Below are 57671 nucleotides of genomic sequence, written 5' to 3'. Positions count from 1 at the left end.
CCCATGGGACGGTTGCTCGGCTCGTTGAAGTCCTTCTCCGGAGCCGATCTCGGCGGCTTCGCGATCAAGGCCGCCCTCGACCGTGCGGGTATCGGTGGCGACCAGGTGCAGTACGTGATCATGGGCCAGGTGCTCCAGGCCGGGACAGGGCAGATCCCGGCACGCCAGGCCGCCGTCAAGGCCGGAATCCCGATGGGCGTCCCGGCGCTCACCATCAACAAGGTCTGTCTCTCCGGCCTCGACGCCATCGCGCTCGCGGACCAGCTGATCCGCGCCGGCGAGTTCGACGTGATCGTCGCGGGCGGCCAGGAGTCCATGACCAACGCCCCCCACCTGCTGCCGAAGTCCCGCGAGGGCTTCAAGTACGGCGCGGTGGAGATGCTCGACGCCATGGCCCACGACGGTCTGACCGACCCCTGGGAGAGCATCCCGATGGGCGAGTCGACCGAGAAGCACAACACACGGCTCGGCCTCGGCCGCGCCGAACAGGACGAGATCGCCGCCCTCAGCCACCAGCGCGCGGCCGCCGCCCAGAAGAACGGCACCTTCGAGGCGGAGATCACGCCGATCGAGATTCCGCAGCGCAAGGGCGAGCCCGTCGTCTTCAGCAAGGACGAGGGCATCCGGCCCGACACCACCGCGGAGTCGCTGGCCAAGCTGCGCCCGGCGTTCGCCAAGGACGGCACGATCACCGCGGGCTCGGCCTCGCAGATCTCCGACGGCGCCGCCGCGGTCGTCGTGATGAGCAAGACGAAGGCGCAGGAGCTGGGCCTGGAGTGGATCGCGGAGATCGGCGCGCACGGCAATGTCGCCGGGCCGGACAACTCCCTCCAGTCGCAGCCCTCCAACGCCATCGCGCACGCCCTGAAGAAGGAGGGCATCGGCGTCGGGGACCTGGACCTCATCGAGATCAACGAGGCCTTCGCCGCCGTGGCCCTCCAGTCAATGAAGGACCTCGGCGTGTCCTCGGAAATGGTGAACGTCAACGGTGGTGCCATCGCCCTGGGTCACCCGATCGGGATGTCCGGCGCCCGGCTCGTGCTGCACCTGGCGCTGGAGCTGAAGCGGCGGGGCGGCGGTGTGGGCGCGGCCGCGCTGTGCGGCGGCGGTGGCCAGGGCGACGCGCTGATCGTGCGGGTCCCCAAGCCCTGACCGGGCACCCTGCCGGTAGACCGAGGAACGGAACGGAGCTGTGATGCAGGACGTCTCCACACTGGTGACCCAGGCCAGGGAGGGGCGGCCCAGGGCCGTCGCCCGGCTGATCTCCCTGGTGGAGGGGGCGTCCCCGCAGCTCCGCGAGGTCATGGCGGCGCTCGCCCCGCTCACCGGCGGGGCGTACGTCGTCGGCCTCACCGGCTCACCGGGCGTCGGCAAGTCGACCACGACGTCGGCCCTGGTCACGGCCTACCGCAAGCAGGGCAAGAGGGTCGGTGTGCTGGCGGTCGACCCGTCCTCCCCGTTCTCCGGGGGCGCGCTGCTGGGCGACCGGGTCCGGATGTCGGACCACGCCTCCGACCCCGGTGTCTACATCCGCTCGATGGCGACCCGCGGCCACCTCGGCGGCCTCGCCTGGGCGGCACCGCAGGCGATCCGCGTCCTGGACGCGGCGGGCTGCGACGTGATCCTGGTGGAGACGGTCGGGGTCGGCCAGTCCGAGGTCGAGATCGCCTCGCAGGCCGACACCTCGGTGGTGCTGCTCGCCCCCGGCATGGGTGACGGCATCCAGGCGGCCAAGGCCGGAATCCTGGAGATCGGCGACGTCTACGTCGTCAACAAGGCCGACCGCGACGGCGCCGACGCCACGGCCCGCGAACTCAACCACATGCTCGGCCTCGGCGAGTCCCGGGGCCCCGGCGACTGGCGCCCCCCGATCGTCAGAACGGTCGCGGCACGCGCGGAGGGCATCGACGAGATGGTCGAGGCCCTGGAGAAGCACCGCGCCTGGATGGAGGAGCACGGAGTCCTCGCCGAACGCCGCCGTCGCCGGGCGTCCCACGAGGTCGAGTCCATCGCCGTGACGACGCTGCGGGAACGTATCGCGGACCTCCACGGCGACCAGCGGCTGAGCACACTGGCGGAACGCATCGTCGCGGGGGAACTGGACCCGTACGGCGCGGCGGACGAACTCGTATCGGGCCTGACCCACACCAGCCCCTCCGGCGTCTGAGGACGAGGCCGTCCAGGCCGAAGGGGGGTCCGGGGGCACAGCCCCCGGGGGCGGGACGGGAAAGGGCGGAGGGGGCGACCGCCAAGGCGGCCCGCCCCCTCACCACCGCGTCCGTCAGTCGTCGCGCTGACCGTCGTCGTCCCCACGGTCCACGGTCACCGCACCGGACTTCACATCGACGTTCCAGTCCTTCTCGACGCCGTTCCCGTCGACCGCCTCGACGTCCCAGCTCACGGTCCGCGAGTCGTCGTCGAGACCGATGGACGTGACGACCCCCTTGGCGGCGGCCTTGGTGGCGGCGTCCGCCGCGTTCACCCCGGCGCCCCGCACGGCGGCCCGGTCCTCACGGTCGTCGTCGTCGTCCTGTCCGCTCCGGGTGTCGAGCACCTTGCCGGAGGTGGGGTCGACGTAGACGGTGTAGGACGTCGTGCCCTTGCCCAGGATGTCGACCTCCCAGTGGCGCCCGGTGGGCCCGGCGTCGTCACCGTCGTCGTCGTTGTCCAGGTCGGCGGAGACCGCCGTACCCGCCTGGTGCTTCAGGGCGGCCTCGATGGCCTGGGCGGCGGTCACCTTCGCGGTCCGCGCCTGGGTCCCGTCGTCACCGCGGTCGTCGTTGCGGTCGTCGTCGCGGTCGTCCCGGAGGTCGTCGCTGCGGTCGTCGCCGTCGTCGTCCCGGTCGTCCGTCTGTGCGGCCGTGGCCGGGCCGGCGGACGAGGCGGAAGAGGCGGGCGCCGCGGCCGGCGCACCGGAACCGCTCCCGCCCCCGGCGAACGCCAGCGTGGTTCCGCCTCCGACGACAGCGGCAGCGGTGACGGCGGCGATGACGATGTTGCGCTTCATAAGAAGTACCTCCCCGTAGGTGGGCTGTCGGTCGTTCCGACAACCACCACGCTGCCGGGCGGCACCTGAAGCCACGCTGAAACCACCTGAAGGTCGCTTCAGCTTCCGTTTGCGACCCTGTTACCCATGCGGCTGCTGATCGTGGAGGACGAGAAACGTCTCGCGCTGTCCCTGGCCAAGGGCCTGACGGCGGAGGGATACGCGGTGGACGTCGTCCACGACGGCCTGGAGGGCCTGCACCGGGCGACCGAGTCGCCGTACGACCTGATCGTGCTGGACATCATGCTGCCCGGCATGAACGGCTACCGCGTCTGCTCCACCCTGCGGGCCGCCGGCCACGACGTACCGATCCTGATGCTGACCGCGAAGGACGGCGAGTACGACGAGGCGGAGGGCCTGGACACCGGCGCCGACGACTACCTCACCAAACCCTTCTCCTACGTCGTCCTGGTCGCCCGCGTCCGTGCGCTGCTGCGCCGCCGGGGCAGCGCGGGCGGCGCCTCCCCGGTGCACACGGTCGGCGACCTGAAGGTCGACACCGGTGCCCGGCGGGTGCTGCTCGGCGAGGACGAGATCGCGCTCACCGCGAAGGAGTTCGCCGTCCTGGAGCAGCTGGTGCTGCGCTCGGGCGAGGTGGTGTCCAAGTCCGAGATCCTGGAGCACGTCTGGGACTTCGCGTACGAGGGCGACCCGAACATCGTCGAGGTGTACGTCAGCGCACTGCGCCGCAAGCTCGGCGCCGGGCTGATCCGGACCGTCCGCGGCGCCGGCTACCGGCTGGAGGCGTCCCGGTGAGCCGGCTGTTCGGTTCCGTACGGGCGCGGGCCACGCTCGGCGCGACGCTGGTGGTGGCGATCGCGCTGGCCGCCGCCGGGGCCGCCGTACTGCTGTCTCTGTACTCGAACCTGACGGGCGAGGCCGGTACGCAGGCCGAGCGGACCGCGCGCCAGGTCGCGGCCGATCTCTCCGTCGGCGTGCCCTCCCGCGGGCTGGACCTCGACGACGAGGACCAGCCCGTCCAGGTGCTGTCCGAGGACGGCACGCTGGTGGCGGCGAGCAGGGACCTGGAGCGGATCAGCGGCACGTCGACCTCGCAGGTGAGGCCGGTGAACCGGCCGGATCCGGCGACCCCGGCGGACCCGGGGCAGCGGCCCACTCCGCGGCCCAGCGCCGGCCAGGGCGACGACGATGACGATGACGACGACGCCGAGGACTCCGGGAGCGGCGCCGGCGCGTCCACGGGGCCCGGCGAGATCTCCGAGGACACCGGCTTCAGCCAGGGTTCCGCGACCCTCGACGGTCAGTCCGGGGACTACCGCTTCGCCAGGGTCGAGGTGGACGTCCGCGACCAGGGCACCTTCACCGTCTACGCGGGCGCGCCGCTGGCCGCCGAGCAGAGCGCCGTGAACACCGCGATGACGGTCATGCTGATCGGCTTCCCGCTGCTGCTCGGCGTGGTCGCCGCCGTCACCTGGCTGGTGACGCGGCGGGCGCTGCGCCCGGTCGAGGGCATCCGGCGGGAGATGGCGGAGATCACCGCCTCCGCGGATCTGAGCCGCCGGGTCCCGGAGCCGGAGACGCACGACGAGATCGCCCGGCTGGCCAGCACCACCAACGAGACCCTGGCCGCGCTGGAGACCTCGGTGGAACGCCAGCGCCGGTTCGTCGCCGACGCCTCGCACGAGCTGCGCAGCCCGATCGCCTCGCTCCGCACCCAGCTGGAGGTCGGCGCCGCCCACCCCGAACTCCTTGACGTGCCGGGCGCGGTCGCGGACACCGTACGGCTCCAGCATCTGGCCGCGGATCTGCTGCTGCTCGCGCGGCTCGACGCGGGGGAGCGGCCGCAGGACGGGCGGGTCGATCTGGCCGCCCTCGCCCGGGACACGGCCGAGGGGCGCCCGGGGGTGCGGGTGACGGCGGACGACGTGGTCGAGGTGGCCGGGTCCCGGGGGCAGTTGGAGCGGGTGCTGGGCAATCTGCTGGACAACGCCAGGCGGCATGCCCACAGTGCCGTGACGGTGGCGGTGCGCGGGTCGGGCGGTCTGGCCGTCGTCGAGGTCGCGGACGACGGGGACGGGGTGCCGGAGGCGGACCGGGAGCGGATCTTCGAGCGGTTCGTACGGCTCGACGACGCCCGCAGCCGGGACGACGGCGGCGCCGGGCTCGGTCTGGCCATCGCCCGCGATGTCGCGGTCCGGCACGGCGGCACGCTCACCGTGGGGACGGCACCGGCGGGCGGAGCCCTGTTCGAACTCCGCCTGCCGCTTGCCTGAGCCCGGTCAGGGGCGGCCGCGCTGCCCCCGCAGATGGTCCGCGATCGGCTTGAGGCCCTTGTCCAGCTCCGTCAGCGCGTCCGGCGCGAGCAGATCGATGAAGTGCCTGCGCACGGACGCCACATGATGCGGCGCGACCTTCTTCATGGTCTCCAGGCCGTGCTGGGTGAGGACCGCGTAGAGCCCGCGCCGGTCGGACTCGCAGTTCTCCCGGCGCACCAGGTCCGCGTTCTCCATCCGCGTGATCTGGTGCGAGAGGCGGCTCTTGGACTGGAGGGTGGCGGAGGCGAGATCACTCATCCGCATCCGCAGGTCCTCGGACTCGGAGAGGTTCACGAGGATCTCGTAGTCGTTCATCGTCAGGCCGAACGGCTGTAGATCTTTTTCGAGCTGATACGTCAACAGCTTGTTGACCTCCAGATGGGTGCGCCAAGCACACTGCTCCGCATCGGTCAGCCAGCGCGTGGCCGTCTCGGTCTCCATAAATGAAGTCTACCTAAGAGGTTGAAAGGTGAACTAGTGAGGGCGGTGTGACGGTGCGCACGCGTTCGATGTCACACTCCGCAGACTACCGCTCACAGCCCGAAGCGACGCTGGAGGTCTCCCAGCTGTCCGGGAAGACGCGGTGCGCCGGCTTGCGGCGCGTGCCCACCTGGTACCCCACCGCCACCCGGCACGCCGGCCTGCTGCGGAACCATCCCCGTGGCCTGCTCCGCCATCAGCGCCTCGGACGACTGGAGCAGGACCGTGCCGGCCCCCACGAACTCGAACTGGTGCTCCTCCCCGGAGGCCCCGCCCATGCCCGTCATCGCACGTAGACCGCCCATCAGGCCGGTCATGTACCCGTGGTCGTAGTGATGGCACGGCGACGGGCAGTCGGCCCAGCCGACGAGGGCCTGCGGGTCGACCCGGATCGGGGGTTCCATGAACACCACCGGGCCGTTCGAGGCGGCCACAAACTTTCCGGTTCCGATAAGGGTCAGAAAACCCGGCACAATCGACTGCTTCAGCGCGAGAGTTGGCTGAAAAGCGAGCAGGTTGCCGGAGCGAATGGTCAGATTGCCGTTCTCCAGGTCGAAGGAGTTCACGTCGAAGGCCCGGTCGGCGAGGAGCATCTTGCCGTTGCCCTCCGCCACGACCCAGTCCGAGGCGTGCAGTGGCGAATGGAACGAGGTCCGGACAAGTCGGTCGAGCCGGCCGTGCCCGATGCCGTTGAACTCGATCGACCCGTAGTACGAGATCATCTTCCCCTTCTGCAAGAACCACTGGGAGCCCTTGAGCTCCACGCAGAAGGTGTACGAGTTCACGTTGTCGTCGACGGGGAGTGTCATCGGGTCGTACGCGACGGGACCCGCACCCGGGTAGGCGGTCATCGGGCTCCTCTCGGGATGCTTTGACCCTCGATTCGGGAGGAAATCGGATTGCTGTGGAGCAGGGCAGGGAAAGTCGCATCGCCGTCAGGGCGATTTGCTGTCCGCCTTGTCGGCGGCGCGCTCGCCCTCCAGTCGGTAGATGATCTCGGAGTTGAGGGACCTGCGGGCGGACTTGGCCTGAGAAGCCAGCCACTGGTGAAGGTCCGCGGGGAGCCTGAGAGTGATCTTTGTTTCTGCATCCATGCCCCTAATGTAGTGGTAAAGTGGTGGCATGACGACCCTAGAGGTGACTGGGGACGCCGGTCGTGTCCGGTACACCTACCGGCTGCGCATGTCGTCGACCGCCCGCGCCGAGCTGGAAGCGGAGTGGGCGCGGTGCCGGTGGCTCTGGAACGAGTGCTGCGCCCGCTCGAAGAAGGCGCATGCCGCAGGCGAGAAGTGCGGCCCGGCCCGCCTCGACAAGATGCTGACCGTGGCCCGCACCGCGAACGGATGGCTGCGCCAGGGATCCTCGGTTCCGCAGCAGCAGATCATCCGGGACTTCGCCAAGTCCCGTGCCAAAGCCCTGAAGGACATCAAGGCCCGCTTGCCGATGGGTCAGCGTGCAGGGATGCCCGGGTACAAGAAGAAGCATGCGGCGGATCCCACGCTGAACTACACCCAGCGTGGCTTCCGCCTGAAGGGCGGGCGACTGTATGTTGCAGGCGGAATCAGCCTGGGCGTGGTGTGGTCGCGGGATCTGCCCACGCCGCCGTCGTCGGTGCGAATCTACCGTGACAACCTCGGCCACTGGTACGCCTCGTTCGTCGTCGTGACGGCCACCGAGCCCTTGCCTGCCACAGGGCGGGACATCGGCATCGACTGGGGTATCAGGGAAACCGCGACCACCACATCGGACACCCATGACCTCCCGCACGCTCAGCACGGCAAGAATGCCGCCCAGCGCCTCGCCCACCGCCAGCGGATGACTGCCCGGAGGAAACCCAAGCGCGGACAGCGCGGCTCGAAGGGCTATCGCCGGGCGCAGAGGCTGACCGCGAAGCTGCACAAGAAGGTCGCTCGGCAGCGTGAGGACGCCGGGCGCAAGTGGGCCAAGAAGGTCGTACGCGACCACGACCGCCTCGCGGTCGAGGACTTCCGGCCGAAGTTCCTCGCCAAGTCCACCATGGCTCGCAAAGCCGCTGACGCAGCGATCGGCGCGACGAAACAAGCCCTGATCCACATGGCCCGCAAGCACGGCCGTGAACTGCACCTCGTCAACCCCGCGCACACCACCATGGACTGCGCACAGTGCGGAGCGAGAACCAAGCACGCACTGCCCCTCTCGGAACGTACCTACGCCTGCACCGCGTGCAAAGCCGTGTCCCCCAGGGACAAGAACTCTGCCCGCGTGATGCTCGTCCGGGCTGGTCTCAACCCGGCTGGTGCTGATCGTGTAAGAGCTGCCGGACCGCAGGCCCGCAGCCAACGTGAGCCAGGAATCCCCTCCCTTTAGGTCCTTCAGGGAAGGGAGGATTCAAAGCTTCTCCTCCGAGGCCTGGACGTACACCGCGCCGTTGCCGCTGAGCTCCAGCTGGAAGGCCTCGCCGGAGCCGCGGCCCACCATGTCCCGCCAGCCGAGCGCGGTCGACAGCTTGTTGCGGACGTCGCCGTGGTGGGCGACGTACGCCTGCGGGTCGACGTGGACCGGCTGCTGCGGGGTGATCGGGATCTCGAACACCCCGCCGTGCGCCATCACGGCGACCGAACCGTGGCCCTTGAGGGTCGTGGTGAACAGGCCCTGACCGCTGACCTGGCCGCGGACCATGCCCATCACACCGCCCTGGGAGCCGAGGAACAGCGTGCCCTGCTGGAGCGTGCCCTCGAAGGCGAGCAGCCGGTCCGCCTCGACACAGAGGGTCTCGCCGGTGAGGTTGATGACCTGGACGTGGTGGCCACCGTGCCCGAAGAGCACGGTGCCGCTGCCCTCGACGGTCATCAGCGGGGTGTCCTCGTTGGCCACCCGGCGCCCGATCATCGACATGATCCCGCCCTGGCCGCCGGCCATGTTGGGCGTGAAGCTCACCTCGCCCTTGTAGGCGAGCATGGCGCCGCGCTGGCTGAACAGCCGCTGCCCGGGGCCGACGGTCGCCTCGACCATCTTGGAGTTGATCTCACGGAAGGCCATGTCACACATCCCCCGCGATCGTGTTCCGCTCGCTGGGCTGGACGTAGACCAGTCCGTCGCCCTCGAAGCGGATCTGGAAGGCCTCGCCGCCGCCCTCGCCGAGCAGCGTGCGGAACGTCACGCCCGACTGGAAGGACTGCCGGAGGTTGCCCTGGTGCGCGACGTACGCGCCCGGGTCGACGGTCAGCGGGAACTGCGGGCTCACGCGCAGCAGTACGGCCGGGCCGTCCGACATGATCGCCGCCTGGCCGTGGCCCTCGACGGTCGTCGTGAACAGGCCGTTGCCCTGGGTGGCGCCGCGCATGCCCGTGAAGGACGTGCCCGTGCGCAGGCCGCCGTCGGTCGCGAGCAGGTTGCTCGACTCGACGTACAGCTTGTCGCCCTGGAGGCCGACCAGGTTGATCTCGGAGGCCCGGTCCGCGAACCAGCAGGTCCCGTGCCCCTTCACTTCCATCATGGTCATCTGCTCGCCGGTGATCCGGCGGGTGACCATTCCGCGTATGCCCTCACCACCGCCACTGAGCTTCTTGAAGTCCATCCGGCCGTCGTACGCGACCATCGCGCCGTTCTTCGCCTTCACGGCGTCCCCGGTCATGTCGACGGCCAGCACCTTGCTGCCTTGGAGTCGAAACATCGCCACGCAGGTGAAGGTAGCTCCCGGGGGACCTCCACGAACAGTGCCTACGGGTGGACAAATGCCCTGAGCGGGCCCCTAGGGGGTGCCCGGACGGCGGTGATCATTCCGGCTGCGGCGCCGTTGTGGCCGGTCGCGCAGTTCCCCGCGCCCCTCTCGGGGGCTGGTGTTCGGGGGTTGGTGCGGCCTCGTTGTGGCTTGTCGCGCCGTTCCCCGCGCCCCTGGGGGGTGGGGGCGGGGGCTCGTGTTCGGGTGCGGGTGTGGTCATGATTTGTTGTCCGTGTCGTGACTGCTCAGGAGTCGTTTGTGATGGGCCGGCCCTCTCGTGTGCTGGTGGTGCTCGCTCTGGTCGGGGTGCTTGGCGGGTGTTCGGGGGGTGACGGGCCCGAGGTGCTGCTTCCCCCGGCCGGGGTCGGGTTCGACTATCAGATCGGTGGGGCCTACCCGGCCCCCGAGGGGGTGCGTGCCGTCTCGCGCGACCGGAGTGCGAAGCCCGCGCCCGGCCTCTACAACATCTGTTACGTCAACGCCTTCCAGGCCCAGCCCGACGCCACCGGCTGGTGGGAGGAGCACCACCCCGACCTGCTGCTGCGCGACGGCGACGGCGGGCTCGTCGTCGACCGGGACTGGGACGAGGCGCTCCTGGACATCTCGACCCCGGCCAGGCGCGAGCGTCTCGCGGAGGTCGTGGGGGAGTGGATCGACGGCTGCGCGGACGCCGGGTACCAGGCCGTCGAGGCCGACAACCTCGACTCGCACCTGCGGTCCGACGGGCTGCTGACCGCCGAGGACGACCTCGCCTTCGCCGGGCTGCTCGTCGACCGCGCGCACGCGGACGGGCTCGCGATGGGGCAGAAGAACGCCGCCGAACTCGCCTCCAGGGGCCGCGCCCTGGGCTTCGACTTCGCGGTCGCCGAGGAGTGCGGCCAGTACGAGGAATGTGACGTCTACGCCGACGTCTACGACGACCGGGTCCTCGACATCGAGTACACGGAGGCGGGGCTCGCCGCCGCCTGCGACCGCTGGGGCGACAGACTGTCCGTCGTCCTGCGCGATCTGGACGTCGTCCCGGCCGGCCGGCCGGGACACCTGCGCCGCACCTGCTGAGAGTCCCGATCCGGCCCCCGTGCCCACCCCGCCCCCGTCGCCTGCCACAATGGGTGAACGTTTGTGCTTCCGTTCACAAAGCGGTCGGCCCGTCGCGGACCGGTCGCCGGAGCCCCCGACACCCCCAGCGAAGGTGACCCGTGGACATCAAGACCGCCGGCGCGCTGCGCCGCCTCCGCCTGGTCTCGGCCCCCGAGGCCGTCTCGTTCCTCGTCCTGCTCCTGTGCTCCGTACTGAAGCGGACGACCGACTTCAACGCGGTGCCCGTGATGGGCGCGGTCCACGGCGTCCTGTTCATCCTGTACGTGATCTTCTGGGCGGACGCCTGGAACAAGGCCAAGTGGCCGCTGAAGACGGCCGCGCTGTACTTCGTCCTCTCGATCCTGCCCACCGGCGGCTTCTTCGCCGAGCGCAGGCTGCGGCGTGAGTCCGAGGACGCGCTCATCGCCTCGCGCGCCCGCAACGAGGGGATCGTGAACGCGTGATCGTCGCCTTCTCCGTGACGCCGCTGGGTGTCGGCGAGGACGTGGGGGAGTACGTCGCCGACGCCGTCCGCGTGGTGCGTGAATCGGGGCTGCCGAACCGCACCGACGCGATGTTCACCTCCGTCGAGGGCGAGTGGGACGAGGTCATGGACGTCGTCAAGCGGGCCGTCGCCGCCGTCGAGGAGCGCGCACCCCGCGTGTCCCTGGTCCTCAAGGCCGACATCCGCCCCGGCGTGACCGACGGCCTCACCTCGAAGGTCGAGACGGTGGAACGCCACCTGGCCGACTAGGCCCGCATCGGCACGGCCGACCCCGGCACCGCGAAACCCCGGTCCGCAGAGGACCGGGGTTTTTCGCGTCCACCCTTTGAGCGATCGCTCAAAACGAGATACCGTCTCCCCCGAGAGTTTGAGCGATCGCTCAAACACGCTGCTGAAGTGGGGGACGAGCCATGGGGCTCTACATAGAGGCACGTATCCGTGCCGACCTCGACGAGCTGTGGTCGGCCTCCCAGGAACCGTCCCGGCACCAGCGCTGGGACCTCCGCTTCACCGAGATCGAACACCTCCCCCGTGCGGAGGGCGAACCGCAGCACTTCCGGTACGCCACGCGCGTGCTGCCCTTCCTCACCGTCGCCGGCACCGGCGTCTCGGCCGGCGAGACGCAGCGCCCGGACGGCTCCCGCACCTCCGCCCTGCGCTTCGCCTCTCCGCACCCCCTCTCCCTGCTCGCCGAGGGCAGCGGCTACTGGCGCTACGTCCCCGACGGCGACGGCGTGCGCTTCCTCACCGGCTACGACTACCGCCCGCGCTGGGGCCGCCTTGGCGCGGTCGCCGACCGGCTGCTGTTCCGGCCGCTGATGGGCTGGGCCACCGCCTGGTCCTTCGACCGGCTCCGGCTCTGGCTGGAGCGGGGCATCACGCCGGAGCGCGCCCTGTTCAACTGGCTCACCGAGATCGCCGTACGTGTGCTCGTGGCCGGAGTCGCCGTGACCGGCCTCGGCCTGGAGTCCTTCCTGCGGCTGTTCGGCCCCTTCGCCGCACCCATGGCCTACCTGTCCCCGCTGCTGCTCCTGGTCGCCCTCTCCCTGGCCCTGTTCCTGCCGCCCCGGGCCGCCACCCCCGCCGCCCGGCGCTGTCTGCGCACCCCGCCCACCCGCGCGCGTGCCCCCCGTCTGCTGCGCACCCTGGAGAACCCGCGATGACCACCACACCGGCACCCGCCCGCGCCTCGATCTTCCGCCGGGCCATGGGCGCCGACTTCGACCGCCTCCACCCCGAGCTGCGACGCCGGTTCTCCGTCGGACTGGACAGCGGCGAGGCCTGCACGGGCCGGGGTGTCATGGACCGGATCTGGCACGGCGGCCCGTGGGTGAAGCCGTTCCTGGCGCTCGGCACCACCCGCAACATCCTGGTCCCGCGCGCGGGCCGCGATGTCCCCTTCACCATCGAGAACGTGCCGTACGCCGACACCTTCGGACGTGAGACGGTGACCTTCGTGCGCACCTTCGACCTGCCAGGCCGGCCCCGCCGCTTCGACGCCCAGATGGTGCTCGGCCCGCGCGGCGACCGGATCCTCGACTACCTGGGCACCCACCAGCACCTCGCCACCGACCTCCACCCGAGCGCGGAGCCCGACGGCTCGCTGCTGATCCGCTCCGGCGAGCACCGGTTCCGCGAGGGCCCGGTCGACGTGCGGGTGCCCGCCCTGATCGGGGCGACGGCCGAGGTGCGGGAGTCCTACGACGACATCTCGGGGCGCTTCCGGATCCGGGTCCGGGTGGTGAACGAGCACTTCGGGCCGCTCTTCGGCTACGACGGCTCCTTCCGGGCCACCTACACCGACGTCCGCCGACGCGGCGTCAGGCCCGGACTGCGTCCGGTGCGCGAGGAGGCCCGCGCGTGAGCCCCGAGACGGCGAAGTCGCTGGAGACCAAGACCAAGCTGCTCGACGGCGCCCTGCGCGTCCTCACCGAACAGGGCATCGCGAAGACCTCCGCCCGTACCGTCGCCACGGCCGCCGGGGTCAACCAGGCGCTGGTCTTCTACCACTTCGGCTCCGTCGACGAGTTGCTCGCGGCGGCCTGCCGCTACGGCGCCGAGCGCACGGTCGCCCGCTACCGCGACCGGTTCGCCGCCGTCACCTCGCTGTCCGAACTGCTCGCCGTCGGCCGCGCGATCCACGAGCAGGAACGCACCCGCGGCCATGTGGCCCTGCTCGGCCAACTGCTCGCCGGCGCCCAGACCCACGAGAGCCTCGGCCCGGCCACCGCCGCCGGCCTGGAACTGTGGATCGCCGAGATCGAGCGGGTCCTGGTCCGGGTGCTGGCGGCCACCCCGTTCGGCGAGTTCGCCGACCCGGCCGGACTCGCCCGCGTGGTCGCCGCGTCCTTCGTCGGCATCGAGCTCTACGAGGGCGTGGACGGCGAGGGCGCCGCCGCCGCGCTCGACGCCCTCGAACAACTCGGCGCCCTCGTGGCCGCGTTGGAGGACCTCGGCCCGGTCGCCCAGCGTGCCGTCCGTCTTCGTCTGCGCCGCACGAGCCGCCGCTGAGGGGCGGGGCCCGCCGGGCTCCGGCCGTCGCAGCCCGCCCCGCGCGCCCCTTCGGGGACAGCCGCAGGTCCGGGCCGCCCCAACCCTGCGTACCGCCGTTTGCACCCGACCGCGCATATGCCCACCCACCTGGACGCCCCCAGTTCGACACGCCCCGGAAACTGCACTTTTGTGTGGGTATCGACTCGTTCGATCACCCCACATCACATGGAGGGCGCTGTGCGGCCGGAGGGCTACGACTACGACACCCACAGCCGACTGGCCGGGCCGCTCACCGAGCCGTCCCGCCGCGCGTACCAGGTGCGGTACACGTCGCTGCTCGCGCAGGAGCCGCACCGAATACGAGCGATCCTCCTGATGACCCTCGCCCCGGTCCTCACCGGCATCCTGCTGGTCTACCTCGTCTGGCCCAGCCACTGGGTGGAGCGCGAGGGCGGCGACCGCTGGCTGGTCTGGCTCGACGTCCTGATGCTCATATCCATCGGGCTGATCGAGCTGTTCATGGTCGTCAACGTCGCGTCCGTCGCGCACGCCACACTCGTCGCCCGCGACCCGGTCCCGGTGTTCCCCCAGCCCGGCACCCGCGTCGCCTTCCTCACGACGTACGTCCCCGGCAAGGAACCCCTCTCCATGGTCCGCGCCACCCTTGAGGGCGCCACCAGGATCACCCACACCGGCCCCCTTGACGTCTGGCTCCTCGACGAGGGCGACGACGCCCAGGCCAAGGCCCTGTGCGCGGAACTCGGCGTCCGCCACTTCACCCGGCACGGCGTCCCCGAGTGGAACCGCGAGTCCGGCGTCCACAAGGCCCGTACCAAACACGGCAATTACAACGCCTGGATCGCCATGCACGGCGACGCGTACGAGTTCTTCGCCTCCGTCGACACCGACCATGTGCCGCTCCCGAACTTCCTGGAGCGGATGATGGGCTACTTCCGCGACCCGGACGTCGCCTTCGTCGTCGGACCGCAGGTGTACGGCAACTACGACTCCCCGGTCACCAAGGCCGCCGAGTCCCAGCAGTTCCTCTTCCACGCGCTGATCCAGCGGGCCGGCAACCGCTACCGGGCGCCGATGTTCGTCGGCACCAACAACGTCGTACGGATCGCCGCCGTCCGGCAGATCGGCGGGCTGTACGACTCCATCACCGAGGACATGGCCACCGGCTTCGAGCTGCACCGGACGAAGAACCCGCGCACCGGCCACCACTGGCGCTCCGTCTACACACCCGACGTGCTCGCCGTCGGTGAGGGGCCGGCCTCCTGGACCGACTTCTTCACCCAGCAGATGCGCTGGTCGCGGGGCACCTACGAGACGCTGTTCCAGCAGTACTGGAAGGCGCCGTTCAGGATGCCGGCCGGGCGGCTGTTCTCGTACACGCTGATGCTCGTCTACTACCCGATGACGGCCGTCAACTGGTTCCTCGGGATCCTCAGCTGTGTGCTGTTCCTGTGGTTCGGCGCGTCCGGCACCCAGGTCGCCGCGTCCGTGTGGCTGATGCTCTACAGCGACGCCGCCGCCCTCCAGATCGGCCTCTACCTCTGGAACCGGCGGCACAACGTCTCGCCGCACGAACCGACCGGCTCGGGCGGACTGGCCGGCATGGCGATGTCCGCGCTGTCGGCGCCCATCTACCTCAAGTCCTTCGGCGAGGCCGTGATCCGGCGGCCCAGCCGGTTCGTCGTCACCCCCAAGGGCGGCGACGCCAGCCCCGACCGGCTGATGACGTTCCGGATCCATCTGGGCTGGGCGATCCTGCTCGTCACCTCGCTGACCGCGTCCGTGATCCTCGGCCACACCCATGTCGCCATGCGCACCTGGGCCGTCCTCGCCACCGCGATCTCCCTCGCCCCGGTCGCCGTATGGGCCGCGACGCTCCTCAAGGAACGCCGGGAACGCCGGGAGCTGACCCAGCCGGCCCGCGTCACCGACCCGTCCGAACCCGCCCTCGCCACGAGCGGCACTCCGCACGGCACGACAGGAGGCAACTAGACCATGGCCTACCAGCCCTCCGAGAAGACCAAGAAGACCGTGTTCGGCGTGGGTGGCGTCGCGATCCTGCTGGGGCTCAACGCCCCGGCCGCGCTGGACTTCGCCGGGGAGAAGTACCACGAGTACAAGATCTCCCGGCCCGCCTACCAGGCGCAGTACGGCTCGTGGAGCGGGCTCGACATCCCGGACGAGTACCGCACCAACGCCATCCACGCGGCGCTGCTGCACACCGGCAAGGTGCTCATCGTGGCCGGGTCGGGCAACGAGCAGCGCAAGTTCGACGAGGGCGACTTCGACACCGTCCTGTGGGACCCGAAGACCAACGAGTTCAAGAAGATCCCCACCCCGGACGACTTCTTCTGCGCCGGCCACGCCCAACTCCCCGACGGCCGGCTCCTGGTGGCCGGCGGCACCGCCCGCTACGAGCTGCTCGACGGCGAGGTCGACCGGGCCGGCGGCGGAATGCGCGTGAAGAACGAGAACCCCGACAAGGCGGTCTTCCTCAAGAAGGGCACCCGCTTCCGCTCCCCGGCCGGCGTCGAGTACGTCACCCGCTTCGACGTCACCGTCCCCCGCGCGAAGAAGACCGCCAACACCCGCGGCGCCAACGTCACCGCCCAGGAGGCCCGCGTCTTCGTCGAGGCCGTCGAGGACGGGCCGCTGTCGGTCACCGAGAAGCAGACCCAGTACGAGATCGTCGGCCTCAAGGGCGAGGACGCGGACAACACCTACGGCCTCAGCGAGAAGATCACCCTGGAGAAGCAGGACTTCCAGGGCATCCGCGCGGCCTACGAGTTCGACCCGAAGGCCGAGCGGTACATCCCCGTCGACCCGATGGACAAGGCCCGCTGGTACCCGACGCTGGTCGGGCTCGACGACGGACGGGTCCTCGCCGTCTCCGGGCTCGACGACGTCGGTGTGATCGACCCCGGCGACAACGAGATCTACGACCCGAGGACCAAGAAGTGGACGCCGGGCCCCCAGCGGTACTTCCCCACCTATCCCGCCCTCTTCCTCACCAAGGGCGGCAAGCTCTTCTACTCGGCGGCCAACGCCGGGTACGGGCCCGCCGAACGGGGCCGGGAAGCCGGGATCTGGGACCTGAAGACCAACCGCTTCCAGAAGGTGCCGGGGCTGACCGACGCCGACGAGACGGAGACGGCGGCCTCCCTGCTGCTGCCGCCCGCGCAGGACCAGAAGGTGATGATCCTGGGCGGCGGAGGCGTCGGCGAGTCCGACGAGGCGACCCCGCGCACCGCGGTCGTCGACCTCAAGGAGGACAACCCGGTCTTCCGGGACGGCCCCGACCTGCCGCAGGGCACCCGCTATCTGAACAGCGTGATCATGCCCGACGACACCGTCTTCACGTCCAACGGCTCCTCGGACTACCGCGGCCGCAGCTCCAGCAACATCCTCAAGGCGCAGTTCTACGACCCGAAGGCCAACGCCTTCCGGGAGGCGGCGGCGCCCAAGGTCGGCCGCAACTACCACTCGGAGGGCCTGCTGCTGCCCGACGGCCGCGTCGCCACCTTCGGCTCCGACCCGCTCTTCGACGACCAGCAGAACACCAAGCTCGGCCACTTCGAGCAGCGGATGGAGATCTTCACCCCGCCCTCGCTGCACCGCGCGGGCGCCGACCGCCCCGTACTGAAGGACGGTCCCGAACGCCCCACGAACGGAAGGGTGACGTACGCGACCGACCGGCCCGAACGGGTCGCCGAGGCGCGGCTGATGCGCCCCAGCGCGGTCACCCACACCACCGACGTCGAGCAGCGCTCGATCGAGCTGAAGGTGACGAAGAAGGGCGGCTCGGTGACCGTCACGATCCCCGACGACCCGGCGCTGGTGCCGCCCGGCTGGTACATGCTGTTCGTGACGGACGCCGAGGGCACCCCGTCCGAGGCGAAGTGGATCCATGTGGAGCGCTGAACGGCCGCCCCGGACGCCGGAGTTCTACGCCTTGGAGTTGCGGGCCAGCTCCAGGGCGTACTCCGGCCACCAGCGGCCGGCGTCCGGGCCGCCCTCGCAGGTGCCGTCCGACTCGCCGGGCCGTTTGATCCACAGATAGGCGTCGAGACTCGGCACGCCGGTGTCCAGGGTGGGCCGGGTGCCGAGTGCGCGGCCGGGCGGATTGCACCAGACGCCGTCCAGGGGGCCCTTGCCGTTGCGGCTGGTGTCGATGACGAAGTGCTTGCCGCCGAGGCCCTTGGAAAGTTCGAGGCCGTAGGTCCGCGCGACCTCGTCGGTCTGGAAGTTGGAGACGTTGAGCGCGAACCCGTCGGCGGTGGCGACACCGGCGCGTCGGAGCGGCTCGACCAGCTTCCACGGCTCCTTGATCCAGGCCGGGTTGCCCGCGTCCAGGTACACCCTGGTGTTCGGCTGCTGCTTCAGCCGGGCGATCGCCTCGCGCAGCAACTGCTCGCGCTCGGGCTCCAGTTCGCGCGGGGTACAGCCCGAGACGAGGTGCGCGATCGCGTCCGGCTCCAGGACGACCAGGGCCTTGCTGTCGCCGATCGCGGTGGCGAACCTCCCGATCCAGTCCCGGTAGGCGGTGGCGTCCGCGGCGCCGCCCGCGGAGTGCAGTCCGCAGTCGCGGTGCGGAATGTTGTACGCCGTCAGCAGTGCCGTCTTTCCCGCCTCCCGGGCGGCGGTGGCGGCCGCGCCGACCAGCGGGGTGGGGTCGATCTCGCCGGCCGGCCACAGGGTGGTCGGCTGCTCGGCGATCCGCTTCAGCACTTCGGCGTCCTGTGTACGGCCCTGCTGCTGCCAGGTGCGGATCTGGCGGGCGGCGGGGCTCTCCGGGTCGACCCAGAACGGGGAGTCCGGGGCGGCGCTCGCCTTCCTGGACGGGGCGCCGGCGACGGAGGCCTCGTCGACGCCGGGGACGAGTGCGCAGCCTGCGGCTAGTCCGAGCACCGCGAGTGCCGCGAGGGGGTGGATCGGCCGGGACATGCTGCTCCCTGGAGCGGAGGTGACGGTCAGTAACGAAACGTCAGTATGGTCGCATAGGTGGGCAAAAGGTGCAGGAAGGGGCGTGGGGGGCTCGGCCGTACGGGTCAGCGGGCGCGGGGGGCGGGTGCGAGTGGGGGGCGTTGCTCGGCCCGGGAAGGGGTCCGGGAGCCGCCTCTCGGGCGGGGCGGATCAAAAGGCGAGACAGGGCTGACCGCGATATGACCGACGGGTAGGGTCTGGTGCCGTGCCGAAGCCGCTCAGTCTCCCGTTCGACCCCATCGCCCGCGCCGACGAACTCTGGAAGCAGCGCTGGGGCAAGGTGCCGTCGATGGCCGCGATCACCTCGATCATGCGGGCGCACCAGATTCTGCTCGCCGAGGTGGACGCGGTCGTGAAGCCGTACGGGCTCACGTTCGCGCGGTACGAGGCGCTGGTCCTGCTCACCTTCTCCAAGGCGGGCGAACTGCCGATGTCGAAGATCGGCGAGCGTCTGATGGTCCACCCGACGTCCGTCACCAACACCGTCGACCGGCTGGTGACCTCCGGTCTGGTCGCCAGGCGCCCCAACCCCAACGACGGCCGCGGCACCCTCGCCGTGATCACCGGGAAGGGCCGCGAGGTCGTCGAGTCCGCCACCCGCGACCTGATGTCGATGGACTTCGGCCTGGGCGCCTACGACGCCGAGGAATGCGCGGAGATCTTCGCGATGCTGCGCCCGCTGAGGGTGGCGGCACAGGACTTCGACGAGCAGTGACCCGCCGGAAGATCGCCCGGAACCGGCGGTTACGCTCGACGGCATGAAAAAGAGCGTGCTGACCCGCTACCGCGTCATGGCCTACGTCACCGGCGTGCTCCTGGTCCTGCTGTGCCTGTGCATGATCGGCAAGTACGTGCTGGACATCGACGGCGCCGACGGCGCGACCCGGGTGGTCTCCATCGCGCACGGCTGGCTGTACGTCGTGTACCTGGTCTTCGCCTTCGACCTGGGCTCCAAGGCGAAGTGGCCGGTCGCCAAGCAGCTCTGGGTACTGCTCGCGGGCACCGTTCCGACGGCCGCGTTCTTCGTGGAGCGCAAGGTCACCCGCGAGCTGGACGCCAAGGTCGCGCAGGACGTCCCGGTGGCCGCGAAGGCCTGACCGGACCCCGCCGTACGCACACGCGTACGGCGGATCGTTTCCCCCGATTACTAGGACGTCCAAGTAAACCGTCGACATTTACTTGGACGTCCTAGTAAATTCGATGGTATGGACGCTGACGCCATCGAGGAGGGCCGCCGTCGCTGGCAGGCCCGGTACGACGCCGCTCGCAAGCGCGAGGCCGACTTCACCACGCTCTCCGGGGACGTGGTGGAGCCGGTGTACGGGCCACGGCCCGGCGACATCTACGACGGCTTCGAGCGGATCGGGTGGCCGGGGGAGTACCCCTACACACGGGGCCTGCATCCGACCGGCTACCGGGGGCGGACATGGACCATCCGGCAGTTCGCCGGGTTCGGGAACGCCGAGCAGACCAACGAGCGCTACAAGATGATCCTCGCCAACGGCGGCGGTGGACTCTCCGTGGCCTTCGACATGCCGACCCTCATGGGCCGCGACTCCGACGAGGAGCGCTCGCTCGGCGAGGTCGGCCACTGCGGTGTCGCCATCGACTCCGCCGCCGACATGGAGGTCCTCTTCAAGGACATCCCGCTCGGTGACGTCACCACGTCCATGACCATCAGCGGGCCCGCCGTGCCCGTCTTCTGCATGTACCTCGTCGCCGCCGAGCGCCAGGGCGTCGACCCGGGCGTGCTCAACGGCACCCTCCAGACCGACATCTTCAAGGAGTACATCGCGCAGAAGGAGTGGCTCTTCCAGCCCGAGCCCCATCTGCGCCTGATCGGCGACCTCATGGAGTACTGCGCCGACCGCATCCCCGCCTACAAGCCGCTGTCCGTCTCCGGCTACCACATCCGCGAGGCCGGCTCGACGGCCGCGCAGGAGCTGGCGTACACCCTGGCCGACGGGTTCGGGTACGTCGAACTGGGGCTCAGCCGCGGCCTCGACGTCGACGTCTTCGCACCGGGCCTGTCCTTCTTCTTCGACGCGCACGTCGACTTCTTCGAGGAGATCGCCAAGTTCCGTGCCGCGCGCCGGATCTGGGCCCGCTGGATGCGGGACGTCTACGGGGCGAAGACGGAGAAGGCGCAGTGGCTGCGCTTCCACACACAGACCGCCGGCGTCTCGCTGACCGCGCAGCAGCCGTACAACAACGTGGTGCGTACGGCGGTCGAGGCGCTCGCGGCCGTGCTCGGCGGCACCAACTCGCTGCACACCAACGCCCTCGACGAGACCCTCGCGCTGCCCAGCGAGCAGGCCGCCGAGATCGCGCTGCGCACCCAGCAGGTCCTCATGGAGGAGACCGGCGTCGCCAACGTCGCCGACCCGCTGGGCGGTTCGTGGTACGTCGAGCAGCTGACCGACCGGATCGAGGCCGACGCCGAGAAGATCTTCGAGCAGATCAAGGAGCGGGGCCTGCGGGCGCATCCCGACGGGCTGCATCCGATCGGGCCCGTCACCTCCGGGATCCTGCGCGGGATCGAGGACGGCTGGTTCACCGGCGAGATCGCCGAGTCCGCCTTCCAGTACCAGCGCTCGGTCGAGAAGGGCGACAAGCGGGTCGTGGGAGTCAACGTCCACACCGGGTCGGTGACCGGCGACCTGGAGATCCTGCGCGTCTCCCACGAGGTGGAGCGCGAGCAGGTCCGGGAGCTGGCGGCGCGCAAGGGCCGGCGCGACGAGGCGGCCGTACGGGCCGCGCTGGACGCGATGCTCGCCGCCGCGCGGGACGGCTCCAACATGATCGAGCCGATGATCGCCGCCGTACGCGTCGAGGCGACGCTGGGCGAGATCTGCGGGGTGCTGCGGGACGAGTGGGGGGTGTACACCGAGCCGGCCGGGTTCTGACCGGGCGAGGCGCCCCCGGGTGTGCGCGAACGGGCCGGCGGGATGTCCCGCCGGCCCGCTGTGCCGCCGTGGTCGGCGGCGGCTCAGAACTCCTGCACGAAGTACGGCTCCAACGTCAGCTGCCCGTTGCCCCGGGCGCCCGGCAGTGTGCCGCTGCTGTTCTGCGCCAGCGTGTACCAGGAGTCGGTGTAGTCCGGGTCGTCGGTCCACCAGTCGGCCGGGATGGCGTCGAGGACCGCGTTCACCAGCGGGATGTACGCGCCCTGGTCGGTGACGGTGAGCAGGATCGCGGCGATGGCCCTGGCGAGCTCCAGGTAGTTGGTGGAGCCGTCCTCCTCCATCATCACGACGTCGGCCAGGTTGTACTTGTACGACGACCAGTTCACCAGGATCTGGTTGGGGTGGTACGACGTGCCGTCGTTGTCGAGGTACGGCATGTCCACGGGGTCGACGCGGACCTTGCCGTCGTGCCCGAACCCGGTGACGAGGGGGTGGAGCGGTGGTGCGAGCACAGTCAGGAAGGAGCTGCGATGTCTATGCGAGTAGAACGCTGCTGAAATGATGTCGGTGACATGTCATATCGGGCAAGGGTGGGGCGCGGTTCGGCGGATGAACTTCTGTCGACGCCGGAGGCGCCGGGCCCGGCACCTGATGTTCGACGCCCGGGGTCAGGCCTGGCGGGCGCCCGCCAGGCCGGTCAGCAGGATCTGCGTGAAGTCGCGGACCCACTCCGCGTCGGCGGGTTCCGCGCTGACCAGGGTGCGGTGCACAACGGCCCCCGCGACCATGTCGAAGATGATGTCGACCGTGCGGGCGGCCTCCACCGGGTCCGTCTCCGGGGGCAGTTCACCCCGGGCCTCGGCCCGGTCCCGGCCCTCCAGGACGAGGCACTTCTGGCGGTCGACGATGGAGGCGCGGATCCGCTCGCGCAGCGCGTCGTCGCGGACCGACTCGGCGACCACCGCCATCAGGCCGCTCTTCGCCTCCGGGCGGGCCAGGATCGCCGCGAACTGAAGCACTACACCCTCGATGTCCGCGGCCAGGCTGCCCCGGTCGGGGAGCCGCAGTTCGTCGAAGAGCTCCGCCACCGCGTCGACCACGAGTTCGTTCTTGCCGGCCCAGCGGCGATAAAGGGTCGTCTTCGCAACCCCGGCGCGTGTGGCGACGTCGGACAGGGTGAGCTTCGACCAGCCCAGATCGACCAGAGCGGCACGCGTCGCGCACAGGATCGCGGTGTCCGCGGCGGTGCTGCGCGGACGGCCACGGGTGGCGGCGGGGATGCGGCTCTGCATTCCCCGACCATAGCCGGGGGTTGACGCGGGGTATCGAGTGAGAGAGATCACCCGGGGGTCCTTCCGCGGGCGCCACCCGTACTATTACGCTACGACTCGTAGCGAAAGCGCTGACCAAGGCCTGGGTTACGGCGGAGTCCCCGTACAGCGGCCCGTGCAACAGCTCGGACAACGGCTCGGACAACGGCTCGGACGCGGCTCGTGAAGGACGTACACGGGCGGCGGACGCGCGGCGCGGGTGGGGACCCGGCGCCGGGCCCCACCCCGGGCGGGACCGGCTTTCCACATCGTTTTTCCCACAGGCGCGGGAACGGGGGAGGATAGGCGCATGCAGCCACGGAACATGTCCATGAGCGGCGTCGTCGACCTCGCCGCGGTGAAGGCGGCCCAGGAGGCCAAGTCGAAGGCGGAGCAGGCCCGCGCCGAAGCGGCCCGGCAGGGCGGCGGCGGAGCCGTCTCACCGGCCGACCTCGTCATCGACGTCGATGAGGCCGGCTTCGAGCGCGATGTCCTCCAGCGCTCCGCCGAGGTACCCGTCGTCCTCGACTTCTGGGCCGAGTGGTGCGAGCCCTGCAAGCAACTGAGCCCGGTCCTGGAGCGGCTCGCCGTCGAGTACGGCGGGCGCATCCTGCTCGCCAAGATCGACGTCGACGCCAACCAGATGCTGATGCAGCAGTTCGGGATCCAGGGGATTCCCGCGGTGTTCGCCGTGGTGGCGGGGCAGGCGCTGCCGCTCTTCCAGGGCGCCGCCGGCGAGGCCCAGATCCGGCAGACGCTCGACCAGCTCGTCCAGGTCGCCGAGCAGCGCTTCGGCCTGACCGGCCTCACCGTCGACCCCGACGCCGAGCCGGGCGGCGCCGACCAGGGCGCGCAGCCCGAGGTCCCGGCGGGCCCCTACGAGACGCTGCTGAACGCGGCCGCGGAGGCGCTGGACGCCGGCGATCTCGGCGGCGCGGTGCAGGCGTACAAGAACGTGCTCGCCGACGACCCCGCCCACCCCGAGGCCGTACTGGGTCTCGCCCAGGCCGAGTTGCTCCAGCGGGTGCAGGGGCTCGACCCGCAGCAGGTGCGCAAGGACGCCGCCGACCGGCCGGCCGACGCCGAGGCGCAGATCGTCGCGGCCGACCTGGATCTCGTCGGCGGCCATGTCGAGGACGCCTTCGGGCGGCTGATCGACACCGTGCGGCGTACGGCGGGCGACGACCGGGACGCCGTACGGGTGCGGCTGCTCGAACTCTTCGAGGTGGTCGGTGCGGACGATCCGCGCGTGGCCGCCGCACGACGGGCGCTGGCCCGCGCGTTGTTCTGAGGCTCCCGCCTGCGGGAACCGTGCTCCGGCCGGTTCCCGGGGGGCCCGGGGCGGGTGGGGCCGGAGTGGCTCCGGCTGCCGGGGGTGGCGTAAAGCGGCCGCGCTTTGCCAAAACTTGGCAATGGCGGCCGCTGTTACTGCGAGTAAGTCAGGGCGGTCGTTCTGTCGGAATGTGTCCGACGATCAATGACTATGTCCTCCCCCTCGATGACACCCAGCGTTGTCGGCCGAGATCCCTGGGTCGTTGTTCGGTTATCGCGTCGTTACTAGCCAGTAACGAACCCCCTTGTGTCGGCGGCCAGAATGCACCACGATCGGCGACGCTCGGTCCATTGCCCGTTCCCCGACAGCCGGTCGGGTCACGGCACTTCCTGGGTCCCCACCGAGCAGAGCCGACGGCAGTGCCGCCGGCTCTTGGGCAGGGGGGTCTTCGCCTGCGGGTGAAGCCTGTCCAGCAAGGTTGTGCGTGATGCGTGTCAGGCGCGACCAGTGGTTGTCGCTCGGGGGTGATCGCCGGTGATCGAGGCGCGGTTCGCGCTTCCGGGCGCGGGCGCTCTCCTTCCCGAGGACGTAGCACTTCTCCCATCCCTGCCCGGCTGATTCGCCCTCAGGGGCGAGTCGGGGTCAGGAGATGTACGTCCGAGAAGGAGGAAATATGGAGTCCCAGGTGCGTGGTGGGACCAGATGGAAGCGCTTTGCCGTGGTCATGGTGCCCAGCGTGGCCGCCACGGCAGCGATAGGTGTCGCCCTCGCTCAGGGTGCTCTCGCCGCGTCGTTCAGCGTTTCCGGTCAGTCGTTCAAGGTCTCTGCGGACTACCTCCACGGTGAGGGATTCACGCAGTACGGCGCCATTGACGCGGGTACCACCCTCGACGGCAAGAAGACGGCACACCCTGTCGCGGTGTCGGCGTTCACGGACGCCCGTATCCAGAACATGTGCCAGTCCGTTGTCACGCCGAACATCCCGCTGCTCGGGTCCGTCACCCTGACGTTGAAGGCGGGTGACAGCCAGGACCAGAAGAAGCAGGTCACGGCGTCGAACCTGTTCATCGACGTCGAGGACCTCGGGTCCGACAAGGCGGTGTTCAACGGCATCGACATCGGTGTGGCCGCCGGTTCGGCGACCAAGGGCCCCGGCATGAAGGGCGGCAAGGAGCAGGCCAACCCCAACGGCTTCGCCCAGCAGGCCGATTCGGTGGACCTGTACGGCGTGAAGCAGACGGCGTGGGCGACCACCGCAGGAACCTTCACGCTTCCCGGCCTCAGCATGAAGCTGTCCACGGGAGCCAAGGAGTGCTACTAGGCACTCGGTGACGGGTCGGGGGAGTCGCGAGACGCCCCCACCCGTCCTCCGTGGAGGCCGGCCCTTCACGGGCAGCACAGATCATCACTGCACAAACGCCGTACCAGGGAGCTGTTTTCCATGAGCGCCGAGACTCCTGCCGCGTCCGGTCAGTTCACCCGCCGGAGGTTGCAGTTCCGTGCCTGGCGGGGCAGTCGCCCTTTCTGGGCAGGCCTGTTCGTCCTGGTCGGCGGCATTCCGATCATGTACTTCCCGTACGCACATCTTCAGCTCGGCCACCTGACGCTGGCGATGTCCACCACCGCGGGCGCGGGGTCGCTGATCATCGGTGTCCTGCTCGTAGTGCTGGGCATCAGTCTCTGGTTCCAGAAGCACATCCGCACCTTCGCGGGCGTCGCGGCGATTCTGCTGGCGCTGGTGTCCCTCCCGGTGTCCAACTTCGGTGGTTTCATCATCGGTTTCCTGTTCTCGATGATCGGCGGAGCGATGGCCGTCTCCTGGGCACCGGGTGCGCCGCCCGAGACGGAGCCGGTGCCCGAGCCGAACACGGGCCAGGGCGGCACCCCCGGGAAGGGGGCCGAGGTCGCCGAACCGGACCAACTGTCAGGAACGAGCCCGGCGAACGGGGCGAATGGGGGGCACCGTGCCGGCTGACGAGGTGGCTCGCGGGACGGAGGCGAACGTGTCCCGCGTGCGAACCGGACCGCGCCACGCGGCGCCCAAGAAGCCGTTGTTCACCAGGATCCAGGTGCCCGCCGGCAAGGCGATAGCCCTGGCGGCGATGCCGACCGCGGTTCTTATGGGGATGGGGTTCACGCCGAGGCTGGCCCTGGCCGACGACTCCACGCCGTCGGTGTCCAACAGCCTGACGGCCGACGAGTACAAGGACTGTGTGGAGGCCTTGGCCGAGGCCCCGTCCGGCTCGCCGTCGCCGAGTGCCAGTGAGTCCGGCGACACGACCGACAAGACGGACAAGGGCGATCAGGACGGTCAGGGCGAAGCGGCCGAGCCGACTCCGTCCGTCTCGTCGCCCGCCGCCGACTCCTCGCCCGCGCCCGGCTCTTCGGGGTCGTCGGACGGCGACTCCTCCTCGGATTCAGGTTCCGACGACGAGGACGCGTCCACTCCCGAGCCCCCGCCCGCGGAGGGATCAGGCGACCAGGACACGGTGTCGCCGACGCCGACACCCTCGCGGGACGGCGGGCTGCTGGGCACGATCGGCGACGCCATCGACGGAGTCGTCGACGGTGTGGTCGACGGGATCACCGGCGGCGGCGCCGACGGCACGGCGACCCCGACCCCGTCCGCCACGGGCGACGACGAGGCCGCGTCGCCGGACGACAAGAAGACCGACGAGAAGGACAACGCGAAGGCCGACGAGAAGGACGGCACGAGCGGCGACGACAGCACGGACGCCGCGGACGAGCCCGCCGGTGAACCCACGGCCGAGCCGACCGAGCCGTCCGAGGAACCGTCCGAGCCGTCCGAGGAGCCGTCCGGCGAGGCCACCGCCTCACCGAGCCCTTCGGTCAGTCCGTCCGAGAGCGCCACCGTCGACCCCGACGGCTGCCCCATCGCCACCGACGCCGAGAGCGGCATCGACAACAAGGTCCTGGTGCCCGACAACCCCTGGTACCTGGACGCCAGTTCGCTGCTGCTGAAGGGCGCCGACTACCAGGGCGTCGTCGAGGTGAAGACCGCGAGCGGCACCACCAAGAAGGTGCTGAAGTACGTCATCTCGGACGGCACCGACATCGGTGACCTGCACCAGACGGTCAAGGACGAACAGTCCGGCAAGACGCACCACGTGCAGGCGGCCGGCGGCTCGACGTCCACGATCCGTGACGGCAAGACGGTGATGTACACCGAGTCCATCTCCGGGAACCTGCTCGGCCTGATCCCGGTCACGTTCGACCCGGAGCACCCGCCGCCGCTGAACATCCCGCTGATCTACTTCACGAAGGTCAAGGTCACCCAGGCCGGCCAGTTCGGCGGCACGCTGACCGTCCCGGGGCTGCACCAGTTCGTCACCGACTGAGCCGCCGCGGAGTCCGTTCCGCACACGTACACCAGGGCTGTGGCCCGGTCCTTCGCACGATCCGCGGAGGGCCGGGCCACAGCCCTGTGCGTTGTGGACACATGCCCTCCCCTTTGCTCACGCTTTATCCACAGCCTCCACTCAAAGTCCCAGCCAGTGGCTACAGTTGCCCGGTGCATGTTCGGGTTTGGCCATCCGTGTCTGCACGTGACTGTTTCTGACCGGGGGAGTTGCTGACGTAGCGGGCAGAGCCCTGTGGCTTTCGCATGCCCCTTTCGTCACGCTTCGGATGTTTTCTCGCTCCTTCCCAGGTGCCCCGGCCCCCTCCGGTCTCCCTCCACATCCAGGAAGGAACGCACCCCCTTTGCGCTCCAGACCCTCAGGTTTCCGCAGACCGGGACCGATACGCGGGCAGGCCCGCCTGACCCGTCTCCTCCCCCTCTCCCTCAGCGCGGTCCTCGTCACCGGCATCGCCGTCGGCCCCGACTCGCTTCCCGCACCCGCCGCCCCGCTCGACGCGACGCCCGTGAGCGACTCGCGGCCGTGGTTCGAGGACACCCCGGCGGAGCAACTGCGCCAGGACCAGTGCCTGATGACGGACGTACTGCGCCTCGGTGGTCCGGCCATGGCGGCCACCGCGCAGGACGCCCTCAACCAGCCCGCGGACAAGCTGCACACCCTCGCCGACCGCAAGGTCTGGGAGGCGACCCCGCTGGCCACGGCGTACAGCGGCGACCGGGACACGGCCGGCAAGGAACTGAACGCCCTCAACGCCCTCCGGGACGCCTGGGCGAAGCCCCTCGCCGGGATGCCCAACCCGGCCGGCTTCACGGTCACCGGATTCCAGTGGCCGCCGGACGGCAGCGACGGCAAGCCCGGCTTCTACACCCAGACCGGACTGTCCCAGTGGACCTCCGACCGCTTCTGGCAGAGCGAGGAGGACTTCTACGAGGACCCCACCCCCCTGGCCGACGCGGCCACGCGCAAGGCCGTCACCGACCTCGGCACCCCGCTCTACGGCAAGGACCCCGACCCGAGCCTGCCGAGCGACCAGTGGAACCGGGCCCTCGCCGAGCGGGACGCCTTCCAGTGGCTGACCGCGAGCGCGTCCGACCCCGCCGGCGCCGACGACGCCCGTGTCTTCCTCGCCTCCGGCGGCTTCCCCCGTACCGCACCCCAGCAGGACAGCCCCGAGTACCGCATCGCGGTCGAGGACCTCAAGTCCCGCTTCGCGGCCTGCGCCTGGCGCGACCCGCTCGACCCCGGACAGGCGCTCGGCGACGTCACCGCCACCGCCGCGGCCGAGTGGCAGCAGGAGATCGCCTCCCAGGCCACCCAGCGCAACCAGATCCTGACCGCCAACAAGGACGCCACCAAGTCCCTCGCCGCCGGCGCGAAGACCCTCGGCGACCTGATCGGCCAGTCCTGGGTCGCCGACCATCTCGCCCGCTGGCAGGACTACTGGTCCGCCGGCGGCGTCGGCTACATCGGTGACGCCCCGACGACCATCGAGGTGGCCGGCAAGAAGGGCATGTGCCTCGACGCGGCAGGCGGCGGCACGGCCAACGGCACCGTGGTCCAGATCTACACCTGCAACGGCGCGGCCGGGCAGCAGTGGACGGTCGAGGGCGACGACAAGGGCCTGCACCTGAGGAACGTCAAGTCCGCCAAGTGCGTGGACGTCTCCGGGAACAACCCGGCCAATGGCACCAAGATCCAGCTCTGGACGTGCAACAGCGCTCCGTCGCAGACCTGGGAGTACAACGTCCGGGCCACCACGCCGCTGAAGAACGTCGGCACGGGCAAGTGCCTGGACCTGCCGACCTACGACGCGAGCCAGGACTCCCGGCTGTGGACCTGCTCCGGCGGCACACCCCAGAAGCTCACCGTGAAGCCCTCCGGGCACACCGGCATCGTTCCGTCGGCCGCGCAGACCGCCAAGGCGGCGGCGGGCATCGCCGGCGCCCAGGCAGCCGCCAAGAAGCAGCTCACGGACCTCAAGTCCCAGCTCACGGCGGCGCAGAAGGCCGCGACCACCACGGACACCGCGGTCCAGGCCGCCTATGCCACCGCCGACCAGAACGGCGCCCCGCGCGGTCGCGGTCTGCTCGTCGGCCAGCAGAAGGCACAGGTCACCAAGGGCGCCGCCGCCGCGCTGGAGGCGATGGTGAAGGCGGGCGAGACCGCCGAGGCCGCGACCCGCGCCTCCGCCGCCGACAGCGCCACCATCGCCCAGCGGGCACTGGCCCAGGCCGCCCAGGCCAAGGCCGAGTTCCGCAAGGAGGCCGCGCACACCGCCGAACTCCAGGCGAAGGCGGCGGCGGACGCGGCGAAGGTCCACCGGGACAACGCCAAGGCCGACAAGGAGACCGCCGAGGCCAAGCTCCAGGTCGCGGTGAAGGCCGAGGGAGAGGCCAAGTCGGCCGCGGCCGACGCCCACGCCAGACGGCTCGACGCGGAGGCCGAGGAGAAGACGGCCAAGGCCGAGAAGGCGACCGCCGCGGCGAAGCAGGCCGAGGCCGCCGAGCACAAGCGGACCGCCCAGGACGAGGCCGGCAAGGCGAAGGACGCCAAGGACAAGGCCGAGACCGCCGAGCAGACCGCGGTGGCGCGCAAGGACGACGCCGTGAAGGCCCGCGACAACGCCAAGGCCAAGCGCGACGACGCCTGGGAGGCCGAGCAGAAGGCCGACGCCCTGCGCGCCAAGGCGGACGCGAGCGAGAGCTACGCCCAGTCGCTGGACGCCGGCAGCGCCGCCGACGCCGCCCGGACCGCGGCCGACGAGGCCGACCAGCACGCCACCGACGCCGAGACCGCCGCGGGCCGGTCCCGTGCCGCCGCGGACGCGGCGACCGAGGCCGCGGCCGAGGCGGACGCGGCGGCCACCCGGGCCGAGGCCGCGGCCAAGCGGGCCCGGGCCGACGCGGACGCCGCACAGGCGGCCAAGCTGCGGGCGGACGCCGCGGTGAAGACCGCGACCGCCGCCGTGGCGGACGCGATCGCCGCGGCCCGGCACGCCGCCCAGGAGGCCAAGGACGCCGTCGCGCTGGCCGACGAGGCCGAGGCGAAGGCCAAGGAATCCAGGACCCAGGCGGACGGGGCCCGTGCGGAGGCCGCCAAGGCGCTGGTCGCCTCGGCGAAGGCCGCCGGATTCGCGTACGTCACCGCACAGGCCGCCGAGGACGCCGGGAAGGCCGCCGTCCAGGTCGCCGCTCCCGCCAACGACGCCATCCAGCTCGGCTCCGCCTACGCCACCACGGACTCGGCCGCGGGCCTGGTCGTGCTGACCGGGCAGGGGTCGAAGACGATCGCCGAACAGCAGCAGGCCGTCGCCGACGCCCACGCGAAGAACGCGCAGGAGGAGGCCGCGGCCGCCAAGGCCCTCGCGGACCAGGCCAGCGGTGACGCCAAGCAGGCGTACGTCTACGCGGCGAGCGCCGCCGGGTACGCGTCCGACGCCCGCACCTACGCCAAGGAGGCCCTCGGCTACTCGGCCGACGCCGCCAAGGCGGCCGCGTCGGCCACGGCCTCGCTGGCCCGCACCGTCGAGTACCAGCGGCAGGCCACCGAGGACGCGGCAGCCGCCGACTCGGCGGCCGGACGGGCCGAGGGATACGCGGCCGACGCCCGGGCCTCCGCCGACGAGGCGGCCCTCGACGCGGCGGCGGCCCGCGCGGCGGCGACCGAGGCCGAGGAGGCCGCGAAGGACGCCCGCGCGGCGGCGGACCGCGCCGACACCGCGGCCACCGAGGCCGAGGAGGCGGCCAAGGACGCCGACAAGTACGCACAGGAGGCCCAGGAGGCCGCCGAGCGGACGGAGACCCAGGGCAAGAACGACCAGATCGCGTCCGGCGCCAACACCGGCGTGGGCAACGTCTTCTACGTCGTCGACCACCTCGAACCCGTTGGTGAACCGGAGGTGATCAAGAAGGACAACTGCAACGTCATCATCCACATCGGTGACTGTGTGATCACCGCGGTCATCACCTTCGACGCGTACGTGGACCTCTACCTCTGCACGGCCGAGGACATGCCCGCCACGCAGTTAGGGTGCCCGGCCTCGGCCACGCTCTACCTCGGCCCGCAGGTGCTCAAGGGCCAGAAGCACAAGGTCACCCACACCATCTCGATGGCCGAGTTCAACGAGGGCATCGACCCCGTCAAGATCCTGCTGGGCGACTTCATCGAGTGCGCCAAGAAGGTAGCTCCGGGCGTCGACGGCGGAAGCGCCACCGCCTGCCTCTGGGCGGCCAGCTGGTTCGTCGGCGGCAAGACGCTCCAGGCGATCGCCGACGGGATCCACGCGCTCAACGCCGCGCTGCACACCGGGGTGGGCGTCAGCGACGCCTTCCAGGCGCTGCGCGCCCTCAACCTCGACGCCCGCGCCATGGCGGAGATCGAGGAGACCGTCACCACCTACCAGGTCCTCACGGCGGCCTGCCGGGCCAACAGTTTCCCCGGCGGGACCGAGGTGCTGATGGCCGACGGGACCCACCGGCCGATCCGTGACGTGCGCGTCGGCGACGTGGTCCGGGCCGCCGACCCGGGCACGGGCGGAACCCGCCCGCAGGAGGTCACGGACACCTTCCGCCACGGCACCCGGCACCTGGTGGACATCACGGTGGACGGCGGTGTCCTGACCAGTACGGCCGGGCATCGGATGTACGTCGTCGGCCGTGGCTGGACCGTGGTGTCCGACCTGCGGACGGGTGACCGGCTGGTGACCCCCGAAGGTTCGGTCCGTACGGTCACCGCCCTCGTGGACCGGCCCGGCCGGGACGCGCGGGAGGTGTACGACCTCACCGTCGACGGACTGCACACCTTCTTCGTCCGTCCGCAGGGCGCGGATGCCACGGACGTCCTGGTCCACAACTGCACGAACCTGGGGGCCGACGAGGGCATCCAGGGCGCGCACACGATCTCCGACCACGTCTCGGCCGCCGCACGTGCGGGGGCCTGGGACAAGGCGCAGTCCAGCCGCGGTGGTCTTGTGGGAATCTGGCAGGACCAGGCCACCGCGGAGCGGGCCGTCGCCAAGGCGCTCCAGGAGTGGGAGATGGCCCCCGGCAACGCCCAGCGACTGACGAAGTGGAAGACGACGGAGGCGCAGAAGCAGGGGAAGAGCGGCTACAGCTTCGTCGCCGAGCGGGACTGTCTGAAGATCAAGTGGCAGGTGCGCAGCGAAGGATCGCTGGGGACCGTGTACACCAGGGGCGGCGCGCGGGCGGGCGAGGCCGCGGGCAACGAGGTGCAGATCGTGCTGCGGTATGTGAAGAACCACAAGCCGACGAAGTTCGTGGTCTACACGTCGTACCCGCTGCCGAAGCCGTAGCACCCGTCCACCAGGAGGGCACGGGCACCCCACGCGGCCGCCCGTGTCCTCCCTCATGGTCCAGGAGGCCGAAGTGACAAGGCGTCGAGAGGCGTACTACGTCGAGTACGGGGGCGACTTCGGCCTCACGGGGCTGGCCGCGCGACTGTGCGCGGACCCCGGACCGCGACCCGGTGCCCGGGCGGAGCCGGCCCTCGTCGCACGCACGGCCCTCGACGACGGGGACGTCCAGCTCGGCCAGGACGTACGGCTCCTGCTGGCGTCCGGGCTGCCGGAGGAGGTGCTCCGCACGGTCTGGCTGGCCGCCGTGGGCGGGCGCTTCGACCCGGCCGCCCACGGGACGGACGTACCCACCTGGCTGCACACGGTCGCGGAGCTGTGCCCGCCGTACGACCCGCTGGAGCGGACGGAGACGGAGCAGGCGGTGCCGGAGGAGGAACTGGCCGCGGCCGTGCTGGCCGAGATCCGGTCGGCCACCCCCGGGCTGACCGGCGCCGGCGCCGGGCGGGACGTCGTGCGCTCCCTGGAACGGGTGGTGTCCGAGGCCGACGCCGACCTGAGCCTGCGCCTGCTGCTGCGCGCCCTCAAGGCCTGTGCCGTACCGGTGGAAGAGGTGCGGTACCGGCGGCTGCTGGCCCTCGGCGACCGGCTGGCGTACCCGCACACCGCCGTCTTCGAAGGACTGGCCGTGCGGTGGCCGCCGCTCGACCCCGGACGGCGGGACTTCGAGTTCGGTTTCGGGCTGCCCGGGCTGTGCGCGATGTTCGACGGGGAGTGGGAGGCCTGGAAGCACGAGGGCACGGGCACCCCGCGGGAACACGTGGAACGGCTCACCCGCGCGGACGCCGGCATGCCCCCGGGTGTGCAGGCGGCCGTGCTGTGGGAGGACGTGACCCGCCTGCTGGTCTCCGGCCTGTCCGACGAGGAGGTCACGGCCCTGTGGCGCACCGCCGCGAGGAGACAGCGGGCGGCCGACGCGTTCGACACCGACGGACGGGCGTGGCTGCGGGAGATCGCCGAGGTGTGCACCGAGCGGCTGGCGGAGGTTGACCCCGCGTACACGCCGTACATGTCGCCGCCCCGCACGGACCTCACGGCCCGGGTGGGGCGGGAGGTCCAGGAGGTCATCGCACCGTTGTCCGCTGCCACGGACGGCGACGGCACGGCCGCGCCGCTCCAGGAGATCGTGACCTCGGTCGACCCCGACCTGGGGTTCCGTCTCCTCCTGCGCGTTGTGGAGGCGTACGGGATCCCCGTCCCGCGGTCGCGGTACGCCCGGTACCGGGAGTTGGGCGAACGGTTCGGCTACCGCGCGAGTCAGGTCGTCGAAGCGGTGGAGGCACTCGTCACGGACGGCTGAGCCGGCCGTGACGACGCCGAAGGGCGCCCCCCGGTTCGGGGGGCGCCCTTCGGCGTCGTGAAAGGGGCTGCCGGTCAGCCGCGGACCGTCTCCCCCAGGTGGTGGACCCGGACCATGTTGGTGGTGCCGGGGACGCCGGGGGGCGAGCCGGCCGTGATGACCATGACGTCGCCGTCGTTGAACCGGCCCAGCTTGACGACCTCCTGGTCGACCAGGTCGACCATCTCGTCGGTGCTGTTCACGAACGGCACCACGTGCGGCTCGACGCCCCAGCTCAGGGTGAGCTGGTTGCGGGTGCCCTCGTCCGTGGTGAACGCGATGATCGGCTGCTCGGCGCGGTAGCGGCACAGCCGGCGCGCGGTGTCGCCGGACTGGGTGAAGGCGATCAGGCCCCTGCCGCCGAGGAAGTCCGCGATCTCGCAGGCGGCGCGCGCGACCGAACCGCCCTGCGTCCGCGGCTTCTTGCCGGGGACCAGCGGCTGAAGGCCCTTGGAGAGCAGCTCCACCTCGGCCGCCTGCACGATCTTCGACATCGTCTTGACGGTCTCGATCGGGTACGCGCCCACCGACGACTCCGCGGACAGCATCACCGCGTCCGCGCCGTCCAGGATCGCGTTGGCCACGTCGGAGGCCTCGGCGCGGGTGGGCCGGGAGTTGGTGATCATCGACTCCATCATCTGGGTCGCCACGATCACCGGCTTTGCGTTGCGCCGGCACAGGTCGATCAGGCGCTTCTGCACCATCGGGACCTTCTCCAGCGGATACTCCACGGCGAGGTCGCCGCGCGCGACCATGATGGCGTCGAAGGCCATCACGACGTCGTCCATGTTCTGGACCGCCTGCGGCTTCTCCACCTTGGCGATGACGGGGACCCGGCGGCCCTCCTCGTCCATCACCTTGTGGACGTCCTCGACGTCCTTGGCGTCCCGCACGAACGACAGCGCGACCATGTCGCAGCCCATGCGCAGCGCGAAGCGCAGGTCCTCGACGTCCTTCTCGGACAGCGCCGGCACGTTGACGGCCGTGCCCGGCAGGTTGATGCCCTTGTGGTCGGAGACGACACCGCCCTCGACGACCACGGTGCGGACCCGCGGGCCCTCGACGTCCAGCACCCTCAGCTCGACGTTGCCGTCGTTGATCAGGACCTGGTCGCCGGGGTTCACATCGCCGGGCAGACCCTTGTAGGTCGTGCCGCAGATGGTCCTGTCACCCGGCACGTCCTCGGTCGTGATGACGAACTCGTCATCGCGCTCCAGCTCGACCGGCCCCTCGGCGAAGGTCTCCAGACGGATCTTGGGGCCCTGGAGGTCGGCGAGGACCCCGATGGCCCGGCCGGTCTCCTTGGCCGCGGCCCGGACACGGTCGTACCGCCCCTGGTGCTCGGCGTGCGTGCCGTGGCTGAAGTTGAAGCGGGCCACATTCATACCGGCCTCGATCAGCGACACGAGCTTTTCGTGGGAGTCGACCGCGGGGCCGAGAGTACAGACGATTTTCGAACGGCGCATGGGGGCGATCCTATCGGTTTGTTTCGCTGCGGAATATTCCGTCTGGCGGAAGGCAGGGGAGATACAAATGGGCGGCCCGGTGCTCAGCCGAGTATTTCGCTCGGCCCGTTCCGTCGCGGAGTCGCATATTGCTACCGCCCGACCAGCGCGTACGTCTGTGTGGCGATCTCCAGTTCCTCGTCGGTCGGCACCACGGCGACCGCGACCCGTGCGTCCTCGGGCGAGATCAGCCGCGGCCCGTCACCGCGTACGGCGTTGAGCTCGCCGTCCACCACGAGACCCAGTCCCTCCAGGCCCGCGATCGCCGCCTCGCGCACCGGCGCCGCGTTCTCGCCGACCCCGGCCGTGAACGCGATCGCGTCCACCGTGCCGAGCACGGCGTAATAGGCGCCGATGTACTTCTTCAAGCGGTGAATGTAGACGTCGAAGGCGAGTCGCGCCTGTTCGTCACCCTCGTCGACACGGCGGCGGATCTCCCGCATGTCGTTGTCCCCGCACAAACCGATCAGTCCGCTCTTCTTGTTGAGAAGAGTGTCGATCTCGTCGGCGGACATTTCCCCAACACGCATCAAATGGAAGATGACGGCCGGGTCCAGGTCACCGGAACGCGTACCCATCACCAGCCCCTCCAAAGGCGTCAGGCCCATCGAGGTGTCCACACACCTCCCGCCCCGCACCGCCGAGGCCGACGCCCCGTTGCCGAGGTGCAGCACGATCACGTTGACGTCCTCCGGCGCCTTCCCGAGCAGCTCCGCGGTCGCCCGGGAGACATAGGCGTGCGAGGTGCCGTGGAAGCCGTAGCGCCGGACGCGGTACCGGTCGGCGGTGGCCACGTCGATCGCGTAGCGGGCCGCGGACTCCGGCATCGTGGTGTGGAACGCCGTGTCGAAGACGGCGACCTGCGGCAGGTCGGGCCGCAGCGCCTGTGCCGTACGGATGCCCGTGAGGTTGGCCGGGTTGTGCAGCGGCGCCACCGGGATCAGCCGCTCGATCTCGGCGAGCACGGTGTCGTCCACGACGGTCGGCTCGGTGAAGGACTGGCCGCCGTGCACCACCCGGTGGCCGATCGCGGCCAGCTCGGGGGAGTCGACGCCGACACCGTCCCTGGCCAGCTCCGCCGCCACGGCCTTCAGCGCGGCCCCGTGGTCGGCGATCGCGCCGCTCCACTCGCGGGTCTCCCCGTCGGCCGGTGTGTGCTTGAGCCGGGAGGTCTCCTCACCGATCCGCTCGACGAGGCCCACCGCGAGCCGGCTGTGCTCGCGCATGTCGAGCAGCTGGTACTTCACCGACGAGGAGCCGGAGTTGAGGACGAGGACACGGGACGGGCTCACAGCTGCGATGCCTTCTGCTCGGAGGACGTGTCGGAGGATGTGTCGGTGGACGTGTCCGCGGACGTGTCGGCGGACGTCTGGGCCTGGATCGCCGTGATGGCGACCGTGTTGACGATGTCCTGGACGAGCGCGCCCCGGGACAGGTCGTTGACGGGCTTGCGCAGCCCCTGGAGTACCGGGCCGACCGCGATCGCCCCGGCCGACCGCTGCACGGCCTTGTACGTGTTGTTGCCGGTGTTGAGGTCGGGGAAGATCAGCACGCTGGCCTGCCCGGCGACCTCGGAGTCGGGGAGCTTGGTCGCGGCGACGGTCGGCTCGACGGCCGCGTCGTACTGGATCGGCCCCTCGATCCGCAGGTCCGGGCGGCGCCGGCGCACCAGCCCGGTCGCCTCGCGCACCTTGTCGACGTCGGCGCCCGAACCCGACGTACCCGTCGAGTACGACAGCATCGCGATCCGCGGCTCCACCCCGAACTGCGCGGCGGTCGCGGCCGACTGGATGGCGATGTCGGCCAGCTGCTCGGCGTTGGGGTCCGGGTTGACCGCGCAGTCGCCGTAGGCGAGGACCTTGTCGGCGAGGCACATGAAGAACACCGACGACACGATCGACGAGTCCGGCTTGGTCTTGATGATCTCGAAGGCGGGGCGGATCGTCGCGGCCGTGGAGTGCACGGACCCCGAGACCATGCCGTCGGCGAGGCCCTCCTGGACCATCAGCGTGCCGAAGTAGTTCACGTCGGAGACCACGTCGTAGGCCAGTTCGACGGTCACGCCCCGGTGGGCGCGCAGCGCCGCGTACTTCTCCGCGAAGCCGTCGCGCAGTTCGCTGGTGGCCGGGTCGGTCAACTGGGCGTCACCGAGGTCGATGCCGAGGTCCGCGGCCTTCTTGCGGATCTGGTCGACCGGGCCGAGCAGGGTGAGGTCGCACACGCCCCGGCGCAGCAGCACCTCGGCGGCGTGCAGCACCCGCGGCTCGGTCCCCTCCGGCAGCACGACCCGGCGCTTGTCGGAGCGGGCCTGCTCAAGAAGCTTGTGCTCGAACATCATCGGCGTGACCCGGTCGGTGCTCGGGGCGCTGACCCGCCGGCTCAGGTCGGCGGTGTCCGCGTACCGCTCGAAGAGACCGAGGGCGGTCTCCGCCTTGCGGGGGGTGGCCGCGTTCAACTTCCCCTCCAGGGAGAAGAGTTGCTCGGCGGTCGGGAAGCTGGTGCCGGACACCGAGAGGACCGGGGTGCCGGGGGCGAGCCGGGCGGCGAGGGTGAGGATCTCGTCGCTGGGCACCTCGTTCAGGGTGAGCAGCAGGCCCGCTATCGGCGGGGTGCCGGCGCTGTGCGCGGCGAGCGCGCCGATCACCAGGTCGGCCCGGTCGCCGGGGGTGACGACCAGCGCGCCCGGGGTCAGGGCGGTCAGGAAGTTCGGCAGCATGGCGCCGCCGAAGACAAAACCGAGGGCGTCGCGGGCCAGCCCCGAGTCGTCGCCGAGCAGCACCTTGGCGCCGAGCGTGTGCGCGATCTGCGCGACCGTGGGCGCGGCGAGGGCGGGCTCGTCGGGTACGACGTAACAGGGCACCGGTAGCCGGTCCGCGAGCTGCCCGGCGATCGCGTCGCGGTCCTCGCGGGCGACCCGGTTGGCGACCATCGCGAGGACGTCGCAGCCCAGGCTGTCGTAGGCGCGGTACGCGTTGCGGGTCTCGGCGAGCACCGACTCGGTGTTCTGGCCGCGGCCGCCGACGACCGGGATCACGGAGGCGCCGAACTCGTTCGCGAGCCGGGCGTTCATGGCCAGTTCGTCGGGGAGCTGGGTGTCGGCGTAGTCGCTGCCGAGGACCAGGACCACGTCGTAGTCGCGGGCCACCAGGTGGAAGCGGTCGACGAGCGTCGAGACCAGTTCGTCGGTGCCGCGCTCGGCCTGGAGCGCGGCGGCCTCGTGGTAGTCGATGCCGTAGACGGTGGCCGGGTCCTGGGTGAGCCGGTAGCGGGAGCGCAGCAGCTCGAAGAGACGGTCCGGACCGTCGTGGACGAGCGGCCGGAAGACACCCACCCGGTCGACCTGCCGGGTCAGCAGCTCCATGACTCCCAGCTCGACGACCTGCCGGCCGTCGCCGCGGTCGATACCGGTCACGTACACGCTGCGCGTCACGCGTGCTCTCCGTTTCATGTCGGGGGTGGGGGAGTCTCGGCCGCTCTGCCGGTGTCCGGAAGGCCCGCCTGCCGGGGAGGCCCACAAAGATCACTCACTTGGATCGGCGGAACCCTCTTGACAATACCTCTGCCGATGGATAAGGCGCCCGTCAGTAGAGGGGTGCGGCACCGGTCCGGGCGACATGAAACAATCGGATCCGGCTCACCGGTGTCAACAGCGACCAGGAGACACAGCACGATGCGAATCGGAGTTCTCACCGCAGGCGGAGACTGCCCCGGCCTGAACGCCGTCATCCGGTCGGTCGTGCACCGGGCCGTCGCGCAGTACGGCGACGAGGTCATCGGCTTCGAGGACGGCTACGCGGGTCTGCTCGACGGCCGCTACCGGAGCCTGGACCTGAACGCGGTGAGCGGCATCCTCGCCCGCGGCGGCACCATCCTCGGCTCCTCCCGCCTGGAGCGCGACCGGCTCCGCGAGGCCTGCGAGAACGCGTCGGACATCGTGCGCGACTTCGGCATCGACGCGCTGATCCCGATCGGCGGCGAGGGCACGCTGACCGCGGCCCGGATGCTGTCCGACGCGGGCCTGCCGGTCGTCGGCGTCCCGAAGACCATCGACAACGACATCTCCTCCACGGACCGCACCTTCGGCTTCGACACCGCCGTCGGCGTCGCCACCGAGGCGATGGACCGGCTCAAGACCACCGCCGAGTCCCACCAGCGGGTGATGGTCGTCGAGGTGATGGGCCGGCACGCGGGCTGGATCGCGCTGGAGTCCGGCATGGCCGCCGGCGCCCACGGCATCTGTCTGCCGGAGCGGCCGTTCAACCCGGCCGACCTGGTCAAGATGGTCGAGGAGCGGTTCGCGCGCGGCAAGAAGTTCGCCGTGATCTGCGTCGCCGAGGGCGCCCACCCCGGCGAGGGCACCATGGACTACGGCCACGGCGAGATCGACCAGTTCGGCCACGAGCGCTTCCAGGGCATCGGCACCGCCCTCGCGTTCGAGCTGGAGCGCCGGCTCGGCAAGGAGGCCAAGCCGGTCATCCTCGGCCACGTCCAGCGCGGCGGCACCCCGACCGCGTACGACCGGGTGCTCGCCACCCGCTTCGGCTGGCACGCCGTCGAGGCCGCGCACCGCGGCGAGTTCGGCCGGATGACCGCGCTGCGCGGCACCGACATCGTGATGGTGCCGCTCGCGCAGGCCGTGACCGAACTGAAGACGGTCCCCAAGGACCGGATGGACGAGGCGGAGTCGGTCTTCTAGACCTCGGTGGCGTGCGGCTACGGCGAGGACTCCACCCCCGACCAGAAGTGCTCCACGATCCGGTCCAGGAACTCCCGGCCCTTGTCGCCCGAGTCCTCGCTGCCGCCGCCCCAGCTGAGGGTGGCGACCATCTGCCCCTGGTACTCCTCGTGGAGCCGTTGCAGAACGGCGTCCAGCAGGGCCCGTTCCAGGGGCACCACCTTGGCCACCGGACGGGCGTAGGCCTGCCAGCGGGTGGTCACCGCGCTGCGCAGCAGCTCCGCGAGCCGGTCCTCGCGCCCGGTGACGGCGACGAGGTCGGGCAGTCCGAGGCCGAGTACGTCGGCCAGCGCGGCCGACTGCCGCTCGGTGCCGCGCCACTCGTCGCGTTCCTCCATCCGCTGGTACGCCGGGAGTTCCAGGCCGACCCCGCGGGCGACGTCCTCCGGGGCGAGCCCGCGGGCGATGCGGTGCTCGCGCAGGGTCCGCGGGCGGCCGATCAGTTCACCGGCGGAGCACCACAACACCCCCGCGAGCGCGGTGATCTCGGGGTTGCTGGGGGTCGCGGCCCCACGCTCCCAGGCGACCACGAGATCGGGCGAGACATACGGCAGTCCGTACGAGGTACGCAGGCCGTGGGCGACATGCTCGGGCCCCATGCCGAGAGCGGCACGGAGCCTTCGGGCGGCGGGGGCGTTGAAGGGCGGGCCGGGCGTGGGTGGCTGGGCCGATCGTCGGTGCACGCGGGACAAGCTAGGCCCGCGGGCACCTGAGGACCACGGTCGGTTCGGACACAATCACGGATTGTAGGAACATACGGATTCGGCCACCCGGGCCGCCGGTGGCTCGGCCGCTGCCCCGGCCGCTCAGCCCGTCCCCGCCCAAAGGCTCACCCCTTCACCGCCCCGCCCAGCGCGAACCCGCCGCCCAGCTTCCGGGCGACCAGCACGTACAGCAGGATCACCGGCGTCGAGTAGATGATCGAGAACGCGGCCAGCTGCCCGTACGCCACCATGCCCCGGTTGCCGAAGAACTCGTTGATGCTGACGGCCGCCGGCATCTGGTCCGGGGTGAGCAGCAGCATGAACGGGACGAAGAAGTTGCCCCACATCATCACGAAGGAGAAGACGGTCACCACCGCGACCCCCGGCCCCATCAGCGGCAGCACGATCCGCAGCAGGGACTGGAACGAGGACGCGCCGTCCGTCCACGCGGCCTCCTCCAGCTCCTTCGGCACCCCGTCCATGAAGTTCTTCATCAGCCAGATGGCGAACGGCAGTTGGGAGGCGGCGAAGAAGAAGATCGTGCCCTGCATGGTGTCGATCAGGTCGACCTGCACGAACAGCGCGTACACCGGCACCATGATCGCGGTGATCGGCAGACTCGTCGCGAACAGGATCGTCAGCAGGAACGGCCGGTTCAGGCGCGAGCGGAACCGGGACAGCGGATAGGCCGCGAGCGCCGCGCACACCACGGTCAGCGCGGTCGCGCCGCCGCACAGGATCAGACTGTTGAGCAGCGGCCGGAACGTGACGTCCTCGTTGAGCACGGCGTCGAAGTTGTCGAAGGTGAGGCCGTCGGGCACCTTCACCCTGAGGTCGGCGCGCGGGTCCACCGCGGACAGCAGCACCCAGGCGAGCGGCAGCACGAACGCCGCCGCGGCGAAGAGCAGTCCGGCGTCCGCCGCGAACCGGCGCGAGGTGCGGGTACGGGTTCGGGTCATGCGGGTGTCACACCTCCGTCCGCAGCAGGCGCATGTAGACCACGGAGAACAGCGAGCCGACCAGGAGCAGCAGCAGGGCCACCGCCGTGCCGTAGCCGATCATGCTGTTCTGGAAGGCCTGTTCGTACATGAACAGCGGCAGTGTCTGGCTCTTGTCGCCGGGGCCGCCGCGGGTCATCACCCAGATCAGTCCGAACACGGAGAGCGTCTGGAGGGTGTTGAGCATCAGGTTGGTGCCGATCGACCGCCGGATCATGGGCAGCGTGATGTGCCACATCCGGCGCCAGCCGCCCGCGCCGTCCATCTCCGCGGCCTCCGTGATCTCCTTCGGGATCTCGTTCAGCGCGGCCGAGTACACCAGCATCGAGAACGCCGTGCCGCGCCACACGTTCGCGAACGACACCGCCAGGATCGGCAGCGTGAACAGCCAGTTCTGGGACGGCAGATGGAGGAAGTCCAGGATGGCGTTGAGCGTGCCCTCCCGGCGGAAGAACGCGTAGAGCAGGAAACCCGCGACGACCTCCGGCAGCACCCAGGCCGTGACAACGATGCCGCCGGTGAGCGTACGGACCGGCTTCGAGGCGCGCTGCATCAGCGCGGCCAGCGCCAGACCCAGGGTGTTCTGGCCGATCAGGGACGACAGAACCGTGAAGACCAGGGTCAGCCACACGGCGTTCAGGAACGCCTCGTCCTGGAAGGCCCGGGTGAAGTTCTCGAACCCGACGAACGACGACTCCGCCTGACCGGTGAGCTGGAGGTCGGTGAAGGCGATGTACGCGCAGTAGGCGATCGGCCCCGCGAGGAACAGCACCATCAGGACCAGGGCCGGCGAGACCGGCAGCAGGCGGGTGAGGGAGCGGGCGGTGCGGTGGGACGGCTCCGGGCGCGCCGCGGGACCGGGCGGCGGCGGGGCCTTGAGCACCGGGCCGCCCGAAGCGGACGGCCCGTTCACGGACGGACTCTTCACGTCACTTCTCGATCACTTGGTTGTCGGTGACGTCCTTGAGGGTGTCGTCGTATCCGCTCGCGGCCTCGTCGACCGAGAGATCGCCGGTCGTCACACCCTCCATCGCCTCCTGGATCGCCACCGAGACCTTCGGATACGCCGGGTAGGCGGGCCGGTAGTGGGTCGTGGCGACCAGGTCGGTGAAGAACTCGATGCCGGGCTGCGCCTTGACGTACTCGGGGTCGGCGGCCACGTCCTCGCGCACCGCGATACCGGAGTTGGCGATGTACCACTTCTGGGCGTTGTCCTTCGTCTGCATCGTCTTGATGAAGTCGAAGGCGAGATCCGGGTTGGCGGCCTTGTCGGGGATGGACCAGGTCCAGCCGCCGGACATGCTCACCTTGCCGGGCGCCTGCCCGGTCTGCGTCGGCATCGCGGCCAGACCCAGCTTCTCGGACCACTCCGGCCACTCGTGCCCGCTGCCCGGCAGCCAGTCCTGCGGCAGCCACGAGCCGTCGAGGTCGATACCGAGCTTGCCCTCGGGCAGCAGCTCACCACGGACCCGGGTGCCGAAGTTGGGGTCGAGGGCGTCGGCGACGTCCGGCCCGAGCTTCTCCTTGTAGACGGTCTCGACGAAGCCGAGGGCGTCCTTGAAGGCCGGGCTCCCGGTCACCCACTTCTTGCTCGCCTTGTCGTACAGCGGGTCGGCGCTGCCGTCGCCCGTGCCGTAGAGCAGCATCTCGAAGCCCTGCATGGTGGCCGCCTCGCCGGCCGGCTTGCCGGTGTAGACGTTGAGCGGGGTGACGCCCGGCACCTTCTCCTTGATGGTGCGGGCCGCCTCCAGCACGTCGTCCCAGGTCTTCGGCTGCCAGTCCGCGGGCAGCCCCGCCTTGGCGAAGATCCCCTTGTCGAACCAGAGCCCGCGGGTGTCGGTGCCGTCCGGGACGCCGTACGTCTTGCCGTCCTCGCCCTTGGCCGCGGCCTTCGCCGTGTCGACGAACTGGTCCCAGTCCGCCCACTTCTCCAGATAGGGGTCCAGGGGCGTGAGATAACCGCTGGTGATGTCCGAGTTGATCAGGAAGGTGTCCTCGTAGACCAGGTCCGGCGCGGTCTTCGGGGAGCGGAGCATCTGCTGGAGCTTGGTGTAGTACTCGGCGTCCGGGGCCTTGATCGGGACGAACTCGACCTTCTTGCCCGGGTACTCCTTCTCGAACTGCTTCTTGATGTCCGCGAGATAGTTGTCCATCACCTTGATGGAGTTGTCCGTGGACTGCTTGTAGGACACCTTCAAAGTGTCGGGATCACTGCCGGAACCACCACCGCAGGCGGTGAGGGTCGCGGCGGTGAGGACAAGGGCGGAAGTGAGCAGGACGGCTGTGGGGCGCACGGGCATGACCTCCTGCGGGCGCACGGCGGGGTGTGGCCGGAAGATGACTGCCCGGTGAACCTAAGAGCGCCGGTCATGTCCGGTCAATAAGTCTGCCGCGATTGCCTCTCCGCCGTGACCTGGGACGCAGCCCTCAGCGCCCCGAGGCCGCCCCGCTCACCCAGCGGTAGACCAGCTCCGGCCGCCCCACCTGCCCGTACTGCGGACTGCGGCCCGCCCGGCCCGCGTCCACCAGATGCTCCAGATAGCGCCGGGCCGTGATCCGCGAGATGCCCACCGCCTCGGCGAGGGCCGCCGCCGTCAGCCCCTCGCCCGCCTCCCGCAGCGCGCCCGTGACCCGCTCCAGCGTCGGCCCGCTCAGCCCCTTCGGCAGCGCCGCCGGACCCGGCGCCCGCAGGGTCGCCAGCGCCCGGTCCACCTCGTCCTGACCGCTCGCCTCCCCGGCCGCGCCCCGGAACTCCGCGTACCGCACCAGCCGGTCCCTGAGCGTCGCGAACGTGAACGGCTTCAGCACGTACTGGACGACACCGAGCGAGACACCCTCGCGGACCACCGTCAGGTCCCGGGCGGACGTCACCGCGATCACGTCCGCGTGATAGCCGGCGGCCCGCAGCGAACGCGCCAGCTGCAAACCGTGCACATCGGGCAGATGCAGATCTAGCAGCAGCAGATCCACCGGGTTGCGCTCCAGCGCACGCCGGGCCTCCGCGCCCGTGTGGGCCTTGCCGACGGCGACGAAACCCTGGACCCGGCCCACGTACATCATGTGCGCGTCGGCCGCGACGGGGTCGTCCTCCACCACGAGCACCCGGATCGGCTGCCCCCCGGCCGCGCCCGCTCTTCCGTCCTCGCCCGTCGTCCCCGTCATACCCGTCCTCCCGTCACCGCGTCGTGTACCGCGGGCTTCAGCGGCAGCCGGACCTCGAACCGCGCCCCGCCGTCCGGCGACTCGGCCACCGTCAGCGTCCCCCCGTGCCGGTGGACCGCCTGGCGCACCAGGGCCAGACCAAGACCCCGGCCGCCCGGCCCGGCCGGTTTGGTGGAGAAGCCGCGCTGGAACACCAGGTCCGCGTGGGCCGGGTCGACGCCCGAGCCGGTGTCGGACACCCGCAGCACCAGCTCCGCGCCCGGGCCCTCGTCCTCCGCCGCCGCGCCCGCCGCGGTGTACGCCGCCACCGTCACCCGGGCCCCGACGCTGCCCTGCGCCGCGTCCACGGCGTTGTCGATGAGGTTGCCCAGGATGGTCACCAGGTCCCGCGCGGGCAAGGCCTGCGGCAGCAGTCCGTCGTCCAGGCCGCCGCTCTCCCGCGACACCACCAGCTCCACACCCCGCTCGTTGGCCTGGGCCGTCTTGCCGAGCAGCAGCGCCGCGAGCACCGGTTCGCTGACGGCGGCCACCACCTGGTCGGTGAGGTCCTGCGCCAGCTCCAGCTCGGCCGTCGCGAACGCCACCGCCTCGTCCGCGCGGCCCAGCTCGATCAGCGACACCACGGTGTGCAGCCGGTTGGCCGCCTCGTGCGCCTGGGACCGCAGCGCCTCCGAGAAACCGCGCTCGGAGTCCAGCTCGCCCATCAGGGACTGGAGCTCGGTCACGTCCCGCAGGGTCACCACCGTGCCGCGCCGCTCACCGCCGGACACCGGCGAGGTGTTCACCACCAGCACCCGGTCCGCCGTCAGATGCACCTCGTCGACGCGCGGCTCGGACGACAGCAGCGCGCCCGTCAGCGGCGCCGGCAGCCCGACGTCGGCGACCGAACACCCCACGACCTCGCCCGAGACGCCCAGCAGCTCCCGGCCGCCGTCGTTGATCAGCGCCACCCGGTACTGCCCGTCCAGCATCAGCAGCCCCTCACGCACCGCGTGCAGGGCGGCCTGGTGGTAGTCGTGCATCCGGCTCAGCTCGGACGCGTTCATCCCGTGGGTGTGGCGGCGCAACCGGGCGTTGACGACGTAGGTGGCGATGGCGCCGAGGGCGAGGGCGCCGGCCGCGACACCCACGAGCGCGGCGACCTGCTCCTGCGCCCGCTGACTGATCGCGTCGACCTTTATCCCGGCGCTGACCAGGCCGATGACCTGCCCGCCCTCCATGACCGGGGTGACCGCCCGGACGGACGGGCCGAGTGTGCCCGTGTAGGTCTCGGCGAACGACCCGCCCTTCTGGGCCGCCTCGATATGGCCGAGGAAGGGCTTGCCGATCTGGTTCACGTCCGGATGCGTCCAGCGGATGCCCTGCGGGCTCATGATTGTGACGAAGTCGATCCCGGCGTCCCGCATCACGTCCACCGCGTACGGCTGGAGCGTCGCCGTCGGGTCCTCGGTGTGGATCGCGGTGCGCACCGAGGGCGCGTCCGCCACCGTACGGGCCACCGCCATGGCCTGCCGCCGGGCCGCGTCCTCGGCCTGGCTGCGGTCGCTGATGTACGTGAACAGCGCGTACCCGGCGACGAGCACGGCGATCAGCACGGCCTGCATCGTGAAGAGCTGGCCTGCGAGGCTCCGGGGCCGGGGGACGGGGATGCGCATGTCGCCAGTGTGCCTCGCTCCTGCTCGTCGCCCACCCCTCAGGTTCCTGCCACCATGTTTGCGCGAACCATGACATTCACCGTGAGTGTCCGCGCATGTGTGAAGCGTGAACTAATTGACGTCTCCCCCTCCGAAGAGGAGGGATGCTCCGACTCTGCGCCGCTATTCGGCGCTCCTTCGGAGCCTTCCTGCTTCACCGCCGACTGCCCGCCCGGAGGATCTCCGTTGAGGTCTTACGCCGGCTCCACAGGCAGACACCGCCAGCCCGGCGGCCAGAATGTTCTTCGCTGCGTTCCCGTCCCGGTCGTGGGTCGCGCCGCATGCGGCGCAGTTCGGCCCACGATGCGTCGGAGATCGCACGGCTGAGTGTGCGGCGTTTCATCACGCCCCGGACAGCAAGATCCTCGATCACGATCGTTTGGTTCTCACGAACGAGACGCGTGGACAGCTGGTGCAGGAGATCCCGACGTCGGTCGGCGATCCGGGCGTGTATACGGGCGACCCGGGCGCGAGCTTTGTCTCGGTTTCTGGACCCCTTCTGCTTGCGGGACACTTCTCGCTGGGCACGGGCGAGCCTTGCCCGCTCTCTCTTCTCGAACCTCGGATTGGTGACCCTCTCTCCCGTCGACAGGGTCACCAGCGAGGTGATGCCGGCGTCGACGCCCACTGCGGTGTCGGCAGCCGGCAGCGGCTTCACCGAAGCGTCTTCGCACAGCATCGAGACGAACCAACGTCCCGCGCGGTCCCGTGACACGGTCACTGTCGACGGCACCTGCCCCTGCGGCAGGGGCCTGGACCATGCGATCCGCAGCGGCTCGCGCATCTTGGCCAGCGTCAGTCGACCCTCGCGGTAGGTGAACGCGGAGCGGGTGTACTCCGCGCTGTTGCGGGACCTCTTGCGGGACTTGAACCGGGGGTAGGCGGAGCGCTTCTCGAAGAAGTTGGTGAAGGCGCCTTGAAGATGCCGTAGCGCCTGTTGCAGCGGGACTGACGAGACATGGGTCAGGTAGGCGTACTCCTCGGCCTTCTTCCATTCGGTCAGCAGCGCCGAGGTCTGGACGTAGTTGATCCTGCGCAGCGCTGTGTGTGAGCACCGGTCGTCCATGTACTAAATGAACGGAAGGGTGACCGCCCTCACAAGGCGCGACATAGTCACGGCAATCCCCATAACCCCCGGACGTGAGCCGCACGCCGGTGATGCCGATGACGTCGTCAAGGAGGGCTTGCCGTGAGCAGTACACCCGAAACGGCATCCGCCGCACCCGCCAAACGGGACCGCACCCACTATCTCTACATCGCGGTGATCGTCGCGGTGGCGCTCGGTATCACCGTGGGCCTCGTCGCTCCCGACTTCGCGGTCGAGCTGAAGCCCATAGGCACGGGCTTCGTGAACCTGATCAAGATGATGATCTCGCCGATCATCTTCTGCACCATCGTGCTGGGCATCGGCTCGGTACGGAAGGCCGCCAAGGTCGGCGCCGTCGGCGGTATCGCCCTCCTCTACTTCACGATCATGTCGCTGGTCGCCCTGGCCATCGGCCTGGTCGTCGGCAACATCCTGGAGCCGGGCACCGGCCTCGCCGTCACCGACGCGATCAAGGAGACCGGCCAGGCGCAGGTCGACGCGGAGGCGAAGGACACCACCGAGTTCCTGCTCGGCATCATCCCGACCACGATCGTCTCGGCCTTCACCGAGGGCGAGGTCCTCCAGACCCTGCTGATCGCCCTGCTCGCCGGCTTCGCCCTCCAGGCCATGGGCAACGCGGGCCGCCCGGTCCTGCGCGGTGTCGAGCACATCCAGCGGCTCGTCTTCCGCATCCTCGCCATGATCATGTGGGCCGCCCCGATCGGCGCGTTCGGCGCGATGGCCGCGGTGACCGGCTCGGCCGGTGTGGACGCGCTGAAGAGCCTCGCCGTACTGATGCTCGGGTTCTACGCCACCTGTTTCCTGTTCGTCTTCATCGTCCTCGCGGCGCTGCTGCGGATCGTGGCGGGGATGAACATCCTGAGCCTGTTCAAGTACCTGGGCCGCGAGTTCCTGCTGATCCTGTCGACCTCCTCCTCCGAGTCCGCGCTGCCGCGGCTCATCGCGAAGATGGAGCACCTGGGCGTCAGCAAGCCGGTGGTCGGCATCACCGTCCCGACCGGCTACTCCTTCAACCTCGACGGCACCATGATCTACATGACCATGGCGTCCCTGTTCATCGCCGACGCCATGGGTACGCCGATGTCGGTCGGCGAGCAGATCCCGCTGCTGCTCTTCCTGCTGGTCGCCTCGAAGGGCGCCGCCGGTGTCACCGGAGCCGGCCTCGCGACCCTCGCGGGCGGTCTCCAGTCGCACAAGCCGGCCCTGGTGGACGGCATCGGTCTCATCGTCGGCATCGACCGCTTCATGAGCGAGGCCCGCGCCCTGACGAACTTCGCGGGCAACGCGGTCGCCACCGTCCTGATCGGCACCTGGACCAAGGAGATCGACAAGGAACGCGTCGACCAGGTTCTCGCCGGCGGGTTCCCCTTCGACGAGAAGACGCTCCTGGACGACGGCCACGGCGGCTCGGACGACGACGAGGCCGAGGTGCCCGGTCAGCGCGACCAGGGCGACAAGGAGCTCGCGAAGGCCTGACCTCCACCCGCGTGGGGAGGGGCCCGTGCCCCTTGTCCCCTCCCCACGCACCTGGGCGCCCCTCCCCGCCTGAACCGGGGCCGGACGCCCGTCCCGGGACCCCGGGTGGCTGACGTTCCCCCCGTCGCTCAGCCACCCGGGGTCCACCCGTGTGCGCCGGCCGCCGTCCGAGCCGGCCGGCGTCCGCTCTTGCCCTGACGTCGGCGTCAGGGCATACGTTCGTGGACATGCGAATCGGCGAGCTGGCCGAACGGGCCGGGACCACCACGCGTGCGCTCAGGTACTACGAGTCGCGGGGGCTGCTGCCCGCGCGGCGCGACACCCACGGCCACCGGACCTACGACGAGGGCGATCTGCTGCTGCTGAGGCAGATCAGGACGCTCCAGGACTTCGGGTTCGAGCTGGAGGAGACCCGGCCCTTCGTGGAGTGTCTGCGGGCCGGGTCCCCGGAGGGCGACCGCTGCCCGGCCTCGCTCGACGTCTACCGGCGCAAGCTCGGCGAACTGGACGCGCTGATCGGCGAGTTGCAGGCGGTCCGGGCGCAGATCGGCGTACGGCTGGCACTCGCCGAGGATCCGAAGTGCGAACTGGGAGGACCCTAGTGGTGGACAACGTGACGGACGCGGACTTCGGGACGGAGGTCCTGGGCTCCGAGCTGCCGGTGCTGGTGGAGTTCACGGCCGACTGGTGCCCGCCCTGCCGGCAGATGGCGCCCGTGCTGCGCGCGCTGGCGGCGGAGGAGGGGGAAAGGCTGAAGGTGGTGCAGCTGGACGTGGACCACAATCCGGAGACGACCAACGCCTACAAAGTGCTGTCGATGCCCACGTTCATGGTCTTCCGGGGCGGCGAGCCGGTCCGGTCCATGGTGGGCGCCAGGCCCAAGCGGCGCCTGCTGGAGGAACTCGCCGAAGTCCTCTGAGCCTCCGCACGCCCCCGCACGGGGCCGCAGACAGAGAAATCCCCCGAGCAATTGCGCTCGGGGGATTTCTCTGCGTATATTCAATGATTCGCGACTTGAGGAAATCAGGTCACGAATAAGTCCAGTGGGCACAGTATATCCGTGCGGGAGCGGAATTGTCAAACAGCGAATTTCCAGACGATGAAATGCGCCGCGAGCAGGAATTCATCGACGGGCTGTACGCGCGCGTCGACGTCCTGCGCGGTGACGCCGAGGAGTCCGTCACGGACGCGCTCGCCCAGGCGGACAAGCCGATGCAGGCCCGGCTCGAACGGGACATCCTGGTCGCCGAGCGCGCGGGACTGCTCGCCGCGCTCAACGCGGTGGACGGTTCGCTCTGCTTCGGCCGGATCGACCTCACCACCGACGCCAGCCACCACATCGGCCGTATCGGACTGCGCGCCGCCGACGCCGAGCGCACCCCGATCCTGATCGACTGGCGGGCCGCGGTCGCCCGTCCCTTCTATCTGGCCACCGGCCACACCCCGATGGGGCTGCGCCGGCGCCGCCACATCACCACCGACGGCCGCCGCGTCACCGACCTGCACGACGAGTTCCTCGACGTCGGCGACGCCACCCGCACCGGCCACGAGGACCCGTCGGGCGACGCCGTGCTGCTCGCCGCGCTGGACTCCGCCCGCACCGGCCGGATGACCGACATCGTGCAGACCATCCAGGCCGAGCAGGACGAGATCATCCGTGCCCCGCACCGCGGCATCCTGGTCGTCGAGGGCGGCCCCGGCACCGGAAAGACGGCGGTCGCCCTGCACCGGGCCGCCTACCTCCTCTACGAGCACCGCGAACTCCTCGCGAAACGCGCCGTGCTGATCGTCGGACCCAACCCCGCCTTCCTCGGCTACATCGGCGAGGTGCTGCCCTCCCTCGGCGAGACCGGCGTACTCCTCGCGACCGTCGGCGAACTGTTCCCCGGTGTGAAGGCGACGGCCACCGACACCCCCGAGGCCGCCGTGGTCAAGGGCCGCGCGGACATGGCCGACGTGCTCGTCGCCGTGGTGCGCGACCGGCAGGCGCTGCCCGACCCGGTGATCACCATCGAGCACGAGCGCGAGATCCTGATGCTCGACGACGGACTCGTCGGCGTCGCCCGCGAACGCACTCGTGCGGCCAAGCTGCCGCACAACGAGTCCCGTGAGCACTTCGAGGGACACATCCTCAACACGCTCACCGAGCTGTACGCCGAACGCATCGGCACCGATCCCTACGACGGCTCCAGCATGCTCGACGACAGCGACCTCACCCAGATCCGCGACGACCTCGCCGAGAACCCCGAGGTCTGGTCCGCCATCGACCGGTTGTGGCCCCGGATCACCCCACGGCGGCTGATCGCCGACTTCCTCGCCGCACCCGAGGCCTACGTCGACGCCACCGACGCGGCCGCGATCCGGCGGCCGGTCACCCGGGCCTGGACCACGGGCGACGTACCGCTGCTCGACGAGGCGGCCGAACTCCTCGGCGAGGACGACCGGTTGGCGCGGGCGCGCGCGGAACGCGAACGGGAGACACAGATCGCGTACGCGCAGGGCGTGCTGGACGTGTCGTTCGCGTCCCGCACCTACGAGTTCGAGGACAAGGAGGACAGCGACCCCGAGAGCTCCGAGGTGCTGTCCGCGCACGACATCATCGACGCCGAGCGGTTCGCCGAACGACAGGAGGAGGACGACCACCGCAGCGCGGCCGAGCGGGCGGCGGCCGACCGGACCTGGGCGTTCGGGCACATCATCGTCGACGAGGCGCAGGAGCTGTCGCCGATGGCGTGGCGGCTGCTGATGCGGCGCAGCCCGACGCGCTCCATGACGCTCGTCGGGGATCCGGCGCAGACCGCGGACGCGGCGGGCGTCGGCTCGTGGTCGGAGATCCTCACGCCCTATGTCGAGGACCGCTGGGAGCACACCCGGCTCGGCGTCAACTACCGGACACCGGCCGAGATCATGGAACTCGCCGCTGCCGTGGTGCGGGCCGGGGACCCGGACTTCGAACCGCCGAGTTCCGTACGGTCCACAGGGGTACGTCCGTGGATCCGGGCCACCGACGATCTGCCGGGCGCGGTGGTGAAGGCGGTCGAGGAACTCGCCCCCGCCGAGGGGCGGCTGGCGGTCATCGCACCCGCCCGGCTGCACCGCAGGCTCGCGGCGGGGCTCGACGGCGTGACGGCGGGCGCCGAGCCCGACCTGACGCGGAAGGTCGTCCTGCTGGACCCGCGCCAGGCCAAGGGCCTCGAATTCGACTCGGTACTGGTGGTGGAACCCGGCGACTACGGCACCAGCGACCTGTACGTCGCCCTGACAAGGGCGACCCAGCGCCTGGGGGTGCTGCACTCGGGAGCACTGCCGCCGGCGTTGCGGTGAGGGGCCGGGGGGCTTCGCCCCCCGGCCCCCGGCCTCCGCACCTTATGCCGGGCGCAGCCAGACCGTCGCCAGGGGTGGGAGGGTGAGCCTGATGCTGGCCGGGTGGCCGTGCCAGGGGGTGGGTTCCGGCTTGGTGGGGTCCGGGTGGGTCGTGCCGCCACCGCCGTACGGGAGGGCGTCCGTGTTGAGGGCCTCGTGCCAGGCCGGCACGTCGTCCGGGACGCCCACGCGGTAGTCCTGGCGGACCACCGGGGAGAAGTTGCTGACGGCGAGCAGCGGTGTGCCGTCGGCCGCGCGGCGCAGGAACGCGAAGACGTTGTCCTCGGCCGCGTCCCCGACGATCCACTCGAACCCCTCCGGCTCGGTGTCCCGCTGCCAGAGGGCCGGCGTGTGCCGGTAGACGGTGTTCAGATCACGGACCAGGTCCCGCACACCCCGGTGGTCGGCCTCGGCGCCGTACGCCGGATCCAGCAGCCACCAGTCGGGGCCGTGCGCCTCCGACCACTCGGCGCCCTGCGCGAACTCCTGCCCCATGAAGAGCAGTTGCTTGCCCGGGTGGGCCCACATGAAGGCCAGGTACGCCCGCAGGTTCGCCCGCTGCTGCCACCAGTCGCCCGGCATCTTCGACACCAGCGAACGCTTGCCGTGCACCACCTCGTCGTGCGAGATCGGCAGCACGTAGTTCTCGCTGTACGCGTACACCATCGAGAACGTCATCTCGTGGTGGTGGTACTGGCGGTGCACCGGCTCGTGGGCCACGTACTCCAGCGAGTCGTGCATCCAGCCCATGTTCCACTTCAGTCCGAAACCGAGGCCCCCGAAGCCGCTCGGGCCCTTGTGGTGGGTGGCGCGCGTGACGCCGTCCCACGCGGTCGACTCCTCGGCGATCGTCACCACACCCGGCGCCCTGCGGTACACCGTCGCGTTCATCTCCTGGAGGAATGCCACCGCGTCCAGGTTCTCCCGGCCGCCGTACACGTTCGGCGTCCACTGACCCGGCTCGCGCGAGTAGTCCAGGTAGAGCATCGAGGCGACCGCGTCCACCCGCAGGCCGTCGATGTGGAACTCCTCGCACCAGTACACGGCGTTCGCCACCAGGAAGTTGCGCACCTCGCGGCGGCCGTAGTCGAACTCCAGCGTCCCCCAGTCCGGGTGCGCCGACTTCAGCGGGTCCTCGTGCTCGTACAGCGGCCGCCCGTCGAACTCGGCGAGCGCCCAGTCGTCGCGCGGGAAGTGCGCGGGCACCCAGTCCATCAGCACACCGATGCCGGCCTTGTGGAACGCGTCCACCAGGAACCGGAAGTCGTCCGGCGTGCCAAGCCGGGCGGTCGGCGCGTAGAAGCCCGTCACCTGGTAGCCCCACGAGCCGCCGAAGGGATGCTCGGCGACCGGCATCAGCTCCACGTGCGTGAACCCGAGGTCCTTGACGTACGCCGGAAGCTGCTCGGCGAGCTGCCGGTACGTGAGCCCGGGACGCCAGGACGCCAGGTGCAGCTCGTACACCGAGAACGGGGCCTCGTGCACCGGCACCTCCGCCCGCCGCTCCATCCACGCCGCGTCGTCCCACTCGTACGCCGACGACGTCACCACCGACGCCGTCTCCGGCGGGACCTGGGTGCGGCGGGCCAGCGGGTCGGCGCGCAGGGTCTTCGAACCGTCCGGGCGGGTCAGCTCGAACTTGTACAGCTCGCCGTCGCCGACCCCCGGCACGAACAGCTCCCAGACACCCGTACCGCCCAGTGAGCGCATCGGGAAGCCGGTGCCGTCCCAGTAGTTGAAGGTGCCGGCGACGCTGACGCCCCGGGCGTTCGGCGCCCAGACCGTGAAGCGGGTGCCCGCCACGCCCTGGTGGGTCAGCGGCTCGGCGCCCAGCGCCTTCCACAGCTCCTCGTGCCGGCCCTCGCCGATCAGATGCAGATCGAGATCGCCGAGCGTCGGCAGGAAACGGTACGGGTCCTCGGTGTCCAGGACCGTGCCCTCGTACGTCACCGACAGCCGGTACTCCGGCACCTCCCGCAGCGGCAGCAGCCCCGAGAACAGGCCCTCCCCGTCGTCGTGCAGCTCGGCCCGCAGCTCACCGGCGACGACCGTGACGGACAGCGCGTAGGGGCGGAAGGCGCGGAACACCACTCCGCCGGGCGCCTCGTGCGCCCCCAGCACCGAGTGCGGCGCGTGATGCGTCCCGGCCAGCAGCCGCTCGCGGTCCCACGCGTCCAGCGCGGGGGAGGCGGCCGGGGTGACGGTGTGATCCGGTTGCGGGAGGGAGGAGGTGGCGGTCGTCCTCCTCGCGCCCGCGGTCTTCTTGGTGACGGCCTTCTTGGCGGCACTCGTCTTGGCGGGAGCCTTCTTGGCGGCCGTCTTCGTCGTGGTCGCCGAGGCGGTCTTCTTGGCGGTCGTGGACTTCTCGGCCGTCGTCTTCTTCGCGACGGACTTGGCGGCGGCCTTGGTCGCGGGTGCCTTCTTCGCCGCGGTCTTCTTGACCGCACCCGCCGTCTTCTCGGCCGCGCCGGCCGTCTTCTTGGCCACCGTCTTCTTCGCCGTCGTCTTCGATGCCGCCGCCTTCTCGGGCACCGCCGCCCCGGCGGCGTCCGCGGTCTTCGCCGACGTCCCCTCGACGGTCACCGCCTTCTTCGCGGCCGCCTTCTTCGTCACCGTCTTCTTGGCCGCGGCCTTCGTTGCCACGGCCTTCTTCGCCACGGCCTTCTTCGTGGCGGCCTCCGTGGCCGCGCTCTTCTTCGCCGGGCTCTTCTTCGCGGGTGCCTTCTTCGCCGTGCTCTTCACGGCCGTGCTCTTCACGGCCGCGCTCTTCACGGCCGCGCTCTTCTCGGCCGTGGCCTTCTCGGGCGCGGCCTTCTTGGCCGGTGCCTTCCTGGCCGGTGCCTTCTTGGCGGGGGCCTTCTTCGTGGTGCTCTGCCGCGGGGGGACCGCCGACTGGTCGGTGCGGTCGGCGCTCTGTTCCTCGGTCGGCTGGTTCGGCTGGGGACGGGGGGTCACGGAGTGGGCCTCCTGCGCGTGGTTCGTGGGTTCAGGACGGATCGGGGGCGGCGAGCCGGTGGACCGCCGAGAGCGGCACCGGGAGCCAGTCGGGGCGGTGCCGGGCCTCGTAGACGACTTCGTAGACCGCCTTGTCGGTCTCGTGGGCGCGCAGCAGTACGGCGTCGGCGCGCGGGTCCTCGCCCGACACCTCGGCGTAGCCGGCGCAGTACGCGGCCCGGCAGGCGGCCGCCCAGGCGGGCGCGGGCGGCTCGGCGGAGTGGGCCGCGTAGTCGAAGGAGCGCAGCATGCCCGCGATGTCGCGGACCACCGGCTGTGCCATCCGGCGCTCGGCGAGCGGCTTGGACGGTTCGCCCTCGAAGTCGATGAGGGACCAGTCGCCGGCCGGTGAGCGCAGGCACTGGCCGAGGTGCAGGTCGCCGTGGATGCGCTGGGCGGTCCAGGTGTGCCCGGCGGCGGACCGCTCGGCGAGCGCGTCGAAGGCGGTGCGCAGGCCGGGCTCGAACGGGCGCAGCGCCGGTACCGCGCGGGCCGCCGCTTCGAGCCGCGACCGCATGCCGTCGACCAGGGGTGTCAGCTGGGCGTGGCCGAGGGTCGCCGTGGGCAGGGCGCGGGCGAGGGCGGTGTGCACCTCGGCGGTGGCGCGGCCCAGCTCCCGGGCCTCGGCGCCGAAGTCCTCGCCCTTGGCCAGTTCGCGCAGCGCGAGTTCCCAGCCGTCGGCGGCGCCCTGGAGGAAGGGCTGGAGCACCCCGAGGACGTACGGCTCGCCGCCGCCCAGCTCGGCGCGGATCCAGCCGGTCGGCGCCGGCACCCGCGCACAGCCCTCGTGGGCGAGGGCGAGCGGCAGCTCCAGGTCGGGGTTGACGCCGGGCACGACCCGGCGCAGCAGCTTGAGGATGAACGTATCTCCGAAGACGACCGACGAGTTGGACTGTTCGGCGGTGATCAGGCGGGGCACCAGGCCCGTGCCGATCTCCTGTCCGGTGTCCCGCTCGAAGCGCAGCCCGCCGATGCGGGCCTGGGAGCGCAGGGCTTCCAGGAGCACCTCGGCGGGCCGGGGGTCGTGCAGGGCCTCGTACACCGTGCGTCCGGCGAGCGGGCCCTCGGTCGGGTGACCGATCAGTGCGGGCGCCAGCCGGGGCGGCAGCGCCTCGCGGGCGCCTATCAGGAGCTGGTAGCAGTCGCCCGGGGCCGTGCCCTGGTGTGGGGCGAGCGCGGGCTGATGGGCCTGTACGAGCAGGTGGTAGAGGCCGAGGGTGCCGCCGGGCGGCAGCAGTTCGGTGGCCGCCACCAGGGAGAAGCCGACGACCGGGCGCCCCTTTCCGGCGAACCAGCGCTGCCGTGGCAGCCACTCCCGAAGGAGTGGGTCCAGCGACGCGAGGAGGCCGGGGCTGATCGAGGCGGTACGGGTGACGGCTTCCGACATGGAGTGCGTCCTTTCCCCGGGGTTGTGCGGGGTGTTACGTATGCGTGCCCCTGGCGGAGCGGTGAAAACCGCCCCGCCACGGGTTCTACGCGGCGTCCTTGCGGAGCCGGAACCAGTAGAAGCCGTGCCCGGCGAGGGTCAGCAGATACGGCAGCTCGCCGATGGCCGGGAAACGCACCCCGCCGATCAGTTCCACCGGGTGCCGTCCGGAGAAGGATCGCAGGTCCAGCTCGGTCGGCTGCGCGAAACGGGAGAAGTTGTTCACGCAGAGCACCAGATCGTCCCCGTGTTCGCGCAGGAAGGCGAGGACGGCGGGGTTGGAGGAGGGGAGCTCGGTGTAGCTGCCGAGGCCGAAGGCGGGGTTCTGTTTGCGGATCTCGATCAT

48 protein-coding genes and 1 pseudogene (1 of these 49 running past the window's edge) are annotated in these 57671 nt (G+C 70.6%); 27 read left to right on the top strand and 22 right to left on the bottom strand.

The annotated features are described in order from the left end of the window. Both ACIQAC_RS25785 and meaB read left to right on the top strand, forming a co-directional pair. Positions 1-1152 carry the 3' portion of an acetyl-CoA C-acetyltransferase gene (locus ACIQAC_RS25785; protein WP_402194570.1) on the top strand. The gene continues 42 nt to the left of window position 1, outside the view, so the window shows 1152 of its 1194 coding nt (coding positions 43-1194); its start codon lies beyond the left edge, outside the window; it ends in the stop codon at positions 1150-1152. A gap of 43 nt (positions 1153-1195) precedes the next feature. Continuing rightward, on the top strand, positions 1196-2167 hold the full coding sequence (meaB, locus tag ACIQAC_RS25780; RefSeq protein ID WP_402194568.1) for a methylmalonyl Co-A mutase-associated GTPase MeaB: 972 nt from the start codon (positions 1196-1198) through the stop codon (positions 2165-2167). 114 nt (positions 2168-2281) lie between these two features. Here meaB and ACIQAC_RS25775 read toward each other — a convergent pair whose 3' ends face one another. Then, positions 2282-3007, bottom strand: a complete 726-nt coding sequence (locus ACIQAC_RS25775) for a PepSY domain-containing protein (protein ID WP_402194566.1) — start codon at positions 3005-3007, stop codon at positions 2282-2284. Between the two features lie 126 nt (positions 3008-3133). Between ACIQAC_RS25775 and ACIQAC_RS25770 the strand changes: the two genes are divergently transcribed. After that, positions 3134-3802, top strand: coding sequence for a response regulator transcription factor (locus ACIQAC_RS25770; RefSeq protein WP_402194565.1), 669 nt, complete (start codon positions 3134-3136; stop codon positions 3800-3802). Then, entirely contained in the window at positions 3799-5280 is a 1482-nt protein-coding gene (locus ACIQAC_RS25765; protein ID WP_402194563.1) for a sensor histidine kinase, read from the top strand. The genes ACIQAC_RS25770 and ACIQAC_RS25765 overlap by 4 nt, the downstream gene beginning before the upstream one ends. A 6-nt stretch (positions 5281-5286) precedes the next feature. On the opposite strand, the gene ACIQAC_RS25760 is transcribed toward ACIQAC_RS25765, so the two are convergent. The 3 genes from ACIQAC_RS25760 to ACIQAC_RS25750 all read right to left on the bottom strand — a co-directional run bounded on the left by ACIQAC_RS25760 (position 5287) and on the right by ACIQAC_RS25750 (position 6896). Beyond that, complete coding sequence (locus tag ACIQAC_RS25760) at positions 5287-5763, bottom strand: MarR family winged helix-turn-helix transcriptional regulator (protein WP_402194562.1); 477 nt, start codon at positions 5761-5763, stop codon at positions 5287-5289. A 92-nt stretch (positions 5764-5855) separates the two neighbouring features. Continuing rightward, positions 5856-6653 carry an AIM24 family protein gene (locus ACIQAC_RS25755; protein ID WP_402194560.1) on the bottom strand — a complete coding sequence of 266 codons (798 nt, stop codon included), beginning with the start codon at positions 6651-6653 and terminating at the stop codon, positions 5856-5858. Between the two features lie 84 nt (positions 6654-6737). Next, positions 6738-6896 (bottom strand): Arc family DNA-binding protein, encoded by a 159-nt coding sequence (locus tag ACIQAC_RS25750; RefSeq protein WP_402194559.1) that lies wholly within the window; start codon positions 6894-6896, stop codon positions 6738-6740. A 28-nt stretch (positions 6897-6924) separates the two neighbouring features. Between ACIQAC_RS25750 and ACIQAC_RS25745 the strand changes: the two genes are divergently transcribed. Further along, on the top strand, positions 6925-8148 hold the full coding sequence (locus ACIQAC_RS25745) for an RNA-guided endonuclease InsQ/TnpB family protein (protein ID WP_402194557.1): 1224 nt from the start codon (positions 6925-6927) through the stop codon (positions 8146-8148). A gap of 21 nt (positions 8149-8169) precedes the next feature. Here ACIQAC_RS25745 and ACIQAC_RS25740 read toward each other — a convergent pair whose 3' ends face one another. Both ACIQAC_RS25740 and ACIQAC_RS25735 read right to left on the bottom strand, forming a co-directional pair. After that, a complete protein-coding gene (locus tag ACIQAC_RS25740; protein WP_402194555.1) occupies positions 8170-8820 on the bottom strand; it encodes an AIM24 family protein in 651 nt (216 codons plus the stop codon). A gap of 1 nt (position 8821) precedes the next feature. Further along, the gene (locus tag ACIQAC_RS25735; RefSeq protein WP_402195091.1) at positions 8822-9454 is read right to left on the bottom strand and encodes an AIM24 family protein; all 633 of its coding nucleotides are present in this window, start codon (positions 9452-9454) and stop codon (positions 8822-8824) included. Between the two features lie 309 nt (positions 9455-9763). On the opposite strand from ACIQAC_RS25735, the gene ACIQAC_RS25730 reads away from it, so the two are divergent. From ACIQAC_RS25730 to ACIQAC_RS25695, 8 genes are all read left to right on the top strand, one after another. Next, on the top strand, positions 9764-10561 hold the full coding sequence (locus ACIQAC_RS25730) for an endo alpha-1,4 polygalactosaminidase (protein ID WP_402195089.1): 798 nt from the start codon (positions 9764-9766) through the stop codon (positions 10559-10561). Between the two features lie 140 nt (positions 10562-10701). Next, on the top strand, positions 10702-11046 hold the full coding sequence (locus tag ACIQAC_RS25725; RefSeq protein ID WP_402194552.1) for a DUF3817 domain-containing protein: 345 nt from the start codon (positions 10702-10704) through the stop codon (positions 11044-11046). Next, complete coding sequence (locus ACIQAC_RS25720) at positions 11043-11336, top strand: MTH1187 family thiamine-binding protein (protein WP_402194551.1); 294 nt, start codon at positions 11043-11045, stop codon at positions 11334-11336. The genes ACIQAC_RS25725 and ACIQAC_RS25720 overlap by 4 nt, the downstream gene beginning before the upstream one ends. A 161-nt stretch (positions 11337-11497) precedes the next feature. Next, positions 11498-12250 carry a hypothetical protein gene (locus ACIQAC_RS25715; protein ID WP_402194549.1) on the top strand — a complete coding sequence of 251 codons (753 nt, stop codon included), beginning with the start codon at positions 11498-11500 and terminating at the stop codon, positions 12248-12250. Further along, entirely contained in the window at positions 12247-12951 is a 705-nt protein-coding gene (locus ACIQAC_RS25710) for a DUF4166 domain-containing protein (RefSeq protein ID WP_402194547.1), read from the top strand. The genes ACIQAC_RS25715 and ACIQAC_RS25710 overlap by 4 nt, the downstream gene beginning before the upstream one ends. Further along, positions 12948-13598, top strand: coding sequence for a TetR/AcrR family transcriptional regulator (locus ACIQAC_RS25705; RefSeq protein ID WP_402194544.1), 651 nt, complete (start codon positions 12948-12950; stop codon positions 13596-13598). Before ACIQAC_RS25710 ends, ACIQAC_RS25705 begins: the two co-directional genes overlap by 4 nt. Positions 13599-13805: 207 nt before the next feature. After that, positions 13806-15590 (top strand): glycosyltransferase family 2 protein, encoded by a 1785-nt coding sequence (locus ACIQAC_RS25700; protein WP_402194541.1) that lies wholly within the window; start codon positions 13806-13808, stop codon positions 15588-15590. A 3-nt stretch (positions 15591-15593) separates the two neighbouring features. Beyond that, positions 15594-17519 carry a galactose oxidase-like domain-containing protein gene (locus ACIQAC_RS25695; protein WP_402194539.1) on the top strand — a complete coding sequence of 642 codons (1926 nt, stop codon included), beginning with the start codon at positions 15594-15596 and terminating at the stop codon, positions 17517-17519. Between the two features lie 24 nt (positions 17520-17543). Here ACIQAC_RS25695 and ACIQAC_RS25690 read toward each other — a convergent pair whose 3' ends face one another. Continuing rightward, positions 17544-18542 (bottom strand): glycoside hydrolase family 6 protein, encoded by a 999-nt coding sequence (locus ACIQAC_RS25690; RefSeq protein ID WP_402194538.1) that lies wholly within the window; start codon positions 18540-18542, stop codon positions 17544-17546. Between the two features lie 244 nt (positions 18543-18786). On the opposite strand from ACIQAC_RS25690, the gene ACIQAC_RS25685 reads away from it, so the two are divergent. The 3 genes from ACIQAC_RS25685 to ACIQAC_RS25675 all read left to right on the top strand — a co-directional run bounded on the left by ACIQAC_RS25685 (position 18787) and on the right by ACIQAC_RS25675 (position 21487). After that, positions 18787-19296 carry a MarR family winged helix-turn-helix transcriptional regulator gene (locus ACIQAC_RS25685; protein ID WP_402194536.1) on the top strand — a complete coding sequence of 170 codons (510 nt, stop codon included), beginning with the start codon at positions 18787-18789 and terminating at the stop codon, positions 19294-19296. Between the two features lie 43 nt (positions 19297-19339). Beyond that, positions 19340-19678 carry a DUF3817 domain-containing protein gene (locus tag ACIQAC_RS25680; RefSeq protein WP_402194535.1) on the top strand — a complete coding sequence of 113 codons (339 nt, stop codon included), beginning with the start codon at positions 19340-19342 and terminating at the stop codon, positions 19676-19678. 108 nt (positions 19679-19786) lie between these two features. Beyond that, on the top strand, positions 19787-21487 hold the full coding sequence (locus tag ACIQAC_RS25675; RefSeq protein WP_402194533.1) for a methylmalonyl-CoA mutase: 1701 nt from the start codon (positions 19787-19789) through the stop codon (positions 21485-21487). A gap of 83 nt (positions 21488-21570) precedes the next feature. Here the strand turns inward: ACIQAC_RS25675 and ACIQAC_RS25670 are convergent, their stop codons facing one another. Both ACIQAC_RS25670 and ACIQAC_RS25665 read right to left on the bottom strand, forming a co-directional pair. Beyond that, complete coding sequence (locus ACIQAC_RS25670) at positions 21571-21999, bottom strand: DUF3103 family protein (RefSeq protein WP_402194532.1); 429 nt, start codon at positions 21997-21999, stop codon at positions 21571-21573. Between the two features lie 156 nt (positions 22000-22155). Then, on the bottom strand, positions 22156-22779 hold the full coding sequence (locus ACIQAC_RS25665) for a TetR/AcrR family transcriptional regulator (RefSeq protein WP_402194530.1): 624 nt from the start codon (positions 22777-22779) through the stop codon (positions 22156-22158). A gap of 328 nt (positions 22780-23107) precedes the next feature. Between ACIQAC_RS25665 and ACIQAC_RS25660 the strand changes: the two genes are divergently transcribed. The 6 genes from ACIQAC_RS25660 (at position 23108) to ACIQAC_RS25635 (ending at position 34121) form a co-directional block, all read left to right on the top strand. After that, positions 23108-24088 (top strand): tetratricopeptide repeat protein, encoded by a 981-nt coding sequence (locus tag ACIQAC_RS25660; protein ID WP_402194528.1) that lies wholly within the window; start codon positions 23108-23110, stop codon positions 24086-24088. Positions 24089-24743: 655 nt separating this feature from the next. Next, positions 24744-25391: a DUF6230 family protein gene (locus ACIQAC_RS25655; protein ID WP_402194527.1), complete on the top strand. Its 648-nt coding sequence runs from the start codon at positions 24744-24746 to the stop codon at positions 25389-25391. Positions 25392-25511: 120 nt separating this feature from the next. After that, entirely contained in the window at positions 25512-26045 is a 534-nt protein-coding gene (locus tag ACIQAC_RS25650; RefSeq protein WP_402194525.1) for a DUF6114 domain-containing protein, read from the top strand. Beyond that, positions 26035-27429, top strand: a complete 1395-nt coding sequence (locus ACIQAC_RS25645) for a hypothetical protein (RefSeq protein ID WP_402194524.1) — start codon at positions 26035-26037, stop codon at positions 27427-27429. Before ACIQAC_RS25650 ends, ACIQAC_RS25645 begins: the two co-directional genes overlap by 11 nt. A gap of 364 nt (positions 27430-27793) precedes the next feature. Next, entirely contained in the window at positions 27794-32761 is a 4968-nt protein-coding gene (locus ACIQAC_RS25640) for an RICIN domain-containing protein (RefSeq protein ID WP_402194523.1), read from the top strand. A 73-nt stretch (positions 32762-32834) separates the two neighbouring features. Then, positions 32835-34121, top strand: a complete 1287-nt coding sequence (locus tag ACIQAC_RS25635; protein ID WP_402194522.1) for a hypothetical protein — start codon at positions 32835-32837, stop codon at positions 34119-34121. 74 nt (positions 34122-34195) lie between these two features. Here the strand turns inward: ACIQAC_RS25635 and pyk are convergent, their stop codons facing one another. The 3 genes from pyk to pta form a co-directional block, all read right to left on the bottom strand. Continuing rightward, positions 34196-35626 (bottom strand): pyruvate kinase, encoded by a 1431-nt coding sequence (gene pyk, locus ACIQAC_RS25630; RefSeq protein ID WP_402194520.1) that lies wholly within the window; start codon positions 35624-35626, stop codon positions 34196-34198. Positions 35627-35757: 131 nt separating this feature from the next. After that, entirely contained in the window at positions 35758-36957 is a 1200-nt protein-coding gene (locus ACIQAC_RS25625) for an acetate kinase (protein ID WP_402194519.1), read from the bottom strand. After that, positions 36954-39095, bottom strand: a complete 2142-nt coding sequence (gene pta, locus ACIQAC_RS25620; RefSeq protein WP_402194517.1) for a phosphate acetyltransferase — start codon at positions 39093-39095, stop codon at positions 36954-36956. The genes ACIQAC_RS25625 and pta overlap by 4 nt, the downstream gene beginning before the upstream one ends. A 240-nt stretch (positions 39096-39335) precedes the next feature. Between pta and ACIQAC_RS25615 the strand changes: the two genes are divergently transcribed. Next, positions 39336-40361, top strand: coding sequence for an ATP-dependent 6-phosphofructokinase (locus ACIQAC_RS25615; protein ID WP_402194515.1), 1026 nt, complete (start codon positions 39336-39338; stop codon positions 40359-40361). Between the two features lie 17 nt (positions 40362-40378). On the opposite strand, the gene ACIQAC_RS25610 is transcribed toward ACIQAC_RS25615, so the two are convergent. The 7 genes and pseudogenes from ACIQAC_RS25610 to ACIQAC_RS25580 form a co-directional block, all read right to left on the bottom strand. Then, a complete protein-coding gene (locus ACIQAC_RS25610) occupies positions 40379-41092 on the bottom strand; it encodes a helix-turn-helix domain-containing protein (RefSeq protein ID WP_402194513.1) in 714 nt (237 codons plus the stop codon). Between the two features lie 137 nt (positions 41093-41229). Further along, positions 41230-42063 carry a carbohydrate ABC transporter permease gene (locus tag ACIQAC_RS25605; RefSeq protein WP_402194511.1) on the bottom strand — a complete coding sequence of 278 codons (834 nt, stop codon included), beginning with the start codon at positions 42061-42063 and terminating at the stop codon, positions 41230-41232. 7 nt (positions 42064-42070) lie between these two features. After that, entirely contained in the window at positions 42071-42877 is an 807-nt protein-coding gene (locus tag ACIQAC_RS25600) for a carbohydrate ABC transporter permease (RefSeq protein WP_402195087.1), read from the bottom strand. A 154-nt stretch (positions 42878-43031) separates the two neighbouring features. After that, positions 43032-44402, bottom strand: coding sequence for an extracellular solute-binding protein (locus tag ACIQAC_RS25595; protein ID WP_402194510.1), 1371 nt, complete (start codon positions 44400-44402; stop codon positions 43032-43034). 127 nt (positions 44403-44529) lie between these two features. After that, entirely contained in the window at positions 44530-45264 is a 735-nt protein-coding gene (locus ACIQAC_RS25590) for a response regulator (RefSeq protein ID WP_402194508.1), read from the bottom strand. Next, positions 45261-46919: an ATP-binding protein gene (locus ACIQAC_RS25585; protein WP_402194506.1), complete on the bottom strand. Its 1659-nt coding sequence runs from the start codon at positions 46917-46919 to the stop codon at positions 45261-45263. Before ACIQAC_RS25585 ends, ACIQAC_RS25590 begins: the two co-directional genes overlap by 4 nt. 38 nt (positions 46920-46957) lie before the next feature. Then, positions 46958-47994, bottom strand: a pseudogene (locus tag ACIQAC_RS25580) (RNA-guided endonuclease InsQ/TnpB family protein); the annotation flags it as partial. A gap of 153 nt (positions 47995-48147) precedes the next feature. Between ACIQAC_RS25580 and ACIQAC_RS25575 the strand changes: the two are divergent. The 4 genes from ACIQAC_RS25575 to ACIQAC_RS25560 all read left to right on the top strand — a co-directional run bounded on the left by ACIQAC_RS25575 (position 48148) and on the right by ACIQAC_RS25560 (position 52866). Then, the gene (locus tag ACIQAC_RS25575; RefSeq protein WP_402194505.1) at positions 48148-49542 is read left to right on the top strand and encodes a cation:dicarboxylate symporter family transporter; all 1395 of its coding nucleotides are present in this window, start codon (positions 48148-48150) and stop codon (positions 49540-49542) included. A 227-nt stretch (positions 49543-49769) separates the two neighbouring features. Further along, a complete protein-coding gene (locus ACIQAC_RS25570; RefSeq protein WP_402194504.1) occupies positions 49770-50144 on the top strand; it encodes a MerR family transcriptional regulator in 375 nt (124 codons plus the stop codon). A 2-nt stretch (positions 50145-50146) separates the two neighbouring features. After that, positions 50147-50461, top strand: coding sequence for a thioredoxin family protein (locus ACIQAC_RS25565; RefSeq protein ID WP_402194503.1), 315 nt, complete (start codon positions 50147-50149; stop codon positions 50459-50461). Positions 50462-50646: 185 nt separating this feature from the next. Next, positions 50647-52866: a HelD family protein gene (locus tag ACIQAC_RS25560; RefSeq protein ID WP_402194501.1), complete on the top strand. Its 2220-nt coding sequence runs from the start codon at positions 50647-50649 to the stop codon at positions 52864-52866. Positions 52867-52908: 42 nt separating this feature from the next. On the opposite strand, the gene glgB is transcribed toward ACIQAC_RS25560, so the two are convergent. The 3 genes from glgB to ACIQAC_RS25545 form a co-directional block, all read right to left on the bottom strand. Then, the gene (glgB, locus tag ACIQAC_RS25555) at positions 52909-55860 is read right to left on the bottom strand and encodes a 1,4-alpha-glucan branching enzyme (RefSeq protein ID WP_402194499.1); all 2952 of its coding nucleotides are present in this window, start codon (positions 55858-55860) and stop codon (positions 52909-52911) included. A 31-nt stretch (positions 55861-55891) separates the two neighbouring features. Further along, positions 55892-57286: a phosphotransferase gene (locus ACIQAC_RS25550; RefSeq protein WP_402194498.1), complete on the bottom strand. Its 1395-nt coding sequence runs from the start codon at positions 57284-57286 to the stop codon at positions 55892-55894. Between the two features lie 85 nt (positions 57287-57371). Continuing rightward, positions 57372-57671, bottom strand: a 300-nt coding sequence (locus tag ACIQAC_RS25545) for an alpha-glucosidase C-terminal domain-containing protein (protein WP_402194496.1), incomplete at its 5' end; no start/stop codon positions are given.

The organism is Streptomyces sp. NPDC088387 (assembly GCF_044753385.1).
Taxonomy (GTDB): Bacteria; Actinomycetota; Actinomycetes; order Streptomycetales; family Streptomycetaceae; genus Streptomyces.
This window is presented reverse-complemented; position numbering and strand designations above follow the sequence as displayed.

Excerpts from the sequence above, each read along its gene's own strand:
- meaB (WP_402194568.1), top strand. The coding sequence starts at position 1,196 with ATGCAGGACGTCTCCACACTGGTGACCCAGGCCAGGGAGGGGCGGCCC.
- ACIQAC_RS25775 (WP_402194566.1), bottom strand. The coding sequence starts at position 3,007 with ATGAAGCGCAACATCGTCATCGCCGCCGTCACCGCTGCCGCTGTCGTC.
- ACIQAC_RS25770 (WP_402194565.1), top strand. The coding sequence starts at position 3,134 with ATGCGGCTGCTGATCGTGGAGGACGAGAAACGTCTCGCGCTGTCCCTG.
- ACIQAC_RS25760 (WP_402194562.1), bottom strand. The coding sequence starts at position 5,763 with ATGGAGACCGAGACGGCCACGCGCTGGCTGACCGATGCGGAGCAGTGT.
- ACIQAC_RS25755 (WP_402194560.1), bottom strand. The coding sequence starts at position 6,653 with ATGACCGCCTACCCGGGTGCGGGTCCCGTCGCGTACGACCCGATGACA.
- ACIQAC_RS25750 (WP_402194559.1), bottom strand. The coding sequence starts at position 6,896 with ATGGATGCAGAAACAAAGATCACTCTCAGGCTCCCCGCGGACCTTCAC.
- ACIQAC_RS25745 (WP_402194557.1), top strand. The coding sequence starts at position 6,925 with ATGACGACCCTAGAGGTGACTGGGGACGCCGGTCGTGTCCGGTACACC.
- ACIQAC_RS25740 (WP_402194555.1), bottom strand. The coding sequence starts at position 8,820 with ATGGCCTTCCGTGAGATCAACTCCAAGATGGTCGAGGCGACCGTCGGC.
- ACIQAC_RS25735 (WP_402195091.1), bottom strand. The coding sequence starts at position 9,454 with ATGTTTCGACTCCAAGGCAGCAAGGTGCTGGCCGTCGACATGACCGGG.
- ACIQAC_RS25730 (WP_402195089.1), top strand. The coding sequence starts at position 9,764 with ATGGGCCGGCCCTCTCGTGTGCTGGTGGTGCTCGCTCTGGTCGGGGTG.
- ACIQAC_RS25715 (WP_402194549.1), top strand. The coding sequence starts at position 11,498 with ATGGGGCTCTACATAGAGGCACGTATCCGTGCCGACCTCGACGAGCTG.
- ACIQAC_RS25710 (WP_402194547.1), top strand. The coding sequence starts at position 12,247 with ATGACCACCACACCGGCACCCGCCCGCGCCTCGATCTTCCGCCGGGCC.
- ACIQAC_RS25700 (WP_402194541.1), top strand. The coding sequence starts at position 13,806 with ATGGAGGGCGCTGTGCGGCCGGAGGGCTACGACTACGACACCCACAGC.
- ACIQAC_RS25695 (WP_402194539.1), top strand. The coding sequence starts at position 15,594 with ATGGCCTACCAGCCCTCCGAGAAGACCAAGAAGACCGTGTTCGGCGTG.
- ACIQAC_RS25690 (WP_402194538.1), bottom strand. The coding sequence starts at position 18,542 with ATGTCCCGGCCGATCCACCCCCTCGCGGCACTCGCGGTGCTCGGACTA.
- ACIQAC_RS25680 (WP_402194535.1), top strand. The coding sequence starts at position 19,340 with ATGAAAAAGAGCGTGCTGACCCGCTACCGCGTCATGGCCTACGTCACC.
- ACIQAC_RS25675 (WP_402194533.1), top strand. The coding sequence starts at position 19,787 with ATGGACGCTGACGCCATCGAGGAGGGCCGCCGTCGCTGGCAGGCCCGG.
- ACIQAC_RS25665 (WP_402194530.1), bottom strand. The coding sequence starts at position 22,779 with ATGCAGAGCCGCATCCCCGCCGCCACCCGTGGCCGTCCGCGCAGCACC.
- ACIQAC_RS25660 (WP_402194528.1), top strand. The coding sequence starts at position 23,108 with ATGCAGCCACGGAACATGTCCATGAGCGGCGTCGTCGACCTCGCCGCG.
- ACIQAC_RS25655 (WP_402194527.1), top strand. The coding sequence starts at position 24,744 with ATGGAGTCCCAGGTGCGTGGTGGGACCAGATGGAAGCGCTTTGCCGTG.
- ACIQAC_RS25650 (WP_402194525.1), top strand. The coding sequence starts at position 25,512 with ATGAGCGCCGAGACTCCTGCCGCGTCCGGTCAGTTCACCCGCCGGAGG.
- pyk (WP_402194520.1), bottom strand. The coding sequence starts at position 35,626 with ATGCGCCGTTCGAAAATCGTCTGTACTCTCGGCCCCGCGGTCGACTCC.
- ACIQAC_RS25615 (WP_402194515.1), top strand. The coding sequence starts at position 39,336 with ATGCGAATCGGAGTTCTCACCGCAGGCGGAGACTGCCCCGGCCTGAAC.
- ACIQAC_RS25605 (WP_402194511.1), bottom strand. The coding sequence starts at position 42,063 with ATGACCCGAACCCGTACCCGCACCTCGCGCCGGTTCGCGGCGGACGCC.
- ACIQAC_RS25600 (WP_402195087.1), bottom strand. The coding sequence starts at position 42,877 with ATGGTGCTGTTCCTCGCGGGGCCGATCGCCTACTGCGCGTACATCGCC.
- ACIQAC_RS25595 (WP_402194510.1), bottom strand. The coding sequence starts at position 44,402 with ATGCCCGTGCGCCCCACAGCCGTCCTGCTCACTTCCGCCCTTGTCCTC.
- ACIQAC_RS25590 (WP_402194508.1), bottom strand. The coding sequence starts at position 45,264 with ATGACGGGGACGACGGGCGAGGACGGAAGAGCGGGCGCGGCCGGGGGG.
- ACIQAC_RS25585 (WP_402194506.1), bottom strand. The coding sequence starts at position 46,919 with ATGCGCATCCCCGTCCCCCGGCCCCGGAGCCTCGCAGGCCAGCTCTTC.
- ACIQAC_RS25570 (WP_402194504.1), top strand. The coding sequence starts at position 49,770 with ATGCGAATCGGCGAGCTGGCCGAACGGGCCGGGACCACCACGCGTGCG.
- ACIQAC_RS25560 (WP_402194501.1), top strand. The coding sequence starts at position 50,647 with ATGCGCCGCGAGCAGGAATTCATCGACGGGCTGTACGCGCGCGTCGAC.
- ACIQAC_RS25550 (WP_402194498.1), bottom strand. The coding sequence starts at position 57,286 with ATGTCGGAAGCCGTCACCCGTACCGCCTCGATCAGCCCCGGCCTCCTC.